General features: G+C 50.6%; 46 protein-coding genes and 1 pseudogene (1 of these 47 running past the window's edge). 22 read left to right on the top strand and 25 right to left on the bottom strand.

All coding sequences use genetic code 11. From position 1 onward, the window contains the following. Positions 1-816: 816 nt before the first annotated feature. The 4 genes from H6G21_RS21755 to H6G21_RS21770 form a co-directional block, all read right to left on the bottom strand. Positions 817-3,312 (bottom strand): glycogen/starch/alpha-glucan phosphorylase, encoded by a 2,496-nt coding sequence (locus H6G21_RS21755; RefSeq protein WP_190576001.1) that lies wholly within the window; start codon positions 3,310-3,312, stop codon positions 817-819. 342 nt (positions 3,313-3,654) lie between these two features. Continuing rightward, positions 3,655-4,860: a methyltransferase domain-containing protein gene (locus H6G21_RS21760; protein ID WP_199307374.1), complete on the bottom strand. Its 1,206-nt coding sequence runs from the start codon at positions 4,858-4,860 to the stop codon at positions 3,655-3,657. Positions 4,861-4,933: 73 nt separating this feature from the next. Continuing rightward, on the bottom strand, positions 4,934-5,986 hold the full coding sequence (arsS, locus tag H6G21_RS21765; RefSeq protein ID WP_190575909.1) for an arsenosugar biosynthesis radical SAM (seleno)protein ArsS: 1,053 nt from the start codon (positions 5,984-5,986) through the stop codon (positions 4,934-4,936). 96 nt (positions 5,987-6,082) lie between these two features. Then, positions 6,083-6,415 carry an arsenosugar biosynthesis-associated peroxidase-like protein gene (locus H6G21_RS21770; RefSeq protein WP_190575911.1) on the bottom strand — a complete coding sequence of 111 codons (333 nt, stop codon included), beginning with the start codon at positions 6,413-6,415 and terminating at the stop codon, positions 6,083-6,085. Positions 6,416-7,149: 734 nt separating this feature from the next. Between H6G21_RS21770 and H6G21_RS21775 the strand changes: the two genes are divergently transcribed. The 7 genes from H6G21_RS21775 to H6G21_RS21805 all read left to right on the top strand — a co-directional run bounded on the left by H6G21_RS21775 (position 7,150) and on the right by H6G21_RS21805 (position 16,135). Next, entirely contained in the window at positions 7,150-8,064 is a 915-nt protein-coding gene (locus H6G21_RS21775; RefSeq protein WP_190575913.1) for a DUF4347 domain-containing protein, read from the top strand. A 74-nt stretch (positions 8,065-8,138) separates the two neighbouring features. Next, positions 8,139-8,957, top strand: coding sequence for a DUF1350 family protein (locus H6G21_RS21780; RefSeq protein ID WP_190575915.1), 819 nt, complete (start codon positions 8,139-8,141; stop codon positions 8,955-8,957). A 145-nt stretch (positions 8,958-9,102) separates the two neighbouring features. Continuing rightward, positions 9,103-9,453 (top strand): resolvase, encoded by a 351-nt coding sequence (locus H6G21_RS21785; RefSeq protein ID WP_190576005.1) that lies wholly within the window; start codon positions 9,103-9,105, stop codon positions 9,451-9,453. Between the two features lie 740 nt (positions 9,454-10,193). After that, complete coding sequence (locus H6G21_RS21790) at positions 10,194-10,847, top strand: DUF3318 domain-containing protein (protein ID WP_190575917.1); 654 nt, start codon at positions 10,194-10,196, stop codon at positions 10,845-10,847. Positions 10,848-11,248: 401 nt separating this feature from the next. Then, entirely contained in the window at positions 11,249-12,397 is a 1,149-nt protein-coding gene (gene gshA, locus H6G21_RS21795) for a glutamate--cysteine ligase (protein ID WP_190575919.1), read from the top strand. A gap of 254 nt (positions 12,398-12,651) precedes the next feature. After that, on the top strand, positions 12,652-13,116 hold the full coding sequence (gene trmL, locus H6G21_RS21800) for a tRNA (uridine(34)/cytosine(34)/5-carboxymethylaminomethyluridine(34)-2'-O)-methyltransferase TrmL (RefSeq protein WP_190575921.1): 465 nt from the start codon (positions 12,652-12,654) through the stop codon (positions 13,114-13,116). A gap of 1,009 nt (positions 13,117-14,125) precedes the next feature. Continuing rightward, positions 14,126-16,135: a peptidoglycan DD-metalloendopeptidase family protein gene (locus H6G21_RS21805; RefSeq protein ID WP_190575923.1), complete on the top strand. Its 2,010-nt coding sequence runs from the start codon at positions 14,126-14,128 to the stop codon at positions 16,133-16,135. A gap of 463 nt (positions 16,136-16,598) precedes the next feature. Here H6G21_RS21805 and H6G21_RS21810 read toward each other — a convergent pair whose 3' ends face one another. The 5 genes from H6G21_RS21810 to H6G21_RS25840 all read right to left on the bottom strand — a co-directional run bounded on the left by H6G21_RS21810 (position 16,599) and on the right by H6G21_RS25840 (position 24,468). Further along, positions 16,599-17,801: a phosphoglycerate kinase gene (locus tag H6G21_RS21810; RefSeq protein ID WP_190575925.1), complete on the bottom strand. Its 1,203-nt coding sequence runs from the start codon at positions 17,799-17,801 to the stop codon at positions 16,599-16,601. Between the two features lie 331 nt (positions 17,802-18,132). Beyond that, positions 18,133-20,769, bottom strand: coding sequence for an alanine--tRNA ligase (gene alaS / locus H6G21_RS21815; protein ID WP_190575927.1), 2,637 nt, complete (start codon positions 20,767-20,769; stop codon positions 18,133-18,135). A 302-nt stretch (positions 20,770-21,071) separates the two neighbouring features. Beyond that, entirely contained in the window at positions 21,072-22,628 is a 1,557-nt protein-coding gene (kaiC, locus tag H6G21_RS21820) for a circadian clock protein KaiC (protein ID WP_190575929.1), read from the bottom strand. A 115-nt stretch (positions 22,629-22,743) separates the two neighbouring features. Beyond that, positions 22,744-23,088: a circadian clock protein KaiB gene (gene kaiB / locus H6G21_RS21825; RefSeq protein WP_190575931.1), complete on the bottom strand. Its 345-nt coding sequence runs from the start codon at positions 23,086-23,088 to the stop codon at positions 22,744-22,746. Between the two features lie 447 nt (positions 23,089-23,535). After that, complete coding sequence (locus H6G21_RS25840) at positions 23,536-24,468, bottom strand: circadian clock protein KaiA (RefSeq protein ID WP_347278055.1); 933 nt, start codon at positions 24,466-24,468, stop codon at positions 23,536-23,538. Positions 24,469-25,153: 685 nt separating this feature from the next. On the opposite strand from H6G21_RS25840, the gene H6G21_RS21835 reads away from it, so the two are divergent. After that, positions 25,154-28,075: an ATP-binding protein gene (locus H6G21_RS21835; RefSeq protein ID WP_190575933.1), complete on the top strand. Its 2,922-nt coding sequence runs from the start codon at positions 25,154-25,156 to the stop codon at positions 28,073-28,075. A gap of 98 nt (positions 28,076-28,173) precedes the next feature. Here H6G21_RS21835 and H6G21_RS21840 read toward each other — a convergent pair whose 3' ends face one another. After that, positions 28,174-29,355, bottom strand: a complete 1,182-nt coding sequence (locus tag H6G21_RS21840; protein ID WP_199307376.1) for a hypothetical protein — start codon at positions 29,353-29,355, stop codon at positions 28,174-28,176. Between the two features lie 331 nt (positions 29,356-29,686). Between H6G21_RS21840 and H6G21_RS21845 the strand changes: the two genes are divergently transcribed. Next, positions 29,687-30,196: a LuxR C-terminal-related transcriptional regulator gene (locus H6G21_RS21845; protein WP_190575935.1), complete on the top strand. Its 510-nt coding sequence runs from the start codon at positions 29,687-29,689 to the stop codon at positions 30,194-30,196. Positions 30,197-30,462: 266 nt separating this feature from the next. Here H6G21_RS21845 and ftsH3 read toward each other — a convergent pair whose 3' ends face one another. The 3 genes from ftsH3 to H6G21_RS21860 form a co-directional block, all read right to left on the bottom strand. Then, the gene (gene ftsH3, locus H6G21_RS21850; RefSeq protein WP_347278056.1) at positions 30,463-32,304 is read right to left on the bottom strand and encodes an ATP-dependent zinc metalloprotease FtsH3; all 1,842 of its coding nucleotides are present in this window, start codon (positions 32,302-32,304) and stop codon (positions 30,463-30,465) included. Positions 32,305-32,544: 240 nt separating this feature from the next. Further along, complete coding sequence (locus H6G21_RS21855) at positions 32,545-32,754, bottom strand: hypothetical protein (protein ID WP_190575937.1); 210 nt, start codon at positions 32,752-32,754, stop codon at positions 32,545-32,547. A 3-nt stretch (positions 32,755-32,757) separates the two neighbouring features. After that, a complete protein-coding gene (locus tag H6G21_RS21860) occupies positions 32,758-33,579 on the bottom strand; it encodes an aminotransferase class IV (protein WP_190575939.1) in 822 nt (273 codons plus the stop codon). 78 nt (positions 33,580-33,657) lie between these two features. Between H6G21_RS21860 and H6G21_RS21865 the strand changes: the two genes are divergently transcribed. From H6G21_RS21865 to menH, 3 genes are all read left to right on the top strand, one after another. Next, positions 33,658-34,689 (top strand): tetratricopeptide repeat protein, encoded by a 1,032-nt coding sequence (locus H6G21_RS21865; RefSeq protein WP_190575941.1) that lies wholly within the window; start codon positions 33,658-33,660, stop codon positions 34,687-34,689. Between the two features lie 133 nt (positions 34,690-34,822). Beyond that, positions 34,823-35,560 (top strand): class I SAM-dependent methyltransferase, encoded by a 738-nt coding sequence (locus H6G21_RS21870; RefSeq protein ID WP_190575943.1) that lies wholly within the window; start codon positions 34,823-34,825, stop codon positions 35,558-35,560. A gap of 27 nt (positions 35,561-35,587) precedes the next feature. After that, entirely contained in the window at positions 35,588-36,385 is a 798-nt protein-coding gene (menH, locus tag H6G21_RS21875; RefSeq protein WP_190575946.1) for a 2-succinyl-6-hydroxy-2,4-cyclohexadiene-1-carboxylate synthase, read from the top strand. On the opposite strand, the gene H6G21_RS21880 is transcribed toward menH, so the two are convergent. Beyond that, the gene (locus H6G21_RS21880) at positions 36,368-36,814 is read right to left on the bottom strand and encodes an NUDIX hydrolase (protein ID WP_190575948.1); all 447 of its coding nucleotides are present in this window, start codon (positions 36,812-36,814) and stop codon (positions 36,368-36,370) included. The genes menH and H6G21_RS21880 overlap by 18 nt on opposite strands. A gap of 126 nt (positions 36,815-36,940) precedes the next feature. Continuing rightward, complete coding sequence (locus H6G21_RS21885; protein ID WP_190575951.1) at positions 36,941-37,300, bottom strand: hypothetical protein; 360 nt, start codon at positions 37,298-37,300, stop codon at positions 36,941-36,943. A 196-nt stretch (positions 37,301-37,496) separates the two neighbouring features. On the opposite strand from H6G21_RS21885, the gene folD reads away from it, so the two are divergent. The 3 genes from folD to H6G21_RS21900 all read left to right on the top strand — a co-directional run bounded on the left by folD (position 37,497) and on the right by H6G21_RS21900 (position 39,949). Then, on the top strand, positions 37,497-38,372 hold the full coding sequence (gene folD / locus H6G21_RS21890) for a bifunctional methylenetetrahydrofolate dehydrogenase/methenyltetrahydrofolate cyclohydrolase FolD (RefSeq protein ID WP_190575953.1): 876 nt from the start codon (positions 37,497-37,499) through the stop codon (positions 38,370-38,372). Between the two features lie 57 nt (positions 38,373-38,429). Next, a complete protein-coding gene (gene crtE / locus H6G21_RS21895; RefSeq protein WP_190575955.1) occupies positions 38,430-39,332 on the top strand; it encodes a geranylgeranyl diphosphate synthase CrtE in 903 nt (300 codons plus the stop codon). Positions 39,333-39,451: 119 nt separating this feature from the next. Further along, the gene (locus tag H6G21_RS21900) at positions 39,452-39,949 is read left to right on the top strand and encodes a divergent PAP2 family protein (RefSeq protein ID WP_190575957.1); all 498 of its coding nucleotides are present in this window, start codon (positions 39,452-39,454) and stop codon (positions 39,947-39,949) included. A 154-nt stretch (positions 39,950-40,103) separates the two neighbouring features. Here H6G21_RS21900 and H6G21_RS21905 read toward each other — a convergent pair whose 3' ends face one another. The 3 genes from H6G21_RS21905 to H6G21_RS21915 all read right to left on the bottom strand — a co-directional run bounded on the left by H6G21_RS21905 (position 40,104) and on the right by H6G21_RS21915 (position 42,059). Then, positions 40,104-40,856: a hypothetical protein gene (locus H6G21_RS21905; RefSeq protein ID WP_190575959.1), complete on the bottom strand. Its 753-nt coding sequence runs from the start codon at positions 40,854-40,856 to the stop codon at positions 40,104-40,106. A gap of 151 nt (positions 40,857-41,007) precedes the next feature. Continuing rightward, the gene (locus H6G21_RS21910) at positions 41,008-41,331 is read right to left on the bottom strand and encodes an MgPME-cyclase complex family protein (protein WP_190575966.1); all 324 of its coding nucleotides are present in this window, start codon (positions 41,329-41,331) and stop codon (positions 41,008-41,010) included. A 5-nt stretch (positions 41,332-41,336) separates the two neighbouring features. Continuing rightward, positions 41,337-42,059, bottom strand: a complete 723-nt coding sequence (locus tag H6G21_RS21915; RefSeq protein ID WP_190575968.1) for a pyridoxine 5'-phosphate synthase — start codon at positions 42,057-42,059, stop codon at positions 41,337-41,339. A gap of 405 nt (positions 42,060-42,464) precedes the next feature. Between H6G21_RS21915 and H6G21_RS21920 the strand changes: the two genes are divergently transcribed. Beyond that, positions 42,465-42,965, top strand: a complete 501-nt coding sequence (locus tag H6G21_RS21920; RefSeq protein ID WP_190576021.1) for a peroxiredoxin — start codon at positions 42,465-42,467, stop codon at positions 42,963-42,965. 214 nt (positions 42,966-43,179) lie between these two features. Here H6G21_RS21920 and H6G21_RS21925 read toward each other — a convergent pair whose 3' ends face one another. Beyond that, positions 43,180-44,115 (bottom strand): prephenate/arogenate dehydrogenase, encoded by a 936-nt coding sequence (locus tag H6G21_RS21925; protein ID WP_190575970.1) that lies wholly within the window; start codon positions 44,113-44,115, stop codon positions 43,180-43,182. Between the two features lie 190 nt (positions 44,116-44,305). On the opposite strand from H6G21_RS21925, the gene H6G21_RS21930 reads away from it, so the two are divergent. Continuing rightward, complete coding sequence (locus H6G21_RS21930; protein WP_190575973.1) at positions 44,306-45,871, top strand: pentapeptide repeat-containing protein; 1,566 nt, start codon at positions 44,306-44,308, stop codon at positions 45,869-45,871. A 149-nt stretch (positions 45,872-46,020) separates the two neighbouring features. Here the strand turns inward: H6G21_RS21930 and H6G21_RS21935 are convergent, their stop codons facing one another. After that, entirely contained in the window at positions 46,021-46,527 is a 507-nt protein-coding gene (locus H6G21_RS21935) for a hypothetical protein (RefSeq protein WP_190575975.1), read from the bottom strand. A 363-nt stretch (positions 46,528-46,890) separates the two neighbouring features. Between H6G21_RS21935 and H6G21_RS21940 the strand changes: the two genes are divergently transcribed. Continuing rightward, positions 46,891-48,198 (top strand): cytosine deaminase, encoded by a 1,308-nt coding sequence (locus tag H6G21_RS21940; RefSeq protein WP_190575977.1) that lies wholly within the window; start codon positions 46,891-46,893, stop codon positions 48,196-48,198. Between the two features lie 201 nt (positions 48,199-48,399). On the opposite strand, the gene H6G21_RS21945 is transcribed toward H6G21_RS21940, so the two are convergent. Both H6G21_RS21945 and H6G21_RS21950 read right to left on the bottom strand, forming a co-directional pair. Continuing rightward, positions 48,400-48,672: a hypothetical protein gene (locus H6G21_RS21945; protein WP_190575980.1), complete on the bottom strand. Its 273-nt coding sequence runs from the start codon at positions 48,670-48,672 to the stop codon at positions 48,400-48,402. A gap of 355 nt (positions 48,673-49,027) precedes the next feature. Then, a complete protein-coding gene (locus H6G21_RS21950; protein WP_190575982.1) occupies positions 49,028-49,207 on the bottom strand; it encodes a hypothetical protein in 180 nt (59 codons plus the stop codon). Between the two features lie 448 nt (positions 49,208-49,655). On the opposite strand from H6G21_RS21950, the gene H6G21_RS21955 reads away from it, so the two are divergent. Continuing rightward, positions 49,656-49,976, top strand: a complete 321-nt coding sequence (locus H6G21_RS21955) for a DUF6335 family protein (protein WP_190575984.1) — start codon at positions 49,656-49,658, stop codon at positions 49,974-49,976. Positions 49,977-49,995: 19 nt separating this feature from the next. On the opposite strand, the gene H6G21_RS21960 is transcribed toward H6G21_RS21955, so the two are convergent. Beyond that, a complete protein-coding gene (locus H6G21_RS21960; protein WP_190575986.1) occupies positions 49,996-51,102 on the bottom strand; it encodes a TRAP transporter substrate-binding protein in 1,107 nt (368 codons plus the stop codon). Positions 51,103-51,296: 194 nt separating this feature from the next. Between H6G21_RS21960 and H6G21_RS21965 the strand changes: the two genes are divergently transcribed. Both H6G21_RS21965 and H6G21_RS21970 read left to right on the top strand, forming a co-directional pair. Continuing rightward, a complete protein-coding gene (locus tag H6G21_RS21965) occupies positions 51,297-52,769 on the top strand; it encodes a TldD/PmbA family protein (RefSeq protein WP_190575988.1) in 1,473 nt (490 codons plus the stop codon). Positions 52,770-52,959: 190 nt separating this feature from the next. Beyond that, positions 52,960-54,300 carry a TldD/PmbA family protein gene (locus tag H6G21_RS21970; protein ID WP_190575990.1) on the top strand — a complete coding sequence of 447 codons (1,341 nt, stop codon included), beginning with the start codon at positions 52,960-52,962 and terminating at the stop codon, positions 54,298-54,300. A 119-nt stretch (positions 54,301-54,419) separates the two neighbouring features. Here the strand turns inward: H6G21_RS21970 and H6G21_RS21975 are convergent, their stop codons facing one another. Next, complete coding sequence (locus H6G21_RS21975) at positions 54,420-55,340, bottom strand: NF038130 family PEP-CTERM protein (RefSeq protein WP_190575992.1); 921 nt, start codon at positions 55,338-55,340, stop codon at positions 54,420-54,422. 342 nt (positions 55,341-55,682) lie between these two features. Here H6G21_RS21975 and H6G21_RS25845 point away from each other — a divergent pair. Continuing rightward, a pseudogene (locus H6G21_RS25845) lies at positions 55,683-55,784 on the top strand (IS1 family transposase); the annotation flags it as partial. A 224-nt stretch (positions 55,785-56,008) separates the two neighbouring features. Here H6G21_RS25845 and H6G21_RS21980 read toward each other — a convergent pair. Further along, positions 56,009-57,671 carry the 3' portion of an ABC transporter ATP-binding protein gene (locus tag H6G21_RS21980; RefSeq protein WP_190575995.1) on the bottom strand. 176 nt of this gene lie beyond the right edge of the window, so only the last 1,663 of its 1,839 coding nucleotides appear in the window; its start codon lies off the right edge, out of view; it ends in the stop codon at positions 56,009-56,011.

Consider the following 57,671-nt stretch of genomic DNA (forward strand, 5'->3'; position numbering starts at 1 on the left):
CGTCCAATTCGATTGCTTCGATAACTCTGCGTCGAAAATCTTCACTGTAGGGGCGGGCCATGGTCAGCAGGGGGAATTACTCACTTCCCTTCTAGTCTACGTCCTAAGGTCGCTGGCTTTAGCTATACATCGGTTTCTATGGTGTGGGCCGTTCGCCTAACTGGAGAAGAACTGGGCAAAAAACACAAATTTTCGCCAAAAAGTGCACTTTATTGAAAATAAAATCCCTTTTGATGGAGATAATCCATGGGTGTAAAAGCCCCCTAAACTGTTGTGCTATCGAACGATCGTTGTAATTTAGATCATCCGTATCTCACCCCTACCGAGTAGTTAACTAGTGGAGCCAAGAAAATAAATTGTGGAAAATCGGTTGCTATGGTTTACCCAATCCTGTGGAAAACTGGGGTAAAGCTGTGGAAAACTAGGATTAAACTAGGGCGGTGGCAATTGATTCGTGGCAATTGATTCGTGGAAATTGATTCGTGGAAATTGATTCGTGGAAATTGATTCGTGGAAATGATTGAGTGGCAATGATTAGTAGCGGTTAGGCGACGCGATCGCCCGACTGAAAGCACCCTGATCGTCTCGATCGATTGCACGATCGAATCTTTGCACTGATCGATTTCAAAAGGCTGGACGATGCAGCAAATTAAAAGCGTTGAAGCAACTTAGCATAGCCGATTGCTCCAACGCATCTTCTTCTCCATAGACCTCACCCAGGAGTGGGTCTATCGTAGGATGTCTATCGTGAGATAGCTTGGTCTGAGTCGTTTCAACTAGATCCCATCAACTAAACCCATCAACCAGACCCATCAGCTAGTTATGCAATGCCAGGGGAACTGCCACTGGGTTGACTCGCCAGATTTCTTGGCAATACTCCCAGATCGATCGATCGCTGGAGAACTTACCCATCCGCGCCGTATTCAAAATTGACATACGAGTCCAATGATCTGTATCCCGATAGGCTTGGCTGACTTGGTCTTGACAGTCAATGTAGGCTTGGTAATCGGCCAACAACAGGTAGGGATCGGCATAGAGCAAATTATCGACCAGGGGTTTAAAGAGTTGTGTATCGCCGTGGGAGAAAAAGCCAGAGGCAATGCGATCGATCGCGAGTTTCAACTCTGAGTTGCTTTCGTAGTAGGCTCGGGGCTGGTATCCAGCGGCCTGGGTCGCGGCCACTTCCTCCGCTGTGAGGCCAAACAGGAAGAAATTCTCTGCGCCCACTTCATCGCGGATTTCAATATTAGCTCCATCCAAGGTGCCGATCGTCAGCGCGCCGTTCATGGCAAATTTCATATTGCCCGTGCCAGAGGCTTCTTTCCCGGCGGTGGAAATTTGTTCCGAAAGATCGGCGGCGGGATAAACCCGTTGAGCAAATTTCACGCTGTAGTCTTTCAAGAACACAACCTTGAGGCGATCGTGGATGTCAGGATCGCGATTCACCACTTCTCCCACGGCATTGATTAACTTAATCATCAACTTCGCCATGAAATAGCCCGGTGCTGCCTTGCCCCCAAAAAGGAAGGTTCTCGGCACAATGTCTAGATCGGGATTAGCCTTCAGGCGGTTGTACAGCGTGATGATGTGTAGCACATTTAAGTGTTGCCGTTTGTATTCATGAATCCGTTTTGCTTGGATGTCAAAAATGGAATCGACATTGACTGAAATGCCCTGTTGTTTTTGGATATAGTCGGCCAGATCTTGTTTGATGGCTCGCTTGATCTGCCGCCATTCATGGCGGAATTCAGCAATATCCTCATAGGCTTCTAGCTGATTGAGTTTGCTTAAGTCCTTAATCCAGCCGTCACCAATCTCGCGGGTGATCAAGTCCGCCAATCGGGGATTACTCAACACCAAAAACCGACGGGGGGTAATGCCATTGGTTTTGTTGCTGAATTTTTCGGGATACATTTGGGCGAAATCCCGCAGTACATCCTGTTGCAACAACTCGGTGTGTAATTCTGCTACACCATTGATGGCATAGCTCCCCACCGATGCCAAATTCGCCATCCTGACATAGCGCGGCCCCGATTCGTCAATCAAGGACATCCGCTGAATACAGGCTTCATCATCAATAAATTTGAGCCGTACATCATCCAGGAAATGTTGATTAATTTCGTAAATGATTTCTAAATGGCGCGGTAACAGTCGCTCAAATAGATCAATCTCCCATTTTTCTAGGGCTTCGGGCAGTAGGGTGTGGTTGGTGTAGGCGAAAGTTTGGCGCGTAATGTTCCAGGCGGCATCCCAGGCAAAGTCGTGCTCATCAACCAACAGGCGCATCAATTCTGCAACGGCGATCGCGGGATGGGTGTCGTTCAATTGCAGGGTGAATTTTTCGTGCAGGGTGTCGATCGGTTCGCCCCGCAGTTGGCAGTGGGTACGAATGATGTCTTGCAGAGAACAGGCCACAAAGAAGTACTGTTGCTCTAGGCGCAGTTGCTTACCCTGCTCAAAGGCATCATTGGGGTAGAGGACTTTGGTTAGGTTTTCCGAGGAAACCTTGTCGCCCACCGCCCCGTAGTAGTTTCCGGAGTTAAAGGCGTTGAAATCGAAGGAATCCATGGCCTCCGCTGTCCAGAGCCGTAGGGTGTTGGCGGTGTGGGTGCGGTAGCCCAGAATGGGGGTGTCGTAGGGGACGCCTTTGATGACCCGATCGGGCACCCAGCGAACTCGATAGCGTCCGGTGTGATCGGGATAGCCTTCCGTGTGACCGCCGAGTTTGACTTGGACAGCGAGTTCAGGATGGGCGATTTCCCAAGGATTGCCGAGGTGGAGCCATTTGTCTGTGAGTTCCACTTGCCAGCCATCTTTGATGTCCTGCTCAAAAATGCCGAATTCGTAGCGAATGCCATAGCCGATCGCGGGAATTTCCAACGTGGCTAGGGAGTCGAGATAACAAGCCGCTAATCGCCCCAAGCCACCGTTACCTAAGCCCGGTTCTTCCTCTTGATCCAGCATGTCTTCAAACCGGATCCCGAGGGCTTCGACGGCCTGCTTCATTTCGTCGTACATCCCTAGGTTGATCAGGTTATTGCCCAGATGCGGCCCTAGGAGAAATTCCGCCGAGAGGTAGCCAACTTGGCGCGGTGCGTTGCTGTAATAGGTATCTACCGTACAGAGCCAGTGCTGCACTAGGCGATCGCGCACTGTGTAGGCCACCGCCATGTAGTAATCATTCAGGGTCGCAATACGGGGAAATTTGCCTTGGCTGTAGGAGAGGTGATCGAGGATGGCTCGTTTGAGGGTTTCAACACTTCGCCCAGTACGATCGTCTTCAATCAAAATCGGGCATTCTTGGGATTCCATCATGGGCAGTCTACGGGGTAATCGGTCACTAGCAAATTGGTCTAGGGAGGTGAGCCTATCGATCGAGATAGTTTCTACTAATTAGAATGCCCAAAATCTCGATCGAGATGGGCAATCAACAGAATCCACCGAAAAATCGGGATCGCCTTGTATACCCTAGGTTTTCAAGGAAATAGACCCATGACTGTTGCGAAAACTTTAGATTGTTTTAACAAATTCTCTAGAATTGGCAACAGCATCACATTCCGGTTGTTTTAACTGCAACCTTGCGACCACTTAATTACAACTGCTCCGGATTGCAATTGGCTAGAACAACCAACTTGTTTTAAGAACTAGATGGATTTAGCAACAATTACCCGGTTCACAACAGTCTCCTGCACTGGGAAGGGTCGCGCGGTAATCGACTCCCTTCGTCTCGCGGGGATGGCGTAGGCTATCACGGCTGCAATTAAAGACAGGCGCGGAGTCTCGGGGCACTTCTGTCTGGGGCAAAACGGGGATGAAATCGTGGGCATAGGGGCCGTTGGGATCGGTATAGAGTTGAAAGGTTTTTTCACAAACCGCCATCCGCTCTCCCCGCAACAAGGTGTGGCCATCATCATCCTGTACCGCTTTCCAGGGGCCTTTGTAAATCACGGCTTGATTGCGATCGAGGCAAGGGCCTTCTTTGCCTTTGTAGGCTTGGACAGTGAGCGATCGAAATTCAATGCCATCGATGACCTGCCAGGGCTGTTCCTGCCGTGCCAAAATTTCCACGCCGTAGAATCCCGCTGCTTCAAACCGTTGCAAAAATTCCGATTCTAAAAACGCACCCGCAATACAGCCACTCCACAGGTCTGGATCATTGAGAATTACGTCCGTGGGTGGTTCATCACAGACAATATCAGAAATTACGGCTCGACCACCGCGTTTGAGAATACGATAAATTTCCTGGAACAATTGATTTTTATCCTGGGGCTTAACCAGATTGAGAACGCAGTTGGAAACAACAACGTCAACGCTACTAGTTGCAATTAATGGCGCTTCCCGCCGGAGTCGATCGCCCTCTGTCTCCAGGGCGGCCAAATCTGCGATCGACTGGACCGGATGCTGATTCAGCCAAGCTTGGAGCTGATCTAAATTCAGCGCCAGATCTTGAATTTTACCTTTGACAAAGTTCACATTGTGATAACCCAGCTGATCGCCGATCGTTGCTTGATATTTGCGGGCAAGGGCCAACATTTCGTCGTTCATATCCACGCCAATGACGCGACCCTCGGCCCCCACTTTCTGCGCCATGATGTAGCAGTTTTTGCCCGCCCCCGATCCCAAATCGACCACCACTTCTCCTGCTTGAACATAGCGGGTTGGGTCGCCGCAGCCGTAGTCTTTGGTAATAATTTCCTCCGGCAGGATTTTCAGATAGCGTCCATCATAGCCATCCGTGGGGCAACAGAGGGCTGCTTGGGGGGCTTGGGCTCCGGCGCTGTAGCGATCGCGCACGGCCTGCTCAATGTCGTAATGGATTGCAGTCTCGGTCGTGATCGCCATTGGATTAGAAGATGTCATGGTGAAATGAGGAGTGAATTGGGTAATCAGTGAGTAGGCACAAAAAACAACATTCAAGTAGCATTATCGCAAATCAATCTACGATCGCGCCGCCACAGGAACTTCCTGCCCCAGCCGTACAACCAAAGCAATGGCGTCCAGTCATAATCTGTCGCTGTGCCAAGGTCTGTAAATCAAAATCACGAATATGTAATTTTGGAGCCACCTTAAGCTCCAGCATTTGATTGAAATCGCAATCGTAAAGATAGCCATCCCAGGATACTGAAAGGGTATTGCGGCACATCAGTCCAGCAATCGTGGCAGGATTAAAGGAATTAACCAGTAACTCTTGGTATGTTTGTAAATTTCCTGATGCTTCCAACCATTCTAAGTAGCGAGAAATGGGCATGTTGTTGAGGGTGATGAGCCGATCGAAGGTAACGCCCTGGTGTTTCAGCAATCCTGCCTTCCATTCCTGCTCTAGTCGCCCTTGACCACTGGCTAAAAAAGCGCCCACGGGATTACTGACTAACGTCAATTGTCGCTGGGGATCGCCCTGGCCATAGCCAACTTGATTTAAGCGTCGTAGGGCTTCGATCGACTTTTCAAAGGTGCCATCGCCCCGTTGGACATCGGTATTGCGCTGACGGTAATGGGGTAGAGAGCAGACAATTTCCACCCCGCGATCGGCAAACCATTGGGGGAGATCGGTTTTTCCTGGCAACAGGAGGACGGTCAAATTACAGCGATCGATCACCTTTTTCCCGCGTTGAATACATTCATCCACCAACGCGCGAAAATGGGGATTCAGTTCCGGTGCGCCCCCTGTGATATCTACGGTGTGGGCCTGGGTGTGATCCAACGCTGCTAGGCATAGGTCGATCGTCTCACGGGACATCACCTCCTGGGTGCGATCGGGGCCTGCATCCACATGGCAATGTTTACAAGTCATATTGCACAACTTGCCGAGATTGATCTGAAAGATGTCCAATTCCGCAGGCTGCAACACGGGCCAACCATGACGGTTTAATGTCGCCTCAAAATCGCCAGCTTCAGGCAGATGGGCAAGGTTAACCTCCGCTAACACCGATCGCTGATACAGGGCTGAGGCCAAAGGATCCGCCCGTCTTGCTAAAGAAGTCGTCATGTCAAATTAATCCAACACAAATTATCAATCGAAAGCGCAGTCAGCACGGCGGCCACCCTCCCACCCTTCCCACCGCTCCAACGCCTGCTACTCCTGCTACATCGATAGCTGGTTTGACCGATCGAGCATCTGGAGTCCATGAATTAACGAAGCGCCCCCCCGAATTGCGGTTGCCACATGGATCGCCTCCGTCATCTGTTCAATATCTGACCCCTGTTGTAGGGAATCCTGGGTGTAGGCATCAATACAATAGGGGCACTGAACGGCATGGGCCACCGCCAGCGCAATCAGCGCCTTTTCGCGTTTGGATAATGCGCCCTCCGCAAAGACAGCGCCGTAATAGGCAAAAAACTTTTCAGCCAGTTCTGAGTTGCCTTCCCCAATTTTGCTGAAATTAGGTAAATGCTCTGGGTTGTAGTAGTGATCCATGGTAGGCCGATCGCTCTCCGAAGGTGCAATCAATTCAGTTGTTATACGTGAATATACGTCTTCAATTCTGGATCGGATGATCTAAAAGTGCCTGCTCTGCTCAAATTTCTTCCGGTTTTATCCGGTCGATCGGGGTAACACCAGTATTTCTAAGTACTAGTTACGAGGTTTACTAAGGCGTGATAGGAGAACTCAATTAAGGGCTTTTGCGTAGGAGTAATTAATTAAGTTATCGTAGAAATACGTAATAGGTTGTGTGCGCCCCTCCAAGCTGGATCAGGTCAGTGCTTGACAAAGTCGGTGGTTGACAAAGTCGGTGGTTGATAAAGTCAGTGCTTGACAAAGTCAGTGCTTGACAAAGTCAGTTCCCAAAAGGTTGTGGGGTCACTAAGGGCCTTTTGTCGTTATTCTCCTCAGGTCAGGGTGCTTTCTACTCGCGTTGTTTACTACTTACATTGTTTTCTACTGGCACTGTCTAGGTTTCAAAGGTTACACAGCCAAGAAAGTATCTAATTTTATAAAGTCATTCAGGTGGTCGGTTCTTATCTCTCTCAGTCGCCCAGCCCACGGTTTGTCCGGTTGCGCGATCGTTTCAACCTAGGCTCAGCCGAATCTATTTAGGTGCAATCCCAATCTAGGCGCAAAGTTTTGTTGGCTTTCCTGTTCCTATCTACGAAGACTTGCGGATTATGCTGGTTTCTGAACAATCGTTATCTCACTCAGCTGTAAAGACTGTGCTGCCGGATCCAGGACTCCTGCCGGGGCCACTTTCCCCAGTGCCGGTGCCCAATCCCGGTTTACCCAATGTGATTGCTTCGCGCCAAGAAGTCGCCTTCATTGATGGCCAAATCCAGGAGTATCAGAAGCTTTTGCCGGGAATTCGCCGAGGGGTGGAGGTCGTTATTCTAGATCCCCAAACCAATGGCCTGAACCAAATTACGGAAGTTCTGGCCCAAAAAACGGAATTATCTGCTATCCACATCATTAGCTATGGCGATACTGGCAAGCTTTATTTAGGGAATAGTCAACTCTCTGTAGGCAACCTCGCCAAAAATGCAAATACCCTGGCAGCCTGGCAGCAATCCCTATTACCGGGAGCCGACGTGCTGTTGTATGGCTCTAATATCGCTGCGGGAGATGTCGGTAATCAGTTTATTCAGGATCTCAGCAAACAATTAGGGGCAGATATTGCGGCTTCCGATGACGTAACGGGTAAAGCCTCTCTCCAGGGAGATTGGAGATTAGAGGTGCAGACGGCTCCCTTGGCCACTAGTCTGGCGGTGCGCAATTCCGTCCTCCAAGCCTATGACTATACGTTGAGCGCCCCGCCTGCCATGCAAGCCTGGAAAGACTGGGAACCCACTCCACCGATCGCCCCGCCACCCTCCCTATCAGAACCTTTAGATCCTTCCGCCGCACTGCCGGAGCTCGTTGCTGCGCCCCCCGCCTTGGAGGCTCCATCTCCGTTGCCTAATTCCCCCGCCAATCCCTCGACAGATCCGCCTAACCTATCCAGTAACCTACCTGATCCCGTCTTGGCTCTCCCCAGTCCACCGCCCCAAGTAACCATCACGCAGGAGCCGATTCCGGAAGTTCCTACCGGAGAATTACTACAAGTTCCTGGCGGAGATCTACTAACCACGGTGTAATCAGATAGCGGCACAATAGAAAGCGGCACAATAGAAACACAATAAAAAACAGTCTGCCGTCGCTAGGAAGGTTCATGGTCTGGCAAGAAATTGCAGGAAATTGGGTGTTGTTGCCGCCGCGCCCGATCGCGATCGTTCATTTTTTGGGGGGAGCCTTTGTCGCTACTGCCCCCCAGTTAACCTATCGTCGTCTTTTAGAATGTTTGGCGCGATCGGGCTATGGGATTGTGGCGACCCCATTTATTAACACGTTTGATCACATTGGCATTGCTGAAAATGTCCTGTGGAGTTTCGATCGGGCCTTGCACCAATTGCAAAAAACTGGACAAGTGTCGGATCAACTGCCGATCTATGGTTTAGGGCATAGCATGGGCTGCAAGTTACACCTCCTCATTGGCAGTGTGTTTGAAGTGCAGCGATCGGGCAATCTGTTGATGGCCTTTAACAACTTTGCAGCCCGGGATTCGATTCCTTTGATGGATCAGTTCTCCCAAGTCGTGCAACAGTTTGCCCCCCCCTTGGCCCCGGCCACGATGGTTGACTTTACGCCCTCTCCGGACGCAACCAATCAACTCATTGCTCAGCAATACGCCGTTCCTCGGAATTTATTGATCAAGTTCAGTAACGACACCCTCGATCAAACGCGATCGCTGGCCAATATCTTGCAAACCCGGTTCCCCGATCAACTCACCCTCTGTAAATTGAAAGGGAATCATCTAACCCCAGTTGCACAGGATTTACAGTGGGAAACGGGCACCGTCTTTACCCCATTGGACGCGATCGGGCAGTGGGTGCGTCAGGAGGTCTTTCGAGAATTGCAACAATTAGAGCAGGCTCTCATAGACTGGCTGGAATTGGCCCTAGCCCTAGAAGGTAATTCGCCTCTGCGTTAATCTGCGTCAATACGAGTCATGGCAAGAATTCAGGTGCATTGTGCGATCGGCTAGGACGAACTGTCTTACAATGCAAAGGTGAGTCTTGTCATGAGAATTGATGCCGTTTGAGTCTATGTCGTCAGAGTTTTCTGCCCCCTTACCCATGCCTCCATCGCCCGTTCCCCAGGCTGAGCTGATGGATATCGATGCTGTCCAGCAAGCCCTTGGACGATCGCGTGCCTCCGTTTATCGCTATACCAATACGGATCCTGCCTTACTCAATCCCCCCTATGACGCCAAGCGACTGAATCCAGAACTGCGCTCCCACGCCAGCGAACCTTTGTTATTCCACCCGAATGAAGTGGCTCGCTTTGCCAAGGATATTCTTCGGGTCAAACAGGTGACGATCGAGGTGCAAAATCGGCCTCCCGACGCAACCCAGGAGCTCTTGCAAGCGATTTTGGCTGAATTGCAAGCGATCCACCATTGTTTAAAGCAATCAAGTTTAAAGTAGTCAAGCTTAAAGTAGTCAAGCTTAAAGTAGTCAAGCTTAAAGTAGTCAAGCTTAAAGTAGTCAAGCTTAAAGTAGTCAAGCTCCAAACAAAAGAAGGGATGTTGTGCGGTTGCAATCCTTAAGGCAGAGGCCAGAAGGCAGAATTGTCCTGCAAAAGTGCGGAATCCATAACATCGAATATCGTACTTATGCGATACCAAATTTTAGGTAGACCTCGTTAGAATGCTTTATGAAGCCTCGCAACTCCATCGTATGTTCATCATGTTTTGGTCATGAAATGGGTTGCAGAGGGATTTGCCATTTCTGGAAAATTTCTTGGCTTCGTTGAGTTGGGATAGACCCTAAAATATGCAAGCAAGCAGTCAGTCAAATTATTCTTCTGAGCCTCCACGACGTCCACTGGTTAATCTTTGTGGAGGCGCGATCGCCCTCCTGACGCTCGTTTCACCCCTATTAATCATTGCCGATAGCTCCTCTGTTCCGCCTAGAACTCCAGTCTCCGATCGGATCCCGTCCCACTCACCCACCAACCCCTTGATGACCCAGCAACGATAGGGAGCTTAAGCGCCTGTCATTCCAGCACTAGTTGCAGTTCAAGATTGCCCCAACAGCGGACAGTGAGCTAAAAAAGATGGTGAGAATTCACGCCCCTAGAGGGTCGGTATCCCTAACCATTCACCACTGTCCACCACACGCTATTATGGGAAAAAGTCTTGTAACGTCTTCCTGGAGTGGGTTCTATGACATCCTATGCTGCCTCGACTGCCCGAGCTGAGATGAGTGAACTCCGGCGTTTGAAGACCTTGCTGCCGCCGGAACTCCAAAGTTGGGTCACGATCGAGGTGGCAACGGCAGTCAATCCTCCCCTCATTACGTCTGAAGAAATCGGACGGGACGAAATTGAAATTCAGATCGATATGCCCAAGTGGGATCAGCTGGCGATCGATCAACGGAATTTACTGTTCTGGCATGAAGTCGGTCGGGTGCAAGCAGACACCGTACCCCGTGACGGCTGGGAAATGGCAGCCCTGGCGATCGGCCTAGGGGGTGCAGTCGGTGAACTGTGGGTTCAAGATGGTCTCCTGCTGCTGTTGGCGATGGGGCTGTCTGGGTTTGCTGGTTGGCGGCTCTACAACAAAAACAACGGTGAAAAGGTGTTGAAAGAAGCGATCGAGGCTGATGAGCGGGCGATTGCCCTAGCAACTCGGTTTGGCTATACCCTGCCCAATGCCTACAAAAGTCTAGGGAGTGCGCTCAAAACCTTGATTGAACAGACTCCTAAGAAAAAACTTCGCCAGCGCTATGAAGGTCGCTTAGCGGCTTTGAAAAAGAGTGCGGCTAAAGCCAAAGAAAGAATGCAACAACGGAGTCCTGCTGCCGAATTTGATTATTAATCTGGGGACTTTACCTTGGCAATTTAGTGAATAAATCATGAACTGCCGAGTTGGATTTTGGATCCCAGGCAGTACTGTTTCAGAATGGAATGGTAGCTATTTCAAGATTGAAAGGCTATCTCAATTAGGACTGAGTCAGAAACTGCTCTCAGTCCTCTATTTTTGTTTGGGAATTGATGAAAGGTGATTCATTGGTTAGAGATTCCCACCATTCTGTGACATTTCTATGATTGTGTGAGATTCCTATTATTCTGTGACATTTGTTCTGTGACATTTGTCCTGTAAGAGTCCCATGGTTCTGTGACATTCCCGTGATTTTCTTGTGTCTGCCCCGCGATCGCGATGCGCCAAGGGATGCGCCAAGGTTAAATCCAGGGATTGCAAATTAGGAGAAATCGGTCATGTTGTCGAAAGGATTTGAAATTGAAGTCTATACAGGCCGTCCCAATGGGGAAGTGGTCGGGTTATCCGATAAAATCGTTGCCGATTTGGATGGTTTTGTGCGAGAGCCCGATAACCGCAACGTAGAGTACACGACTGCTCCTAGTTATCGGTATGAGCGATCGCTATGTGATTTGCTGCAACCCCGATCTCGTCTAAGGCAATATCTCACTACCCTGGGAGACTACACGCTGATTCCTGGGAGCACCTTAGCCCTGGGAGGCACGGAGGCATTTCATCGATCGGATCCTAATAACCCCTACCACACCTATATTGAGCAGACCTACGGAACCAAGGTGGTGACTGCAAGTGTCCACATTAATATTGGGATTGAAGATCCAGAAATGTTGATGCGGGCCTGTCGGTTGGTTCGCCTAGAAGCGCCGCTATATCTTGCTTTGAGTGCTGCATCCCCCTTCCTCAATGGGGAAGTGACAGGATTTCACTCAAGCCGCTGGGCAGTCTTTCCAAAAACGCCGACTCAGGTCCCCCTGTTTGAAAGCCATGGCCACTTTATTCAATGGACTGAAGAGCAACTGCGTCTTGGCACCATGCAGAATGTCCGCCATCTCTGGTCATCGGTAAGGCCCAATGGCGATCGCCGTCCCTACAATTTGAATCGCTTAGAACTGCGAATTTGTGATCTCGTCAGCGATCCGATCGCCCTATTAGCCATCACGGCCCTCCTAGAAGCGCGCTTACTACAGTTGATGCATCATCCGGATTTAGATCCATTGCTGGCTAGTGATCTTCCCCTCGCTACGCGCGCTACAGAGTTAGTTGAAATGGCAGATGCCAACGAACAAGCGGCGGCTCAAGCCAGTTTGGACGCTCCACTACACCATTGGCAAGACGGTCGATCGATCCTGGCGAAGGACTGGATTGTGCAACTCTATGATGAAGTCTGGGATACCGCAAAACATCATGGTTTTAGCTGTTTTCTGCTGCCCCTGAAACGAATTTTGCGCCAGGGCAACGAAGCCCAACAATGGCTCCGAGAGAAAGATCAGGGGAGGGACACTGCACAAATCGTGCAGAAAGCAATTCTGTCGATGCAAGCGCGCGAACTCGAACTGCAAAGCGAAATTTGCCAACCCTGTGTTGCATAGTCTCTAGATTGATCGAAGAAAAAAGATTGTGCTGAACAATTTGCCCTAAACTCAACACGGATTAGCAAACGTAAAATCCTGCATGTTCAGAGAGTGGTTCAATTTCGATGGTGCTAAATGGCACTTATTGATTAATATATCTAATCATTGCCTCGCAGTTGACCACTCATTAATAAAATCTATTGTTCTTGCCCACAAATCAGCGGTTGTTGACTGTGGTTAGTTGGTCTGTTTGATTTACCCTAGAACTTTCTATGCCTCGGATTGTCCTTGTTCATCCAGAAATTCCACCGAATACTGGCAATATTGCTCGAACTTGTGCTGCTACTAAGACGGAGCTTCATCTAGTGGGGCCGCTTGGCTTTGAGCTGAGCGATCGCTACCTCAAACGGGCTGGATTGGATTATTGGCCCTATGTCAACCTCCAGTATCACGACTCCCTGGCTGACTTTCAGACCTACCAGCAGAAATTAGGCGGTCGTCTTTTAGCCTTTAGTACCCACGGAACAGTCAACTATGCGGACTACTGCTATCAGCCGGAAGATTGGTTGATGTTTGGTTGCGAAACCCAGGGATTGCCCAAGGAAGCCTTGGAACCCTGTGATGATATCCTGCGAATTCCCATGGCGGAACCCCAAGTGCGGAGCCTCAATCTATCGGTCAGTGTCGCGATCGGCTTGTTTGAAGCACGGCGTCAGTTGGGGCAACTAGTTGGTTAAGCCACCGTCGGTGAGGCCAATCTCAATTAGGTCAATCTCAATCCTTGGGCCAACCTCAATTCTTGAGACAACCTCAATGTTGGTGTACAGATTGCCCCAACGAGCCTCCCTTGGGTTGAGAACCTTGCCTAACATTTCCCCAAAAATTAATGCTAATTGGTTAACAAATCATGATGCATAAGTCAGGGCTGTCCCACAGATAGGAAAGTCTAATCAGTGAGTTCTTTTTCAGGCATTTCAGAGTGCCAGGATGGGCTTCCACCAAGGGATATCAGTTATTTTGGATGACCCGGACATGATTAGAAATTTGGTGACGACTCAGCCTCTGACTGTCAAACTGTTTGATTAAAAAAAACAATAGTAACTTCAGCGATCTCACTTAGTGATTTAGAAGCGAATTGTATCCAGTCTAGAAACTGAGGAAACTCTTCTTGTACGGTGTGAGGCTAAGTTCCGAAAAGCTGATGAATACTATCTTGCTGGTTTATCTCCTTGGCTGAGGTAATCACTGATTTATTCACAGCAAAAAGAAACTCTGTATACAGGCAAACAAAAGCTGTGTCGATCGAGTGGGCAGAAGTGTAATGGCCGCTACTCCTCGATTTCTGCACAGTCTCTCTGGAAACTGGGTGCAGAACTTTCTCGGGACTTTAACTACAGGACGCCACGGTTTACGCTGTGTGCTCTGTTACTGCAGTAATCTGTCGTGTAGATTACACACTTAAGTAACTTTACTTTTAGGTAAAGATTTCGAGCTGTAAGTTTCATCCTTGGTTGACACCACCTAAGAAAGTTTGCTATTTAATCTGGGCAAGTTCACATTGCATCATGTTGAGTAATCTCAAATTTGTCTAAGTAGACAAGAGTGGTGTAATCTGTCTTGGATGTTCTGTTCGCCTAGACTAAGAGGCTAGATGACAAATTCTTCATCTGGTCAGTGATGAGTCAAGGGCAGCAAGCTGAAATGGCTCGAGGACAGTTAAACGCTGGACATTGAGGAGGTCGTTTTTTGAAACGTACAATTCCACAGAAGGTCAGGTCTGTTCCTGCCTGTGCCGATGATGGTTCCGCTGCCATAGTGGAGCAAGTGAAGGACTCGAATCAGGAAGGGAATCGTCTTACCTACGGTTCCGTTGCGATGTTGGGGGTTGCGTTATCAGTGGGGACTTGTGGCCTACTGGTACCCCAGAAAGCTCACGCAGCAACCAGTCAAGACCCTGGTAAATCTGAGCCTGTCTCAACTGAGCCATCTGCTCAAACTGCGCCTGATCTCTCTCTGACTGCTGCTTTGCCAAAGTCAGCAGATATCACCAAAGTCACTCATACTGTGCAAGAGGGGCAAACCCTTTGGAAGATTGCTGCTCAGTATGGTGTGGATGTTAAAGCATTGGCCTCAGCCAATGGCCTAAGACCCTCATCTACGCTGTATGTTGGTCAAGTCTTGGAGGTGCCTGAGGTGACTCAGGCGGTTACGAAGACCCAAGAAGTATCCTCGCAGTCAGCAGATGTTGTTCTCCCGAATGTTGAAGAAACAGCTTCTAACAGGTTACTAGTGGCATCTGCCGCCACCGGTGCTGATGATGCTTCCCTGATGGCTGATAGTCCGGTGAAGCTCAAGCAAAGTGAAGCATTCTCAAAGCTTCAGCAGAAGCGGGATCGTCTTAAGTCAAGTTTGGCGGAGTTGAAGTCTGAGGAGTCTCTGAAAACGCTAGCTTCTAGTCGCTTGTCAGACCAGCAATCAGTGGTAGTGCCTTCAGAGCAGAACTTTACTAACTATCAAGTAAATTCTGGGGAGACCCTTTCGACGATCGCGAAAACCCACGGGGTTTCCTCTCGGGAACTGGCTGCCCTGAATAATTTGGATAATCCAGATTTGCTCAAAGCCAACCAAGTCATTCGCATTCCTCAGGCAGCTACTGGGGAGCGGTTGGCGAATCTGTCAGAGGTGAAGAGCCTGCCAGAGGTCAAAGGTCTGTCGGCCAACCAGTCAGTCGCTTCTACAAAATCAGTGGATTCTGTAAAAGTGGCTTCGAGCCAGATCCCCACGGTTAAGGCTGAAACATCAACGGCTGCCGTCCCGAAGGTTGTTTCTTCTGAGGCGATCGCGCTATCGACTCCTAACCTGAACACGTTACCGAATGCAAAGGTTCTTCAACCGCCCACGGTTGATTCCTTGGTGACCCCGGAGAAGCCCAAAGGTCGCTATGTGGAAAACCTAGTGGCTGAGGTTGCTAAACTGCGTCAGAAGTATCAGCAAGCCTCTACCTCTACCGTTACGGCACGCTCAGTGCAGTACAAGGAGCCTCAGCGTGCGTCTGCGCCCGTACCAACCTCCTTGGCACTCAATGCGCCTAAGCCAATGGCGGTGAATCCTGAGTTCAAGCCAGGCACCCGCTTAGATAGCCTTCTGTCCGAAGTGCGTTCCCTGGGTCAGCAACGGGTTCAGCAGATGCAGAAGGTGCAAACCCTGCCTGTGGCTGAACGGCCGAAACGTCAGGTGGTTGCTCGCGCTTCTGTGGGTTCTGAGTCCTATGCCCCTGTTGTGCAAGCTTCGGTGCGCAGAATGGTGTCTCCTGACCTACCCCCGATCGGGACTCCTGACAACTACTTGCCCGGTAAAGGCAGTGGTAAGATGACGGGCTACATCTGGCCTGCTAAGGGAGTCTTTACCTCTGGCTATGGCTGGAGATGGGGACGGATGCACAGAGGCATTGACGTCGCGGCTCCTGTGGGTACGCCAGTGGTTGCTTCTGCAAATGGGGTTGTTTCCTTCTCAGGGTGGAATGACGGAGGCTATGGCTATTTGGTGGAAGTCACTCACCCCGATGGCAGCATGACCCGCTATGCCCACAACAATCGGAATTTAGTCCGAGTTGGCCAACAGGTTGCACAGGGTCAACAAATTGCTGAGATGGGTAGCACTGGGTTTAGTACTGGGCCACACACCCACTTTGAAATTCACCTTCCCAATGGGGGCACGGTAAATCCGATCGCCTACATTGGTAATGCTTCTAGCTAGTTTTTATCCCTACTAGCGATGAGCTAGCTAACGAACTAGCTACAGTCTGATTAATTTTCAAAGTACAACTCAAAAAGTACAACTCAAGAGGGGAGCCTGATTAGGTTCCCCTCTTTTCCGCTTAGGTTCATTCGCTGAGGGGTAGGGAAGAGCATTCTGGGCCTAGGTGGCCTGTAACAGGTACAGACTGGAACCATCGCAAGACTGGAACTATCGCAATGTGAGGCTTGAACGTAAATTTTCCATGACTGGAGCCCACAGTCAGAAGATTCCGCAATCAGAAGATTCTGTAACCCCATCAGTAGAGAAATGTGTATTGCCCCTGATCTCCAAGCCTCTTCCTAATTGTTTCCATAAAAATTATTCCTGCAAAAAAAGACATGGCTTACACCATGTCCGCAGGAACAAAAAATTAGTTAGGGGCGCTTGAACCCCTAGCAATTAAGTTTGCAATCTCTAGCAATTAAGCTTCATCGAGAGCTGCAATACCAGGAAGCACCTTGCCTTCCAACAGTTCTAGGCTGGCACCACCACCCGTTGAGATGTGGCTCATTTGGCTAGCAACCCCCACTTTTTCTACGGCTGCCACAGAGTCACCACCGCCGATGATGGTGGTGCAACCTTGGGGCGTTAATCCTGCTAGGGTGTTGGCGATCGCTTCAGTTCCCTTAGCGAACTTGTCAATTTCAAACACACCCATGGGGCCATTCCAGATGACGCTCTTACAGTCAGCCAGAGCGGCTTGGAAGGTTGCTACGGAGTCGGGGCCGATGTCCAGACCCATCCAGCCATCGGGAATTGCTTCAGCAGCCACGGTTTGAGTATTCGCTTCAGCAGAGAATTTATCAGCTACTACAACGTCGGTCGGTAACAGCAACTCAACGCCTTTTTCTCTGGCTTTAATTTCCAAGGACTTCGCGAGTTCTATCTTGTCATCTTCTACCAACGAGCTACCGACGGACAGACCGCGGGCTTTGTAGAAGGTGAAGACCATGCCACCGCCGATGAACAGCTTGTCTACTTTTTCCAGCAGGGTTTCGATCACACCGATTTTGCTGGAGACTTTGGATCCGCCAACGATCGCCGCCAGAGGCTGTTGGGGATTTTCGATCGCTTCTTGCAGGAATTGCAGTTCTTTTTCTACCAGCAGACCAGCAACGGAGGGGCTGAGGTACTTGGTCACGCCCTCAGTGGATGCGTGGGCGCGGTGAGCGGTTCCGAAGGCATCGTTGACGTAGAGGTCAGCAACGGAAGCCAGTTTCTTAGCGAACTCGGGATCGTTCTTTTCTTCTTCGGGGTAGAACCGAACGTTTTCCAGCAACAACACGTCGCCATCGTTCAGGGCACCCACTTTTGCAGCCACATCATCGCCGATGCAATCATCGGTTTTGACGACGGACTTGCCGAGGAGTTCGGACAACCGTTGTGCAACGGGATCTAAACGCAGTTTGTCATCCACGCCCTTGGGACGACCGAAGTGGCTAGCCAGGATTACCTTCGCGCCCTTGGAAGTGAGGTTTTGAATGGTGGGCAGAGCAGCCCGGATCCGAGTATCGTCGGTAATATTGCGATTCTCATCTACAGGCACGTTAAAGTCTACACGGACAAATACGCGCTTGCCTTGTAAATCAGCGGCAGTCAAGTTTTCGATCGTCTTCTTAGGCACGGATCGACTCTCCCTCGATAGATTATTTGGATAAGTTTTTGTACCTAGTCCATATAGTCGCATTAATTCGTTACATACGATCCCCTATTTTTTAAGAATTTGCAGACGAAAAAATGTTCATACACAAATTCCCTCCCAGGTCGCGTAGGACTGCGATCTCAGCGTTGAAATTGCGCAATCTAAACGGAAGCAACCTGGAGAGAACCTTGATTGAATGGACTCGATCCGCAGCAAAACAGACCCCATAGCAGGCAAAACAGACCCCATAGTAGATCGGTGCGCTAGTAGATCGGTGCGCTGCTGTGATCGAGTAGCTTAAGGGAATCAGGGCCTAGCTAAGTCCTACCGTGAGTTGTTGTTTCGCCTCCTCCAGCGCCGCCTGGAGTTTGCTCGCATCTCGCCCTCCCGCCTGGGCAAAATTGGGACGACCACCGCCACCACCGCCACAGATTTTGGCGATCGCGCCCACAACTTTCCCCGCTTGCAGTCCTTTGTCGACAACACCCTTGGCAAAGGTGGCAACAAAATTAACCTTCCCTTCTTCAGGACTGGATCCGAGAACGACAGCACCCTCGCCTAGCTTTTGTAACAGGGTTTCCGCTGCGCTCTTGAGCGAGTCGGCATCGGCTCCTGGTAATTCTGCCACGAGCACCTTGAAGGATCCGATCGCCTCTGCTTCTGCTAGCAGTTGATCGGATTTGGCCACGGCTAACTGAGCCTTGGTTGCGGCCAATTGTTTTTGGGTGTCCTTCAGTTCCGTTTGTAGGCTGGTGATGCGATCGCTGATTTCCTCCGGTTTGACCTTAAAGCGATCGCTGAGATCCTTCACCACCGCTTCCCGAACGTTGAGGTAATCCAACACCGCTGGCCCTGCCACTGCTTCAATCCGACGGATCCCCGCAGCGACCCCCGTTTCCGAAATAATTTTGAACACGCCAATTTCCGCCGTGTTGTTCACGTGGGTACCGCCGCACAGTTCCATGGAGACGCCAGGAAAATCGATGACCCGCACCACATCGGCATATTTTTCGCCGAACATAGCAGTAGCCCCCTTAGCCTTAGCCTCGGTAAGGGACATTTCTGCAATTACGGATCCGTGGGCTTCGGCAATCCAGAGATTGACCTGTTCCTCTACTTGTTGCACCTGCTCTGGGGTAAGGGCTTTGGCATAGTTGAAGTCGAACCGCAGCCGATCGAAGGAGACTAAGGATCCGGCTTGACCGATATTTTCATCCACCAATTTTTTCAGGGCGGACTGCAAGAGGTGCGTGGCGGAGTGGTTGGCTTGGGCGCGGCGACGGCAGGCCAGATCAATCTGCGCAGTGACCGTGGATCCGGTTTGAAGGCTGCCCCGTTCCACCTTGCCATAGTGGACAAAGAACCCGGATTCCTTCTGCACATCTTCGATCCGTACCAGGGTGTCTCCGGTAGAGAAGTAGCCCCGATCGCCGATTTGTCCCCCAGATTCTGCATAAAAGGGTGTTTTATCCACGATCACTTGGACTGCTGTTCCCGCGATCGCTGTCTCTACCGGTTCACCGTTAACTAGCAACAATTCGACCTTGGCGGCATGACTGGTTTGTTGATGGCCCAGAAAATCCGTGGGATGAATTTGCTCTGCCAACGTGTCTAGGGAGCCTTGGACGGTGAGGTCGATCGACTTATGGGCAGCCTTAGCTCGTTCCCGCTGTTTTTCCATTTCAGCATTGAAGCCCGCCATATCCACGGTCAAGCCCTTTTCTTCAGCGATCTCTTGGGTCAATTCCACCGGGAAGCCGTAGGTGTCATAGAGAACGAAGGCATCTGTGCCAGGAATGGTGTCCTTGACCCGATCGAGGATTTCCTCTAGTAACTTCTCACCGCGATCGAGGGTTTCCCGGAAGCGTTGTTCTTCCAGTTGCAAATTAGATTGAATAAATTCTTCCCGTTCCCGTACGTTAGGATATTGGACTTCCGATAGCTGAATGGCTGTTTCAGCGACCTTAATTGTGAAATTTTCCTGAATCCCCAGCAATCGTCCGTGGCGTACCACCCGACGGATCAACCGTCGCAAAATATAGCCTCGACCTTCGTTGGAGGCAGTGATTCCATCAGCAATCATGTGTACCACTGCACGGACATGATCTCCAATGACCTTAAGGGAAACTTTAGTTTCTTCCGTTGCAGTGTGATAATCAATGCCAGCCAGGGCAGCGGCGGTTTCGATGATCGGGAAAATTAGGTCGGTTTCGTAGTTGTTGGGCTTTTTCTGGAGAATTTGAGCCATCCGCTCCAAGCCCATGCCGGTGTCAATATTCTGGTTTTGTAGGGGCGTTAGGGTACCTTCGGCATCCCGGTTGTACTGCATGAAGACCAGGTTGTAGAACTCGATAAACCGCGAGTCATCTTCCAGGTCAATGGCATCGTCGCCTAACTCCGGCTTGAAGTCGTAGTACAGTTCTGAACAGGGACCGCAGGGGCCAGTGGGGCCGGATACCCAAAAGTTGTCATCTGCGCCCATACGCTGAATCCGGTGGGCGGGAATGCCAATGTCATCGCGCCAGAGGGCAAAGGCTTCGTCATCCTCTTCAAAGACGCTGACCACGACCCGATCGGGCGGAATTTGAAAGACTTGGGTGGTCAGTTCCCAAGCGTAGGCGATCGCTTGTTTTTTGAAGTAATCGCCAAAGCTGAAGTTGCCCAACATTTCAAAGAATGTATGGTGGCGAGCCGTGCGACCCACATTCTCAATATCATTGGTGCGAATACATTTCTGGGAGGTGGTTGCCCGAGGAAACTCTGGCTGGCGCTGGCCTAGAAAAATGGGCTTAAACGGTAACATCCCCGCGATCGTCAGCAGTACGGTGGGATCTTCGGGTACGAGGGAGGCACTCGCCATGGGCTTATGTCCCTTGCTTTCAAAGAAGGCCAGAAACTGTTGACGAATTTGTGCGCCGCTCAAAGGAGTCGGGGTTTGCGGGGTTGCCATGGCAGGTTTATCGAGTTTGTCAAAATTCCACAGAATACTATCTTAATTCTGCCGTGGAATTCTCACAAAGACAGGATTCTACATGGGGAAATCCGGCATGGTTGTCGATCGTACCTATCCCCTTGGGCTGAAGTTAATTAACTGGGGCTTAACTGGAGCCTGACTGGAGCCTGACTAGGGCAGGTCGATCGGGCTAGCGCTGGATCGTCAACCCTGCCTCCTCGCAAATCCCAGGGACAAACGAGGTTGACAAAATGGGCATGACAAAATGGGCATGACAAAACGAGGGAGACAGAACAGGGTTACAAGCTGTCATCCAACTTTAAGCCCTTGGCAATTCGTCCCAGTTCTGCCTTTTCGTCGATCGCAATGCGGCTGGGGGAACCGCTGATAATACGCTCGAAATTGCGGAAGGAATCCTTGATTTCTGGCCCTTGGGCACTGATGGTGTACTCCCGGATGCCCTTGTCGTGCCAGGAGCCCCGCATCTTGAAGACGTTGAGCGCTCGCGACATCTCACCCCGAATTTCCACATACTGCAACATGATGATCGTGTCGGTGATGGTGGAAATGTGGGAATCCGTAATCGAGTGGGAACCCATGAACTGGTCGGTGGTGTTGGTGAAGAAGCCGGTAATTTCTTCCTGCTTGGCAAAGCCTGTCACCCCAATCACAAACTGCCGGAAGGCATTATTGCTCACGCCCCGCGCCAAGGCGGAGAGGGAATCGATCGCAATGCGAGTGGGCTTGAATTCCGCAATTTCCGACTTAATGATTTGCAGGTGGTCTTCTAAGCCTGCCGATTCTGGGTAGGCACAGATAATTTTGAGCAGCCCCTGTTGTTCCAGGTCTTCAAAGTCAATGCCCCAGGAATAGGCATTGCGGGACAGTTGGGCGCGGGATTCTTCGTAGGCAAATAAAATAGCCCGTTCCCCTTGCATACAGCCTTCCTGGAGGAACTTGCTGACCAAGAGGGTTTTTCCGGTACCTGTGGCCCCCGTTGCCAGGATGATCGAGTCCTTGAAAAAGCCCCCGCCGCACATTTCGTCCAAGGTTTTGACCCCGGAGGAGACGCGGGCATTGGACGATCGCTGGGTAAGCCGCATTGCGCCCAAGGGAAAGATGTTGATGCCCTGGTCGGTAATGGTGAAGGGGTACTCGCCCTTCATATGGGTGGTGCCGCGCAATTTGAGGATTTCCATGGTGCGCCGTCGGCGCTCACCCTCTAGGACGTTGCGCACAATTACAACGTTGTCGGACACAAATTCCTCAACGCCAAACCGGGCCACGGGGCCGTACTCTTCGGTACGCTCGGTGGTAATCACGGTGGTTACCCCAATCTGCTTCAGCCGAGAGACAAGGCGCAGAATTTCGCGGCGTACCACGGAGGCGGAGTCGTACTGCTGGAACAGTGCCGTCACGGAATCGATCGACACCCGTTTGGCTTTGTACTTGCGAATGGCGTACTGAATTCGTTCAATCAAGGCGGAAAAATCGAAATTTCCCACCACTTCCTGCCCTTCAGGGTCGGGCGAGGCATCCAGAATGAACAATTTACCTTCATCAATCAGTCTTTGGAGATCCCATCCAAAGCTCACCGCGTTTTTGATGATGTCCGCTGTTGATTCTTCAAAGGTGACAAAAATGCCTGCTTCGTCGAATTGGGTGATGCCATTGTAAAGAAATTGAACGGCAAAAAGGGTTTTTCCGGTTCCTGACGTGCCGCTTACCAAGCTGGTGCGACCGACTGGAAACCCGCCATGACTAATATCATCGAAGCCCTCAATCATGGTGCGAATTTTTTGCACCCCGACTAGTTCCGAGCGACTCCGTAGTTCAGATTGCTTGTTGGCATCCATAGAAATTTATCAAACGCCGGAGTAAACTCCCGCAAAGTCTTGATCAAAGGTTTGTAACACTTCTCATGTTTTTATCACAAAAAATGCAAACTCATGGACGATTCCCCGGTTTTCCCTAAGGTTCTGGGGTGGGAGGCTGATCCTGCCATGCGTCATTTTTTTCATCCTGGAGCTCACTGTACAGCAGGTCAAGGCCAATCAGAACGCGTTCCCGATCGGACAGGTCACCAATGATTTTTCGCACCGGAGGCGGCAATAATTTAGCCAGGGTGGGGGTGGCTAGAATTTTATCTTCTTCGGCCAATTGGGGGTTCTTGAGAACATCAATGACCTTAAGGGCGTAGACACCTTGAAATTCTTCTTCCAGGATGTTATTGAGCGTTTTGAGCGCCCGAATGGAGTTCGGTGTATTCCCAGCTACATAAAGCTTGAGAACGTAGGTTTTTCGAGTTGCTTGCATAGGACTTACCACTAGGACATACCACAATGGAGCACAGCATGGAGCACAGCGCAGACGTCGGTTGGAATGACTAGAAAAACGCTGCGGAGACTGTCAGTAACCGAGTTGATTACCAAGGAGCTATCCCTTGCACGGTAGATCACTCGGGGGGATCACGGATAACAGCCGGTGCATGAAATAGAATGAGTGGTGGGTGACTGACTCCAAACAAATGACTCAGAACAACCGTTATGCTATCGGCTGATTTACCAGATCGCGCTGATTCACAGATAATTTACAGAATCGATCGTAACGAATGAGGCCCTTGGGTGCAAAGGAATGGTTGCAAACCATCGTCTGACGGCAATCTCTGCACTGCAATAGGCACGAAAAATATGCACAGAGTTGCAACAAGAGCTTCCCCAGCCTCAGGTGCCAGATTCACAGGTGCCATTCTCAGACAAAATCCTAGGAATCCGCTGATTCTCGCGGGATAGAACGACGGTACATTTCGCAGAGATGGGCCAGGGTATCAATCAGCGTTAAGCGGTAGTCTAAAACGACGTCCTCATTTCTCCCTTCTAATTTTAACTGCTTCGCAAATTCGTCCATAATCTCCATATGGATTTCTACCACCTTTGAGACTGGGATATCTGCGAGGAAGGCGATATCCACATAGGCATCAATCTTTTGATTGAGGGTTGCGCCATCTGCAAAGTAGCCCACGATGATCTCTCGATAACTTTTCTTCAACTCTTGTAAGAAGTCATGTTGTTCATTGGCGGGGAGATTGCGTAAGAAGTTGCGAGGACTCCGCTTGTAGTACACCCCCAAGTAGCCCAACCGTTCCTTGAGCTTGTCAGTCAGTCGCCGCTGTTGCAGCATTAAAAAGTTTTGAGTGGTGAGATCTGTGGTGAGGTCGAGATCGGCAGTGGGCGTTGTCGGCAAACGGCAGGAAGGAGAGAGGGTCAGGAATTCCGCGATCGCACGATTAATTTCATCGCTCAGATAGTCCAAATGGGTTTCCGAGAGACGAATCTCAGCGGTGTGATAGAGAAACGTCAGATTTGCATCACTGGGATCGAGGGATTGTGCCTCTGGAATTGACTCGTCCGTATCACTGTGGGGTTCCAGGATCACAGTCGGTAGCAGCGTGCCATGGTCATGGAGCCAACTGATGAGATTGGCCAAGGAAGGGCCCGTGTGCAGCACTAAACAATCAATTTGTTGCCGATCTGCTTCAATGGCATAGAAGAACTCGGACTGGGATTTGGGCGTTATTAAGATATATCGATCTGGATCCAGCAGTTTTTTAGCGGTAGCCAAAATCGCTGGAGATGCGCCAAAAATACAAATGAGTAAGGTTGGCGAACTGGAAGATGTAGAAGAAAAGGAAATCACAGTGGGAATTAAAAAAGATATTTAAATTGGCGGAGTCAGTATTGGCGGAGTCAGCGCGGCGGAATTCCCTGGAATCCCCACAGAACTTCACAACCTCTCTGATGGGGGCGGAGTTCTGGCCGCTGGGGGCAAGATCGAGGGAGAACGAAAAACTTGTAGGAATGAATGAAACTTTAATTGACTTAAGCTTTTCTTAAGATTGAAAGCGTGAATTCATTATAACGGGACAACCCTTTTCGTTGAATCCAGAGTCATAATTGGGGCATGGCCTTGAATTGTATCGCAGGGCCGCAACGGTCGTGGGTCTCCTGGGATTCATTGCTTTCTAGCATAAATAGAGTCAGTCGAGAGTGTCCTGGAATTCACCGTGTCTTCGATCGAGTTGAATTAAGTGAAATAAATAGTGATTTCTGAGATCGGTTGACTTATCTGAGTCTCTTTGACGAAGGGACTTCGCTTGTAGGCTAATGTTGCATTTTGCACCCTTTGCATTTTGCACCCTTTGTATTCTGAACCTTTTGCATTCTGTACCCTTTGCATTCTGTACCCTTTGTATTCTGTACCCTTTGCATTCTGTACCCTTTGCATTCTGTACCCTTTGCATTTTGCCCCTCGGATCATCCTTAAATCTTCAATTGCTTGAACTTGCTCGAACTTGCCCGAATGACACCTGTGCTAGAGTTATATGCTCAACGAAGCGCCGCCGCCACAATTTGGGAGATCCCCTGCAACGGGGATTTCCTGTTCCGCAACGCTATCCCTGAGGTCGGCGCTCCTGCAATGTCACCAACGGCGCAGCGATCAAATTGTAATTGTCGATGCCCAGTCTCAAGTGATTGGGACGCTGTTTCTCCATCAGTTATTGCCAAAGTTACTCGATCGTAGCCTTGAACTAGAGCAATCCTTGGAGGATGTGAAGTCCTTGTGGAGCCTAGCTGAAGCCCCGGTCACTCAACCCTTGGCGCTAGATCAGATGCCATTTCTCCTTGAGTTGCTGAATTACTTGCCCTTGCCAGTTCTTCTGTGTAGTCAACATTCGAGCCAATGGCATTCTAATTTTCAATGGCGAAAATTAGTTGAAGATCTTGAAGAACCTATGGCGTTACTGCAGTGGGTAAGTCGTTTCTTGCAGGGGGAGAAGATGGTCTCCAGCCCGCCCCTCTTGGACGATCCCACCCTGGGAGGAGACACTTGGGATCACCGGGGATCAGTGCCGCCGGTTCCGCCGGGCGCGCAGACGGGGATGAGAGCCATACCGAGCGCACTCTACCGTTGTAGCTGCAAGACGGGGCAGGAGGTTGTCTTGCAATTTACCCCGGTTCCCTTGAGTACAGCCCTGCTAGCGGTTACAGCCAATCCACGAGGAGCCACAGGTGTGTGGCGCGCCGATCGCCCCCCAGCAGAGGGAGATCGGCCCGTAGCGCCTGAAATATTGCTGGATCCCACCTTGATGGCTTCCCAAATTGCGACCCTGGAACGCCAAACTGAAGGGCGGGGGACGGGATTGAGCGAAAGTTGGGACTTGATTTGGGTGCAAGATGTCACAGAACAACACCAACTGGCGCGGGAATTAGCAGCAAAAAATGCTGATTTAATCCAATTGAATCGACTGAAGGATGACTTTTTGGCCTGCATGAGCCATGAGTTACGCACACCCCTTACGGCGGTTTTAGGCCTATCCAGCCTGATGAAAGAGGAGTCAATCGGTGCGCTGAACGATCGGCAACGCCGTTACATTCAACTGATTCATCGCAGTGGTAAACACTTGATGCATCTGGTCAATGACATTCTCGATCTGACGCGCATGGAAGCGGGACAGGTGGAATTAACTTGTCAAACGATTCGGATCGCTGAGATTTGTCAAATTGCTTTTGACCAAGCACAACAGATGCGCTGGCCTCCAGTGGACGAATCGCCACCCCAGGGGAGTCAGGCCACTCCCATTCTCCTCGATCCTTCACAGGTTTCGGAACTCGCCCTGGAAGTGGAACCGGGTCTGGAAACGGTGGTCGCCGATCCCAATCGGCTGAAACAGATGTTGGTGCACCTATTGTCCAATGCCCTCAAGTTCACAGAACCGGAGGGCAAGGTGGGGATTAAGGTGGCCAACTGGGAAGGCTGGATTGCCTTTACCGTCTGGGATACCGGCATTGGGATTCCTGCCGACAAACAGCATTTGATCTTTCAGAAATTTCAACAGTTAGAAAGCCCCTTGACGCGGCAGTTTGAAGGAACGGGGTTGGGGCTGGTTCTGACCCAACGGCTCGCTCGGCTCCATGGGGGGGATGTCACGTTTATCTCTCGGGAAAATAAGGGCAGTCAGTTTACCCTGCTACTGCCACCCACTCCACCGGTATTTACGTCTGTGGTGGCGATCGACGATCCCCCCGATCGGGGCGTGCGTGCAAGCAATCGGCTCGTTCTGGTGGTGGAAGTCAGTTTGCGAAACCTGGAGGATGTCAGTGACCAATTGATGGCATTGGACTATCGCGTCATTGTGGCACGATCGGGCACCGAAGCCCTAGAAAAAGCGCGCCAGCTCCAACCCTACGCGATTTTGCTCAATCCTTTTTTGCCGATGCTATCGGGATGGGATGTGTTGACCCTGCTCAAATCCGATCCCAAAACCTGTCAAATCCCGGTGGTGGTTATGGCAACCCAAGCAGCACAGCACCAAGCTTACTGCAACCAAGCGGATGGTTTTTTAGGGATTCCCATTCGCCATCGCTTACTGGCCCATACGTTAGAACAGTTAACGCAAACTCCCGTAGAGTTATCCACCCCAACCTCAAACGCATCTCCCTCAATCCTTTGCCTATCCCCGGAGGCCGATGGGGCTGGGATCGAATGGAGTCATCTGCTTCACAGCCATAACTATCGGGTGATTGAAGCAACGGATTTAGAACAGGCAGAATTGCTGGCGCGGGTCTGGCAACCGAAGGGGGTGTTACTCAGTGGTGAGGTTTCGGATCCGCTTACCTATCTCAATCAACTGCGCTTGCAAACCTGCTTAGCTTCATTACCGATCGTGGTTTTGGATATGGCTGTTGCTCAGGCAGCCATTCAACTCAAAGAGCTGACCATCTTTCCTTGTTTAATGAACCAAACGCGGTTGCCCCTAACTCCTGAAGTGGCCCGATCTCTGTTACAAGTGATTGAAGTTGCGGTCAACTCTGGCACCAGACAACCCTTTTTATTGGCTGTAGATGGCGCGATTTTTAGCCATCGGGTGGGCCACGAGACCAAGTTACTGGCCCAGGGCTTGGATTGGCTGAATGCCTTAATGCAGTACATTCATACCGCAGGGCTGAGGGGGGCGATCGTCCCGGAGAGTTCAGTCTTGTTGCGCAAGCTGCAAACCCAAACCGTGAATCAGTTGCTGGTGTATTGGCACGAAGGCATTTCAGCGGAAACCATTAAGCTAGGCCTGCAACAGGTCAATCAGATCAACCCCCATTTGCCCATTTTGCTGGTTGATTACCACACGAAATCTGGACGGCGACGGGGATCCTTTTCAGCAATGCCTAATGTACAAGTAACCTCACCCAATTTACCGATGGAAAGCTTACTAGATCAGGTGCGGCAGCAATTGGGGTTGCCATCCTGACGGATGAGAGTTGAGGGATTGCGGCTAGACAAGACAAGGTTCGACAACCTGACCGAATTCGACAACCTGACCTAAGAGGATTTCTGAACGAAGATGGCTTAATTGGGCAATGCGCTTAGAGCCGTAACGGACTCAATCCAGTTGGCAACTAATAAGCGCGATCGCTGCCCCTGGGGATCAATCCTATAAATGGCGCTCCCGTTAGTAAATACGATCGTGCCATCCGGGGCTAGGTCAAAGGCCAAAACCCCTTCTGCAATGACTTCCGGATTGCCGACACCTTGCTGGGGTTGCCTTACCAGTTGCCAGGTTCGCGGCACCAACGAAGGGGCATCCGCATCCCCAAAGTTTTTATCCTTCAACTGTTCGGGCGTAATCCATTCCCCCCAAGCTTTGAGCATTTTGGGTTCCACTTTTTGATGGGTGCCCGCTCGCATCAGAGGCTTGCCCGTGTACATTTGCGTAAAAAAGTTCAGCCACTGAAAAATTGCGTACAGCAAGCGCACGGGGATCAAGAGAATTTCTTTGAGCACTTTGAGGGGATTGAAGCCACTATGGCGAGCTTTGTAGGGCCGACGGATGTAGTAGAGCAGGCCATCGACTCCGATCTGTGGGGACAGTAAATCCGCCTTAGGATCCGCTGCTAGGGTCGTAATATCCCCTTGCTTAAAATCGAGCTTTTCGATCGTAAACGGGGCTCGATCGCCCACATAGCCATCTGCCGTTCGCCCTAAACCTGCGGACTGATAGACCAATGCTTTGCCTGCGCCCGGAATCCACCGAGGAGCCAAATCGAGGGAGTCGCCTTCAGTAATGTCGCGGGGGCGGTTGCCATCAATGGCCATGGTGGCGATGTTGGAAATGCCCGTTGCATAGGTCGTTGTGCAAGCAATCAGACCCAACTCCGGCTGATAATCCAAATGCCCCACCCGAAAATCTGCATTGTGAAACAGGCGCAATTCTCGATCGCAACTGGGATCGAAGCGGAAAATTCCCCCCACATCTCCCGCTTCCAGGGCATAGAGCAAGGTTTGATCCTGTCCCTGGCACAGACTGGTAATCGCGATCGGGATCGTGGCCTCCGGTTGATTTTTCATCTGAGTCACCGCCGCTGGAGGCATCATCATTTCCATAATGCCGCGATTTTTCCAGGCTTTTTGGCGCTGTATTTGTAGGCTTCTGACCTGAACGGTTTGGCCAAATTCGCTTTCTATTTCCTTAGGCTGGGCATTGTGCGTGGTTAGAAAGAGTTTGCCTTGTGTCAGATAAGCAATCTGCATAAATATTAACCAGCGATAAATTGATCCGTAATAACCACTACAAGCGCGATCGCAGTTTCTTCAGGATTATGCCCACAAATTGAGAATTTGACAGCAGAAGGATGCAATCTCGTAATTCTACGGAATCGAAGAAGGTGCCTAGGTAGCAACAACCATGGGGTTCATCATCCCCCGATTGTCGGTGCACAACCCAGTAGATTCAAAACCGTGAGTGCATAAAATCAGTTCCGTGGATCTACTGATCAATGAATGAATAACTTGTCTGTTGATGATTTAAGCCCCCATCAAAACTATGAAATCAGGTGTATTACAAACATCAAGTCTTTTTCTGATGTCCGTCCTGGAAGGGTTGGTGGATGGAATTTTGATTGTGCAACCCCAAGGAGACTTAGTCTATGCGAATCTCCCAGCCCAGCGAATTTGCCAAGCCCTGACTAACCAAGTCGGTGCAATCCCCAAAGAAGTTCGATCGCTCTGTGATTCGTTGCAAGAAAGTCGTGACTGGTTTGGCAATCAACCGCTTGTACTGGAGTCCGAAATCATGATTGCCAATCACGATCGCTATCGCCTGCGGGTGCAGTGGTTGCAATTGGATACGATCGCCGATCCCTGCTTCTTAGTCCGGTTAGAGGATCAGCAACAATCCTGGCAAAGCCTCGCATTCTCCGAGGCCCAACGCTATGGATTAACCCCTCGGGAAGCGGAAGTTTGGCAGCTCCGGCGGGCAAATCTTTCCCGCAAGGAAATTGCTGAACGGCTGCACATCACGATCGACACCGTGAAAAAGCATCTCTGTAATATTCAGATGAAACGCCAAATGGAAGAGTTAGAAGCCTGCTAAATTCAAATCTTTGGGCAGGCCCACCCATCTACAGTCTGCCACCTCAGTAGACCGCGCAATAAAAAAGCCCTACTCACCCCAATCCAGCGGGGTTTGAGTAGAGCTTACTTCCAGTTAACGGTTTACGACTGGCTAACCTATGGGTGTCCAACTAACGGATGGGTGTCTACCGGGTGTTCCCATGTCAGCCTCGGTCAGCTAACTAGGCTAACCAATCAACTAGGCTAACCAATCAACTAGGTCAACTAACCAACTAGGTCAACTAACTAGGCAAAAGTTGCCATTTTCACGTCATTGGTTGCCAACAGTTCTTGCAGTTCCTCCGCATCTACCGTTTCTTTCTCAATCAGCATTGCTGCCAACTTATCCAGAATGTGTCGGTTTTCCGTCAGAACTTGCTTACAGCGACGGTAGGCTTGATCAACCAAGTTCCGCACTTCGTCATCCACCGTTGCAGCGGTTTCTTCCGAAAAGTCCCGCTCAGACATGATGTCGCGACCGAGGAACATGCTGCCGGAGGAACGACCCAAGGCAACCGGCCCCAGCCGATCGCTCATCCCAAACCGCATCACCATCTGACGAGCGACCCGTGCCACCTGTTGCAGGTCATTGGATGCACCGGTGGTGACTTCTTCGTCTCCGAAGATAATTTCTTCAGCCACTCGGCCCCCTAGGGCAACGGCCATCTGGTTTTGCAGGTAGGAACGGGAGTACAGACCCGAATCCATGCGCTCTTCGCTGGGGGTGAACCAGGTTAAGCCACCGGCCCGACCACGAGGAATGATGCTGATTTTTTGCACGGGATCATAGTCCGGCATCAAAGCACCAACGATCGCGTGACCGGCTTCGTGGTAGGCCACCAATTCCTTGCGCTTCTCGCTCATGACCCGATCTTTCTTCTCGGGGCCAGCCAGGACGCGATCGATCGCATCGTTGACTTCATCCATGGAGATTTCCGTCAAGTTACGGCGAGCGGCCAAGATAGCTGCTTCGTTGAGCAGGTTAGACAGATCCGCACCTGTGAAACCCGGCGTCCGACGGGCAATTTTCTCCAGATCCACATCCTTACCGAGGGTTTTGCCACGGGCATGGACTTTTAGGACTTCAAAGCGACCGGCATAGTCGGGCCGATCGACAACCACTTGGCGATCAAAACGACCGGGGCGCAGCAGAGCCGCATCCAAGACATCAGGACGGTTGGTGGCCGCGATGATGATGATGCCCGTATTGCCTTCAAAGCCGTCCATTTCGGTCAGCAATTGGTTCAGGGTTTGTTCCCGCTCGTCGTTACCACCGCCGAGACCTGCACCCCGCTGACGACCCACCGCATCAATTTCATCGATAAAGACGATGCAAGGCGCGTTGGTTTTCGCCTGTTCGAACAAGTCGCGAACGCGGGATGCACCTACCCCAACGAACATTTCCACAAATTCCGAACCGGAGATCGAGAAGAAGGGCACACCTGCTTCCCCGGCAACGGCTTTGGCCAGGAGGGTTTTCCCGGTTCCAGGGGGGCCTACCAGCAACACACCCTTAGGAATCTTTGCGCCCACTGCGGTAAAGCGATCGGCATTTTTCAAGAAATCCACCACTTCCGCCAGTTCCAGCTTGGCCTGGTCAATCCCAGCCACATCACCAAAGGTGACTTGGGTTTGGGGTTCCATTTGCACCCGAGCCTTGGACTTGCCAAAGTTCATGGCTTGGCTACCGGGGCCATTCTGGGCACGGCGCAACAGGAAAAATAGACCGACCAACAGCAGAATGGGGAAGAACAGGCTACTCAATGCCCGCAGCCAGAAGCCTTCATCCTGTTGAGGCAGGACAGAGATATCCACATCATTCTTGGTGAGGGTATCGATCAGCTTCGTGTCGCCTGGGAGGAGGTTAACGATGAATTTCTCCCCATCTTTGCGTGTCACCACTGCACGGGTGCGATCGCCACTCAGGCTGGCTTTTTCAACCTGTTTCGCTTCAACTTGCTGAATAAACTCACTATATTTCCAGTTTTCCTTTGCAGGCGGCTGGCGATCAATAAACGCCGTCGCCAGTGCGATGACGACGATCGCCAAGAGCGCATAGAGTCCTGCATTTCTCCACCGTTTATTCACCGGGGTTATCCCTCCTAAAGGATGTGATGGGTCGATCCCTAGTTTGCTTCTTATTGTTAATTAATCTTAACGTATCCTCAGAAACTTGGGATCCCCTCTCAGAATGCGATCGGGTGTGGAATGCCGCACTGGAGATTCTTGCCCTAGCCTTTTATGCTTGACGAAGATTTCTCCAATGCCACTATTCCCTTAGTCCATCATCTCCTTAAATAATCGGGATAGAGATTAAATTTCCAGAGACTAAATTTCCTGGGTTGGGGCTGCTGTATTGGCAGTGGGTTGTAGGTGCTCAGTTTGTAAGCGTGGGGTCCCCTCGATCGGCGACATCCCCAGCATCCAAGCCCGGAGGAGTAGAAACGCAGCCATCAAACCAAACAATGCAATGACAAATTCTCCCTGCGACCGCCGTTGAAGGCGTTGCTGACGCAAGCTTCTGCGGATTGACTTCATAGGTTATGGATTTGGGTAGATAAAATATCGGTGAAGTGCCTGTAATGGTGAGCGATCTGGGGCAAAAGACAACCACCGTTCTCCCAGTAACACTCGGTTAATTGGCACAATTTCTACTACACAGTTGGAATAGGCCATTACGTGAAACCGCTGAATCAAGTCAGTAGTCCACGGCACTTGAGCAGTGGGTAAGCCTTGGGACTGGCAAAATTGCAGGATAGCCCGTCGCTGGATACCCGCTAAGAGACCGTTGTCGAGGGGTGGGGTGTACCAAGTCCCATCTGTGTAACCCCAGAGATTTCCTGTACTGGTTTCTAGCCAATGGCCTTGGGAGTTCGTCAAAATGGCTTCCTGGGCTTGGTGGGTCTGGGCGGTTTGTAGCGCAAGCCAGGGGGCGAGGTAATTTCCCGTTTTCTGTGCCGGGAGCGATCGCGCCCAATCCGGGTCGGCTACCCAGGCGGTAATTCCCTGTTGCTGTCGTTGGGTGAGGTCGGCAGGTAAGGGGCGTCCGGTAATCCACTCGCGGCCATCAGGAAACAGAGTAATGCGCAGAATCGGATAATGCTGGCTCATCTGAACAGCTCCCTGGTGCACCCGCTGCCAATCCGGTGTCCGCCAACGGAAGGTTTGAAGATTGGCGCGCAGCCGATCGCAGTGGTCAGGCCAGTGGGTTAAGGGATGATCGAGGGATTGGTGATATACCCGCAGCGTGGTGAATACGGTGGCTCCGTAAAGCAATCCTGGATCCGTAATTGGGAGCTCGATCGTAGCGCCCAATTGCATCGTGCCGTTGAACCAAAACCCTAAATTTTGTGGGGTAGTCATAGGAATCGGGAGGGAGACTGGATAGACTAGAAAATCGCAAGATAAGACGTTGTCCAGAAACTTCATTCATTAAGCGCCATGGCAAGCAAAGACCAGCATTTAGGGTGGCTGAAAAAAGGGGATACTGCGCTGGAGTGGAAGCAGTATAAACAAGCGATCGCAGCCTACGAAAAAGCGACCAAAGCTAAGTCTAACTGTGTCGAGGCTTGGACTAAGTTGGGGCGTGCTTGCATGGATATAGAAGAGTTCGATCGGGCGATCGCGGCCTTTGACAAAGTCATTAAGCTTGAACCAGATAATTTTGACGGGTATTTCTATAAAGCGGCGGTGCAGGAAGAAGCTGGGCAAATCGATGCAGCCGAAGCCACCCATCGTCAAGTAGTCGAGATTTTGGATGATCATCCCGGCTGTTATTTTAGTTTGGGAACATTTCTGAATCGCCAAAAGCGCTATGAAGAAGCATTGGAATTTCTGACCCAGGCGGTGGAGATGGCTCCCAATCCCATGAATCTGACCGCCCGCAGTTTTTCCCTAGAGAGCCTAGAACGATACGAAGAGGCACTCTCAGATCTGAATCGGGTGGACAGCTATGGTGCGTTTTACATGGTTTACCACAGCCGAGGTCAGCTCTTAGAAAAACTAAAACGCTACGATGAAGCGCTAGAAGTCTACAAGGAAGGGATGGAGCAAGATCCAATCCCTCTCTTGTTGCTGGATCAGACCTATCTGTTAGAAACGCTGGGGCGCACGGAAGAGGCAGAGGCGATCTACGCTGACGAGATGGAAAATTCGAAGGAGGGTGAATTCCCGGAGCTGGGGTATAACATCAGAGCTCAAACTAAACAACGGCTAGAGCTCTATGATGAGGCGATCGCGATCTATGAAGAGGGTTTACAGGAATACCCTGACAATCCCGGCTTTCTCTATGACATAGCAATCTGTTACAGCCAAAAAGGAGATGCGGATCAAGCGCTGCAAACCCTGAAAAAAGCGATCGCGGGGAACGAAGACATGCGTGAGTGGGCCAAGGAGGAGCCACTGCTGTTAAAAGGATTAAAAGATAATGATGTCTTTGAACAGTTAGTTGGTTTAGATCGTGAGTCGGTTTAGATCGTGAGTTTAGTTTCAGCAATAGATGAGTTGAAACAATCAGCGCAACTGCTAGCTAGGCGCAACTGCTGGCTAGTTTGTAGCTGGCTGGGGCAAAGCAGTTTGTTGGCAGGTTGCAAAGAGGCTGATTCAGATGCCAAAACAGGGTGAAATTGATTATCTCAAAAACATTGGTGAAGCAGGAATTTACCATGCTTTGCATAAACCCTTTACCGATGGAGCCTGTGGGCAATATTTAATGGAAATTGGGGCGGTAATGAATCTGCTGCCCGCGCCCCCGGCTCGGTTGCTCGATCTCGGCTGTGGGACGGGTTGGACAAGTTGCTTCTTTGCGAAACGGGGCTACACTGTCGTCGGCCAAGATATTGCACCCGATATGATTCAATACGCAGACATGAATCGCCAAAATATCGGTTTAGATAACATTGCTTTTGTCACCTGTGACTATGAGTCGATGGCCTTTCGAGATGAATTTGATTGCGCAGTCTTTTTCGATGCTTTACACCATGCGATCGATGAAGTAGAAGCCCTACGCAGCGTGTACCGGGCTCTCAAACCGGGGGGAATTTGTATTACGTCCGAACCAGGGGCAGGTCATTCCAAAAGTCCAGAATCTATCCAAGCCATGGCGCAATTTGGCGTGACTGAGCGCGACATGCCTCCTGGCACGATTATTCGGGCGGCCAAACAGGTGGGGTTTCGGGCCAGTCGAGTGTATCCCCATGCCAGCGACTTTGGACGGCTTTATGCACCCCCGAAACATGCTAGGTTACGTAAGCTGTGGCGTTGGCCGATCGTCGGGGGATTCGTCGCCTGGTATATCGCTGCAATTCGGAAGCGATCGACAGGAATTGTTGTTTTGATTAAGTAAGCTGATCCAGTGAGTTAATCCAGTAACATGCTGCATTATCAAACCGATGGATCTCCAGAGTTTCCAGCATTGTGTTTTCTCCATGGCTTTCTAGGTCGAGGAGATGATTTTTCTGAACTTGTTAACTATCTTTCGCAGCAATTCTACTGTATTTGTATTGACTTACCGGGACATGGCTATAGCCTTGATTTGCCTAGTGATACTTACGCGATGGCGTATGCTGCTTTTCAAGTAGTTGCCGTTTTGAATGATTTAGCAATTTCCCAAGCGAGTCTCTATGGATATTCTATGGGTGGACGTTTGGCATTGTATTTAGCGCTGTATTATCCCGATCGATTCCCCCAAGTCTTTCTCGAATCGGCCTCTCCAGGACTGGCAAGCGAAGCAGAACGGAATGAACGATACGTTCGGGATATGGCTTTAGCGGCAGAATTGCAGCAAGATTTTCCTCGATTCCTCGATTGCTGGTATCAACAACCCTTATTCCAATCCCTCCGGCAGCATCCCAAATTTCCAGCGATTTACCAAAAACGCCAGCAGAATCATCCCCAGGACTTGACCCAATCTTTACGTGCCATGGGACTAGGTGTCCAACCTAATCTTTGGCCCCATTTGCCACACCTCACCCAGCCGATTCAGTTAATTGCCGGGGAATGGGATCGTAAATTTGTTGCCATTCAGCAAACTATGGCCCAGTCGTTGCCCAATGCAAAATGCACGATCGTGCCCCAGGCTGGTCACAATGTCCACCTTGAACAACCCGCCGCAATTCAGGCAATCATTCACGCGGCCCTCGATCGGTCATCATCAATTTCCCAGGGCTGAAGTCTGCTGGGCGATGAAGTCGAGTAGCGCTTTTTGGTGGGTTGGCCCGATCGGTCGGATTTGCTTCGCGATCGGCGAAAACTTTTCTCCTGATTGAATTTCCGTAACGGTGGCTAGCCCCATGTCCCAACCTTCATTGAGTTGCAACTGATCCAGCCCTACCGTGAGCGAGGCTTGGTAGACATGACGAATCACCTTGTCATCGGCGTAGCAACCAAATTTTTGCAGGTCGATCGCGCGGTAGCCAATTTCCTCCAGCAATTCCCGACCCACGGCATCATCGGGATGTTCCCCCGGTTCCACATGGCCTCCAAATAAGCCCCAATAGGCTGGATAGACAATTTCCGGCTTGTTATCGCGCAGTTGCAGTAAGTAACGATCGTCTTGGTGCAGAATCGCGATCGCAACTTGAATCCTGGAATCTTGCATCTTGGTTGACCTAGTACCGTAGAGGATTGTAGACAGGGTGAGTAAGATCCTGGGAGAGTGCTTGTGGGCTGCCTAGTGCTTGTGGGCTGCCTAGTGCTTGTGGGCTGCCTAGTGCTTGTGGGCTGCCTATTGTTGACCGACAGCTTCTAGATAAACTTCTCCGAGATCCTCCCCATTAATCACGATCGAAGTCGCTTGAACGGTCCCCGTTACCGTCACCATTGAATTGGGTTGCGGCGGCGGGAGTTGCCGACTCAAGACCCAAATGCGACCGGTGGCATCCTGCACTTCATAGGCCACCTGCCCCACCATAGGAGCGATCGAAATGACCTGCCCAGAAATCTTAACGGCACCCGAAGCAGGGGATTGGGACGTGCTACGGGCATGGGAGATTTGGTTGATCGGCGTTGTGGGCAAGGACTGACAGCCCATCAGAATCATAGGTAGACTCCCCACCAGCCCCCAATGGAACGATCGCAGCACCATAGAAATCACACAATATAAAGACCACAAGAATAGAGATCACAGGATATATAGAAAAGGTTGGCAAGAACCCTTTGCAACAAAAGACTAAATTTTCATGCAGATGCAGCAAATCTAGGAGACTGAATCTGAGAAACTAGGAAAAGTCTATCTCATCCTTTCGTGGCTCTTGGCAGCCAGCACTACTTCATACATCTTCATGACAACTGGTCAACTACTCGATGGAAAAGCCCTCTCAGCCAAAATGTATGCTGAGATGACCGCCCAGGTTCAGGATTTGCAAGCCCAGTACGGACGCCCCCCCGGATTAGCCGTTCTGATGGTGGGAGACAATCCTGCCAGTGCCGCCTATGTCGGTAACAAAGAGAGAGCTTGTGCCCGAGTGGGAATTACTTCCTTTGGTCGCCATTTCCCCGCCGATACGACCCAAGCGGAACTGGAACAGGCCATCCGGGAGCTGAACCAAGACGATCGAGTCGATGGGATTTTGGTGCAGTTGCCTTTGCCGGGAGATCATTTAGATGATGTGCAGCTTCTGCTGACGATCGACCCCGATAAAGACGCCGATGGACTCCACCCCGATAACCTGGGGCGCTTGGTGCGGGGAGAGCCCGGATTGCGCAGTTGTACCCCGGCGGGTGTGATGGAGTTGCTGAAGGAATATAATATTCCTCTTAAAGGCAAAAAAGCGGTAGTCATTGGCCGCAGTATTCTAGTGGGGAAACCCCTAGCACTCATGCTGTTGGAAGCCGATGCAACCGTCACGATCGCCCATTCGCGCACCGATGACTTGGCGGCGGTGGCACGATCGGCGGATATTCTGGTGGCAGCGGTGGGGCGGCCCAATCTGGTGACCGCCGATATGGTGAAGCCAGGAGCAGTGGTAGTTGACGTGGGGATCAATCGCATTGCGACCCCCGATGGCAAAGGTCGGTTGGTGGGCGATGTGGACTTTGAGTCCGTCAAAGAGGTGTCGAGCTACATTACCCCGGTTCCGGGGGGTGTGGGACAAATGACCGTGGCGATGCTGTTACACAATACAATTTTGAGTTACCGCAAAAAGTTTGAGGCCTGAGGCCGCTAGACCTCGGTTCTCATCTTGCGTTTAGGAATGTTTCATGGAGGCTGTTCGATGGTTGTTGCTGGTGAAAAGTCAAGTTTTAATCTCAAGACCTATCTCGCTGAGAAACAAGCGCTGGTAGAAGCTGCTCTCGACCAATCGATCGCCCTCGCCTACCCTGAAACGATCTATGAATCCATGCGCTACTCCCTGATGGCGGGGGGCAAGCGCCTGCGACCCATTCTCTGCCTTGCAACCTGTGAATTAATGGGCGGCAATACCGAAATGGCGATGGCCACGGCCTGTGCGTTGGAAATGGTGCATACCATGTCCCTGATCCATGATGATTTGCCCTCCATGGATAACGATGACTTCCGCCGGGGCAAACCAACCAATCATAAGGTTTACGGTGAGGCGATCGCGATTTTGGCGGGGGATGCGCTGCTGTCCTATGCCTTTGAGTACGTGGCGAAGGAAACCCAAGGCGTCCCTGCCGATCGGATTTTGGATGTGGTGATGCTCCTGGGACGGGCCTTTGCCCGCTTAGTCGATGGCCAAGTGGTCGATCTGCAATCGGAGGGTAATGCAGCGATCGGTCTGGAAACTCTGACGTTTATCCACAACAACAAAACATCAGCGCTCTTGGAAGCCTCCGTCCTGAGTGGGGCCATCCTGGCGGGAGCCTCCGACGCGGATCAGGAAAAACTGTTGCGCTACGCTAAAAACATCGGTTTAGCCTTCCAAATTGTGGATGACATTCTCGACATTACTGCCACCACCGAAGAACTGGGTAAATCCGCCGGGAAAGATCTACAAGCGGACAAGACCACCTATCCCAAGCTGTGGGGTATCGAAGAATCGCGCCGCCAAGCGGAAGACCTCGTAGCGAAGGCCAAGGCAGAACTGAGCGGTTTTGGGTCAGCAGCAGACCCGCTGATTGCGATCGCGGACTATATTACTGCGCGCAAAAATTAAAATGACTGTCCCGAGAATTCAGGTGGATCTGATTTTCAGGGTGATAAAAATTGAGACTCTGCCGTAATTGCGGTAAGGTGTTCTCAATTCTGTGATCCCGATTTCCCAACCCGATTTTTATGCAGTCCCTGAGTGCTATCTTTGACAACCACGTTTTAGTTATTGCGATCGCGTCTTGCTTGCTTGCTCAAGCAACCAAGTTGATCATCGAGTTTGCGATGCATGGCAAGTTGAATGTGCGTGTCTTGGTGGAAACGGGTGGTATGCCCAGTTCCCACTCTGCCCTAGTTACCTCCCTAGCAACGGGAATTGGTTTAACCCAGGGCTGGGACAGTGCAGAATTTGCGATCGCGACGGTATTTGCCTTTATCGTCATGTACGATGCAGCAGGTGTCCGTCAAGCAGCAGGCAAGCAAGCGAAAATCCTCAACCAACTGATTGATGAGCTCTTTCAAGGTGACCACCAGTTAACCGAAACTCGCCTGAAAGAACTGTTAGGTCATACCCCGGTTCAGGTCATTGTTGGCTCGATCATGGGCATTGCCATTTCCTTCCTCTCGGAAATGGGCAGCACGGGGCAGTTGGCTTGGGTGCGTCAGATGTGGGTAGGGGGCTAAGGATGTAGGTAGATAGCTAAGACGGAACGGATGTCAGCAGTGAATGCTAACGGTTTCACTAGTCAGTCTTCTTAATGATCAGTTTAATGATCAGCCTTCTCCCCTGTGAGCCTACTCAAGCGCACTTCTCCCAGGGGTGTTCCCCAGGATGGCGCTAGAGTTGAACGGCAGACTTCAATAAAACCACTCGGCGGGCATCCACCACCATGGTTAAATAGCCCCGATCGCTGAGTAATTGCATGACTGAGTTTGCAGCTACAGCATCCGTCGTGTGGAGCGCGAGCAAATAAGGCTTTTGCCCATAGGCCACCAGACCAATATTTTTATTTAAGCCCTGGGAAAGCTGACTGGCCACCTCGGGCTGATTTTGATAGTTCACCAACACTGCATAACCACTCTCTAAAACCTGAGGATTATAGGCGATCGGGGTTTGCGGGTTAGGTGTCTGTGGGTTGGGGATTTGTGGGTTAGATATCGGTGGGCTAAGCGTCTGTGGGCTAGCCGGGGTCGCTTGTGGGACGGTTGGATTGGCTGCTGGAGCCGTCGTCGCGGGCGGAATGGTATTGGGCGGGGGCACGCGACTGGGTTTCACCACAACCGTCTGTAACCCGGTGCTTTGCCCTAGGTACTGAGCCCAGGCGTTGGCGGCGGTTTCGGTTTGGTACCCTCCCAAACGAGTCACTGGGGCCCCTTGGTAATTGCACAGGCTCACGGGAACATCCGTAGGTAATTTGCTGCGGACGGTGGCTTGACTGTCTGGGGTTTGACTGAGCACAAACAGCAGATATTCCCCAGCATTGGGCGGGGCGCAGACAGGGATTTGGGTCTTGCCTGGGGGAACGATCGCTAAGGGCGCGATCGCGGTCACTATCGTCCAAAATCCGGTTTGCCAGCGCCACGCATTCATGCTGTTTTCATCCAATGTTGCATTCAGAGCTTAGTTGCATTCAGATCTGACGGCATCCAACGCTTCCCTTAGCCCTAGGCTAGCCACTCTAGGCCAGTCGCTCGGGGCCAATCGCTGGTTTGAACCAGTACCCGTCTCAACCGATGCCAATCTAGACCGATGCCAGGGAAGCGAGCGGATTGGGAATCGTCTCAGACTGCTGAAACTCGCCTGTGATGACATATTCTAAACGCAGCTTCAACCAAATGATGAACTGCTTGTTGGTAGACACGATCGCGGCGGCGGGCTTGGGCACCTGGGCATTAATGTCTGCAAATTCCGGCGCTTCTAAAAAAGCAGGCTGCTCAATCACCCAAAAGTCAATTTCCTTCTCGTTCTCTTGATAGTTGCGATGCCGCTCCCGAATGATTTCGTGGGTGGGCTCTTCTTCAAGCATGAATTTTTTGCTTGCTAAAACGTAGTAGTAGGTCGTCATTGGTTTTATAGGTCTCCTTGAATCGCAAGTTTCATTTCTTTCACAGCCCGTTCCATCCCAACTAATGATGCACGGCTAATGATGGTATGCCCAATGTTTAATTCTTCCATGCCTGGGAGACAAGCGACGGGATAAACATTCCAATAGGTCAGTCCGTGCCCTGCATTGACCCGGAGTCCAGCGGCGATCGCCCACTCACACCCTTGAGAAAGCATTTGCAATTCCTGGTTGCGCTCTACTTCGGTTTTGGCTTCGGCATAGCGTCCGGTGTGAAGTTCGATAAACTTTGAGCCACTGGCGGCTGAGGCCGTGATTTGCTCATCATCAGCGTCAATAAACAGGCTGACTGGAATCCCGGCACCTTGAAGGGCTTGTACCACTTCTTTCATGCGAGGCAGCTGACCTGCCACATCGAGGCCCCCTTCCGTGGTGACTTCTTCGCGGCGTTCCGGCACCAAGGTGACGTAGTCCGGTTTGATGTCGAGGGCGATCGCCACCATTTCATCGGTTGCGGCCATTTCTAGATTCAAATGGGTCCGCACGGTTTGGCGCAGCAAGCGTACATCGCGATCTTGGATATGCCGTCGATCTTCCCGCAAATGAACTGTAATCCCATCGGCCCCTGCTAATTCTGCGAGAACGGCAGCGGCTACAGGATCCGGCTCAACGGTACGGCGAGCTTGGCGCAAGGTGGCAATGTGATCAATGTTGACTCCAAGGGTAGGCAAGGCTAGGACTCTCCTGCAAATTAACAGGATCCAATTTTACCGGATGAATTGGTCGATCGGGTATAAAGCTAAATAATCATAAAACAATCCAGAGATGAAATAATCCTACTGACGATGAAGGCGCTGTAATGCCCTGTCATGCCCTGCCCTCAACGCTATGGCGTCTTTAAGCGTCTTTGAAGAAATAGCATGAGCAATGAGTTGTAGGGTATTCCACCGAATGCTGGAACCTGAAATCTGGGAAGAGTGGAAAACGCTGCTTTGTAAAGATAAGTATTTTTTGTAAAGTTAAGTAAACAATCTGATTTAGCAATTGAATGCATTGGGGGAACGAAAATGCTGCATCGATCGCGCTGGCGCGGGTGTTGGACGGTGATTGTGACGATCATACTGACGATCGGAGCCATGGGTTTATTGCCTCCAATGGCCCAAGCCATGGGTGGAAAGTTACCGCCCCTGGAGCAAGCGGCTCCAAATTTCACGTTGCCTGCAACGACGGGAGAAGGCGAAGTCAGCCTAGCGGATTATCGTGGGCAATGGGTCGTGGCCTATTTTTATCCCCAGGATTTCACGTCTGGTTGCACGATCGAAGCCCGCAAGTTCCAACAGGATCTCCCGGCCTACCGTCAGCGGCAGACACAAATTCTCGGCATCAGTGCGGACTCTGTTAACTCCCATGCCGAGTTCTGTGACTCCGAAGGACTCAAATTTCCCCTGTTGGCCGATGAAGGAGGTGCAGTTAGTAAAGCTTATGGATCCTGGCTGGGGATTCGGTCAGCCCGTCATACGTTCATCGTGGATCCGGAAGGAATTCTGCGATCGATCTTTCTAGGGGTCAACCCGATCGTCCACAGTCGTGAAGTCCTCGCCAAGCTGGATGAGTTACAAGCGACCAGCCCGCGTTAACTGGTGGCAGCATTGTCTTAAAAAATAAAGTCGGTGACTTTAGCCCGTGTCTTCATAGAATTGCCTGGGATAACTGGGATGCTATTCCAGAACTCTATCTCTCCGTATACCCTCCGTATATCCAACGGGTTGCTACGGCAATTTCTGCCCTAACTTCCTAGGGATTTCACCAAACCTTCTCAGTAAAATTGTGGAAAACGCGGGCTATTGCCAATTAAGTGGCTTTACGTAGAAATTTTGGCCTTTCTTCTTGGGTTTTCTGCAAGATTTCTCCTAGCGTTTCCCAATTTTCCTGTTGAATGTGCTGAATGACCTGATCTAACTGTTGACGATAGGCGTCTAGCGATCGCAAAACTTCCGATCGATTCAGTTGCGCCATCAGTAATCCCAATTCTGGGTTGCCCCCGCCGACTCGGCTAGTATCCCGAAACCCTGAACTGGCTAAGTTTTGCGCTAGTTGCAGCACCTCAGCATCAGCTTCCTTCAGACAAGCAGCAATGAGGCTGGCACTGATCATCACTGGACTATGGGAAATCCATGCAACGGCACGATCGTGGGCTTCCGGCGTGGCGCTGTACAGAATAGCGCCCAGATCTTGCGCAATGGTACTGACCACAGCGATCGCACGATTCGGTGTTTTGACGGTCGGTGTCACTACGTAGGGATTACCCACAAATAAGTTGGGGATTGCAGCGTTAATTCCACTTTCCGCTGTACCCGCCATGGGGTGCCCACCGACAAAGTTATTCCACAAACCTTGGATTGCCTCTACAATCGGAGTCTTAACGGACCCGACATCCGTCAAAATAGTTTCTGGATCGAGATACGGAATGAGGCGTTGTGCCATTGATTCTAGGTGAGAGAGTGGGGTGCATAGAAAGACAACTTCAGTGTCTGCAAGGATGGATAAATCAGGACTTGCGCGATCGACAACGCCTCGCAATTCTGCTGTTTCGCAGGTGCTAGCCCGTTGACTGACGCCAATGACCCGATAGCCCCGCGATCGTAAATCTAATCCTAACGATCCCCCGATAAGCCCCAAACCAACAATGCCAACCGTGCGAACCCTGTTCGCCTTGTCCACTGTGGTGATTAAATCCGTGCGATTGAAGTTGCGAATCGAATCCGTGCTCTTAGATAGTTCAGTCATAGCCCGTTGTTTGGGTGTTCAAAAGGGAACTGCTGGTGTTGTCCGTCCTTTCCTAGTGTCCCATGGGGGTAGGACTCCGTTCTAGGGTTTTCTTTGACTGCTCTTTATTTAGCGAGTTCAGTAATGGACTGGGGAACGCTAGCACTAATTAAGTCACACATAATGCGCCGTCTGGGTCAGGGTATCGCTGATGAGTCCTGAGGAATTGTTAGAGCAGTACGCGATCGGAAAACGAGATTTTGGTTCCATCCGTCTCAATGAAGCTAATCTAAGCAGTGCCAATTTAAGTGGGGCTGATCTCAGCGCTGCCAATTTGACGGTGGTGAACCTGACGAATGCGAACCTGAGTCAGACTAACCTGAGTGGAGCCAAGCTCAATGTCACCAAGCTCAATGGCGCAAATTTGCAACGAGCGAATCTGCAACAGGCTTGCTTGAACGTTGCGAATTTGTCCTTGGCGGATTTGAGCGAGACCAATTTAATCCAAGCCCACCTGATCAAAGCAGAATTGGAGCGGGCGGATCTGAGTCGGGCTCAGTTGCAACGGGCGAATCTGTCGGCGGCAGATTTGCGGGATGCCAAACTGCGCTGTACTAACCTCAGTCGAGCCAATCTGAGTCGGGCGGATGTGCGCCGTGCGGTATTGACGGCAGCCAATCTTGAACAGGCGATTTTGCATAGTTGTGACCTGAGTGGTGCAAATCTCAGTGGTGCAAATTTACGCCAAACAGAACTGCGGCAGGCCAATTTGAGTCGAGCCATTTTGCAAGGGGTGAACCTCAGTGGGGCGAATCTGCGCTGGGCCGATTTGAGTGGCGCGGATTTGCGCTGGGCTGATCTGAGTGGGGCAATTCTCAGTGGGGCCAACTTAACGGGGGCGGATTTAAGCCATGCCACGCTGTTGAATACGACGCTGGTGCATGTGGATTTGACCCGTGCCAACCTGTCGGGAGTGGATTGGGCGGGAGCGGATCTAACCGGAGCCCAGCTAACGGGGGCGAAGCTCTACAATACCTTTCCCTTTGGGCCTAAGGTTGACGATATTAATTGTCGTTGGGTTGATTTAAGTCAGAATGGCGATCGCAGTAAAACCTATCAGTTCAGCAGCAATGATGCCTATGAATTTTTCTATCGGGTGCCGCCGACGGTAGAGGTGACGATCGACGATCGGCTTGATCCGGAGTCCTACAGTGCGTTAATTGTGACGTACCAGCAATTGACCCGACAAACAAAATTAACCATGCAACCGCCCAACATTACGATCCATCGAGGTCGCACAATTTTGCGGTTTGAACTCATCCAGGATACGCAACTGTTTCTGATTGCCTATGCTGCCATCTTGCCCTTTGGGGATGCCCGATCGACGCACCAGAACTTGACGGCATTGCTGAAGATGATTCCTAGTCGAGTCTTTCACCAAAGTAATGAGCAGTTGCAGCAGTACCACATGATGGTGAAATTACTCAGCCATAATACCCAGCAAGTTAACCGCGATCGCCTGCTACAAGCGATTCCTCTGGCAGCCCAGAAATTACCTTTTTTCCAAGCCCCAACGCAAACCACTCTGGTAAATGCCGATGGTCAACGTTTGACGATCTACAGCAATCCTATGTTTGGGAAGCGATCGGTTCCCTTTTTCCGAGAAATGGATGAATTCCAAGCTAATGTACTGCCAGAATTTCAATTAGCTGGGTTAGAGCAAGTGATTGAATTTATCAATGGATTTCGGGACTTACAGCGAGTGGCAATTGGGTGAAATCCCTCTGAAATCCCTCAAGATGGCCTGAATAACTTGGCTACCATGAATCAAGAATTTGGCAGCAATGTTTGCTGCAATGCTTGGCTGTAGTACTGGATCGTAGTCCTGAGCCGTAATTCTGGTGGGTAATCCTGGACTGCAATACTTTAGTACAGATAAATAGCGCCGGTTTTGTCTAGGTTTAGGGTGCGATTGCCTTGGCCGATCGTGGGTTTAATGTCCACGGTTGCGGTGTTGGTCTTTTTGTCCACCGTGACGCTGTATTCAACATTGCCGCTGTCCCGGAGAGAATTAATGTTGATAAATACGGGAGGCTGAAAATCGCTGAGGGTAACGGTTTGGCCAGGGGCTAAACGTCGGAAATTGGTGTGGGTGGTGATGAGATATTCCAAGGTTTCCGGGGTTTTGTTGACCAGCTGAATTTTGGCAGGCTTCTGGATATCAACTCGGGCAGCAGGAACCCAAAATTCATCACTCTCTTTCTCAGATTCCTTGAGTTTTGTTATAGAGGTATCCTCGATCGGCTGAGAATTGGCCATGACCGGGGAGGACACCGCTGGTTGGAGCGTCATGGCTTCTAGGATCACGATCGTCAGCGTGGCGATCGTGAAAATTCCCCAGGAGGACAACTTCTCTAAGGCTTTCTGACGCATCACAGAGTTCCTTTGAAAATTACAATAGTTTAGAGGATGTCTAAATTATGGCATGACGAATTTAGGCTTGGAGGTTAACAATTAAATCTCGTCTGACAAAAAAGAATCATTTGATATTGGATCATTAGGCTGACGACACTGCCATTTTGAATGATGGATCAGAATTAAGTCCCATCTATGATGGTTATTTAGGAGAGGACTTTTTGAATGGGATTTCAATCATCAATATTCATGGGATCATCGATGATGATGAGCTTTGATAGGGATCGGTTATCCGCCTGACAAGCCCTTTGCCTGACAAGCCCTGCCTGACAAGCCCTGCCTGATTAGCCCGCCTGATTAGCCCTTTGATAGATTTGATCCATGTTGTTCGACTCTAACCATTACTGGCTTCGGAATGCCCGTGTGCCTGCGTCATTACTCCTAGGGGGATCCAAGTGGACACCCCGCAAACCGCCGATCGATCATTTGCTGACGGTGGATATTGAAATTCAAGAGGGTGTCATTGGGACGATTACGGCGGCGGGTACGTTTAGCAGCTTTAGTGCACCATCGATCGACCTCCAAAATGGCATGGTGTGGCCTTGTTTTGTGGATATGCACACCCATTTGGATAAGGGGCATATTTGGAATCGAGCACCCAATCCTAATGGCACCTTTGAAGGAGCCTTAACAACAGTTCAAAAGGACTCTAAACAACGCTGGAATGAACAAGATGTTTATCGGCGTATGGAATTTGGACTGAAATGTAGCTATGCCCACGGAACCCAAGCTATTCGTACCCATCTTGATTCAGCAGATAAACAGGGGAAAATTAGTTTTGAAGTGTTTCGGCAATTGCAAGCAGAATGGCACGATCGCCTAATCCTACAAGCAGTTTCCCTGGTTTCATTGGATTATTACCTAACACCTAAGGGGGAAAAGCTGGCGGATTTAGTGGCAGAGATGGGTGGAATTTTAGGCGGTGTTGCTTATACCAATCCCGATCTGGAACAGCAAATCGATCGCACCTTTCAACTGGCAAAACATCGGAAGCTTCTACTGGATTTTCATGTGGATGAAAATGGTGATCCGGAGTCTCGGTGTTTACATCTGATTGCAGAGGCGACCATTAAACACAAATACAAAGGGAAAGTGGTTTGTGGCCATTGCTGTAGCCTTGCAGTACAGCCGCCAGAACAGGCAGCAGCAACGATCGCCTTGGTGAAAAAAGCAGGCATTGGCATTGTCAGCTTGCCCATGTGTAACCTCTATTTGCAGGATCGGCAGGCGGCGCGAACGCCCTATTGGCGGGGGGTGACGCGCATTCATGAATTGAAAAAAGCCGGGGTTCCAGTGGCGATCGCGAGTGATAATTGCCGTGATCCGTTCTATGGGTTTGGTGATCACGATGGACTGGAGGTGTTTAATCAAGCGGTGCGGATTGCCCATCTCGATCGGCCCTATGGCGACTGGCCCAATGTCGTGACGATGACCCCGGCGGAGTTGATGGGGTTATCCCAGGTAGGCCGAATTGGGGGAGGCTTGTCGGCGGATTTAGTTCTTTTTAAAGCTCGTAGTTTTAGCGAATTGCTATCGCGCAGCCAGCACGATCGGATAGTTCTACGCAATGGCAAACAAATTGAAACGACCCTCCCCGATTATGCAGAATTAGATGATTTATTGTATTAACCAGAACAGCAATATCAATACAACAATATCAATACAACATATCAATCCAGCAATATCAGTATTGATTCATTGATGCGACAGATTCGACCTCCTATCGCTCCTTTAACAAGATGGAAATTCAGCCAAATTCTTTTCAAATCACTCTTATTAAGGGGAATTCAAGGAGGTCGTTATGGGTCTCAATTATCAATTGACTTGGGATTAATCCCAAATTCGCTCACCGTTTTCGTCTACCCGAGCTTGTCGGATGATATCTGAGATGGCTTCAGCATCCTTAATATGATGTAGAGCTTTGGGCTCTTCGCCTTCTCTTTGAACGACAAAATAGGTGGGGACTTGCAAATGCTCTCCTGTAATATCAGCCGTGTCAACCGCTAATTGCTTTTTCTTTTCCTCTAAAGATTTAGAAGGATCAATTCGATCGCCTTCGTTAAGGGTCCGACGGTAGTTGGGTTCTTGGGATGGGTTCTGCATCGCTTTTTCCTCAAGTTAATGATCTAACTCTAAGTTCAGGCAAAGCTTCTTGAAACCGTCGATTTGAATACTTAACCTAGTGAGTCTTTATCGATTTAGGTGGATGTTTACATTGAAGTACGGGAAAACTTTAGATCTACCCGGTTAATGATTATGTAATTAAAGTTGAGATTGGCTATCTGGGGCGATCGAAAGTCCAGGGGGCATTTCTAGGCTACGAGGGCTGTCGAGTAGATCACTCAAATCACTAAAGGTAATGCGGTAGTCCTATTTCTTAAAGGATGAAGAATAATCAGACTTCGCCGAAAGCCTTGTAGAAAAGACCTTTCAGCTTAAGGTTATTTTTCTCTATCCTTTACGTCAGGGCACTACCGGTAATGCCTGCTGTATCACAGGCTTGCTGCAAAGCAGTTTGAAAGGCTTCGATGTTATCTCCATAGCCACATCGCAATGCAGCCACTTCAAGCCCAAATACTGCGTTGCTTCTAGCACAGTCAATGAGAGTAATCCCTGTTAGTGGTTGTGGTGTCATCATAGAATTTACCTACTGATTAAGTATGGGAATGAACCAGTCAATTCAAAAAACCTGGTTATATAGATGAACTGATTATGTGAAGATTCATGTAAAACAACAAGCTATACAAATAAAAATACCCTCAATACAAGAAAACAAAAGTTCCGCAAGACTATATAGTCAAAAGAGACTAACAGTCAAGAGATAACAACAGTCAAGCAAGACTAACGACTAAATCCAGCTTGAGCAAGTTCAATTCGAATGAGTATAAAGATTAGATAGTAGCCCTAAATTTATTCCTACTTTACTGTGGATTAACCGGCATAGGGGCATTGGTCTGTTGTTTCATACTTTGGAGAGACTGGACGAGATTGCTATCTATTTCAGATCTCAGTCATTTTGGATATTCAAGGTTAGCTTGACCACGGCTAGCCTAGAAGTGACTCTAAAGCAGTAGGAGAAATTGGCTATGGCTTATGAATCCATGCCCCATAAATTGAGTACAGTGACTGGAGGCGACTTAGATGCCGATGCCGATCGAGCAGAGGTAAGCGGCGAAGAAGCAGTTGGAGGCAGTGCCGCTGTTCCCGGTCAAAACGACACAGAACCACTTGCAGAAGCCGTCGGCATTCAGCTTGCGGATCAAGCCCCACTACATCTAAAAGCCATAATGGAACAACGCGATCGTGATCGTTGGGAACTACAACCAGATTCTGCTGTGGCAGAGCAAGATGATGACTTCGAAAATGCAGGTGATACTCTGAAGGTAATTGACTTAGAATCTATTTAGCCAGAATTCATTTAGCCAGCTAGTTATTGCCTGCCGCAAAATTAGCGTAACTCAATTCATTAATCGCATTCCATTTTGCAATCTGTTCACGGAATTGTTTCCACTGAGTATAAATGCTTTTGAAGGTGGCATCTTTACCAGCATTTTCCTCGTACAGATTAAACGATGCGGCCTGTGCCGCTTTCATAATTTCTGCACTGTAGGGCACAAACTTAGTCCCATGGGCAATGAGCCGCGCCATAGCCTCCCGGTTGAGGGCGTCATACTGGGTCAGCATGTTTAAATTAGCCTCTTGGGTGGCCGTTTGAAATACTGCTTGGTATTCCTTGGACAGCTTGTTCCAGGCATTGCGATTCACCTGCACTTCCAAGGTTGGCCCCGGTTCCCACCAACCGGGATAGTAGTAAAACTGTGCGGCCTTGTGGAGTCCCAATTTTTCATCATCGTAGGGGCCGACCCACTCTGCGGCATCGATCGCCCCCCGATCGAGGGCTAGGTAAATCTCTCCACCGGGCAACACCTGCACATTGACACCCAATTGAGCCATGACCTTGCCGCCGAGGCCGGGAATCCGCATCTTAAGCCCATTCAGGTCACGGACGGTTTTCACTTCCTTCTTGAACCAACCGCCCATTTGCACGCCCGTATTGCCCGCCGGGAAGTTAATGATGTTGAAATCAGCGTAGACCTTGCGTAGCGCCTCCAAGCCCCCTCCGTGGTAGAGCCATGCATTTTGCTGCTGGGCATTTAACCCAAAGGGCACGGCGGTGCCAAAGGCGAGGACGGGATTTTTTCCCGTGTAATAGTAGCTAGCGGTATGGCCACATTCCACGGTTCCGGACTGCACAGCATCCATCACCTGTAAAGCGGGCACAATCTCCCCAGCGGCAAAGGGGGTAATGGTAAAGCGGCCATCGGTCATTTCCGCCACCCGCTGGCAAACAGTACTGGCTCCCCCAAAAATGGTTTCCAAGGATTTGGGCCAACTGGTCGCCATGCGCCACTTCACCGTCGGAAGGCTGCTGTTGCTGCTAGAAGAGGCTTTACGAACGCGAATGCAGCCGGAGAGACTGGTTGCCGTGGCAGTGGCGATCGCCGCTGTGGTGATTAAATTCCGACGCTTCATGGGCTGGGGCCATCCTAACCGTGAGTAAGGCGATTGTATCAAAAGGCGTGTACGGGAATCGCGATCGGCGTCAGGTCTATGGGGGCGATCCCCCTTGGAGTTCCCTTTGCTAGACTGAAGCAAGTATCGCGGCTATCCCACACCCCGATCGGCTTGCGGTTAGAACGCGCGTCCTAGAAACTTTGAGGCTGTCCATGCTAGCAACACCGTTACTGCTGACCAAAGAACTTCCGAATCTGAAGTATGCCAGTACGTCCCACCGCTTTGACGAAACCTGGGCAGCGCCCCTCTCGACCTTGTTGGGCTTGGGGCGAGCCGCTGGGGCCGATTTCATTGAGTTTTTTTTAGAGCGGGTGAATTACATTGGCTGTATGGCGGAAGAAGATGCCATCACCAGCATTTCGCCTCGCCTGTCCACGGGGGCAGGGGTACGGGTCTTCCGGGGCAAGGCGGACTGCTATGTCTCCACTAATGATTTGACCTTTAATGGCCTGAAGACAGCGTTAGAAAAGGCACTGGGCATTATGGGGCTGACGCTGCCGGGGCCTAACGCCTTTATCCCAGAAATTAACCTGGAGTTACTGCGGGATTACGCCACGAAGCGCAATAAGGAGCAATGGCTGGGCGAAACCAGTTCCATGCGGGAAATGGGCGATGTGTTGCTGGCGGCGAATGGTAAGTTGGCGCAGAAGGCTAGCCATGTCCAGTCGCGGCGGGCGGTGTATTTCCGGGATTGGCAGGAAGTGATGGTGGCAGCCAGTGATGGCACCTTTGCACGGGATATTCGCCTGACCCAATCCGTTGGTTACAGCCTACTCTGTGCCGATGGAGCCAACCGATCGAGCATTAACAAGCGGGTGGGCAATACCAGCGATCCGGGCTTTCTGCGCAACTGGAACTATGAAGATAGCGCGGAAGAAGTGGCAGAGTCCGCAGGCAAAATGCTCTATGCCGATTACGTGGAGTCGGGCAGCTATCCGATCGTCATGGCCAATGAGTTTGGTGGAGTCATTTTCCACGAAGCCTGCGGTCACCTGTTGGAAACAACGCAGATCGAGCGGAAAACCACACCGTTTATCGAGAAGAAGGGTGAAAAAATTGCCCACGAAAATCTCACGGCCTGGGATGAAGGGCTGACCCAGGATGCCTTTGGGACGATCGACATGGATGATGAGGGGATGCCAGCCCAACGGACGCTGTTGATTGAAAATGGCGTGTTGAAAAACTTCATTTCCGATCGGGCCGGATCCCTGCGGACGGGTCATCCTCGCACGGGAAGCGGTCGTCGCCAAAACTTCACCTATGCAGCAGCGAGTCGGATGCGTAATACCTACATCGCGCCGGGGAATTATTCCATGGACGATCTGTTTAGCTCGATCGACAAGGGCATCTACTGCAAAAAGATGGGTGGTGGCAGCGTCGGTGCTACGGGTGAATTCAACTTTGCCGTGGATGAAGCGTACTTAATCGAAAATGGGCAACTCACCAAACCGCTGAAGGGTGCAACCTTGATCGGGGAAGCGGTGGATATCATGCAAAAGATTTCTATGTGCTCCCAGGATTTAGGCTTGGCCGCAGGGTTCTGTGGTTCCGTGAGTGGGAGTGTTTACTGCACCGTGGGTCAACCCCATCTCAAAGTCGATTCTATTACCGTTGGTGGACGCTAACCGTAATGTTCGATCGAATGTTTGTACTCTCCTCGATTGGATGAATTAATTACATTCGATCGCAGCGTCTAATTGAGTACAGCTAATCAACTACAACACCTAGGGTTTAGTGCCTCTGCTCCTATTTCAGAGGCGTTAGCTGCTGGTGAAAAATTTCTCCCCATCTGTGAAGTAATCTAAGGGTCTAGGTATGGCAAAGATTGAAGCGATCGCATCCGCAGCCAAGGACGTAGCTGCAAAGTTAGGAATTCAAAAGTTTGATATTTACGGTTCCGCCGTCGAGGAAACCAGCGTACAGGTGGACAGTGGCGAACCCCAAGCGATGAAAGCCTCCCAACGATCGGGGGTGACGGTGCGGGTCTGGAGTGAGAAAGGTACCGTGGGCGTCACTTCCACCACCGATGTGGATGCGGCAGGGCTGGAAATTGCCTTGAAAACAGCGTCGGAAGCCAGCGAGTTTGGCGCGACGGAAAATGTACCCGACTTCAGCCCAGAGGCCACGGCTAGCATTGCGGCCCACGAATCTCCCCGCTGCACTCCGGCGGCGGTGGATACTCTGCTCAAAACGTTAGTCACGGCTGAAAAGGAATTGCTGGAAGCCCATCCGGCGATCGCAGGGGTACCCTACAACGGTTTGGCGCAACGGGACATCGAACGGTTTTACATCAACAGTGCGGGAGCGGTGCGTCATGAAGCCGCCTCGATCGCATCCCTCTACCTCTACACTAAAACGGAAGCAGAGGGCAAAAAGCCGCGCAGTGCCGGTGCTTTCCGGATTGCCCATGGGTTGGATAAGTTGGATGTGAATGGCTGCGTTAAGGAAGCGGCGGACAAGACAATCAGTCATTTGAACTACGAGAAGGTGAAAACGGGGAAATACCGCGTGGTGTTTTCGCCGGAAGCCTTTCTCAGCCTATTCGGTGCGTTTTCCAATCTGTTTAATGCCCAAAGCATTTTGGATAAACAAAGTTTGTCTACGCCCGATTCCTTAAATCAAGCGATCGCGTCACCGTTGCTGTCAGTGTGTGATGATGCATTGCACCCTGAAAATGTGGGAGCGGATACCTTTGATGGGGAAGGCACACCCACCCGCCGTGTCCCGTTGATTACCAATGGGGTGCTTACCAGTTTTCTGCATAGTGCGGGGACAGCCAAACGCATGGGTACCGAGCCGACGGGCAATGCCGATATGGGGGCCAAGGTGACGGTGAGCGCGAACTTTTTCCATGTCTTTGCGGGGGAACCGGCCCAGGAAACCTACCGTTTGGAGACGGCAGATAATGTGATTTTGATCGACGATTTGCAGGCGCTCCATGCAGGGGTACAAGCGTTGCAAGGGTCATTTTCGTTGCCGTTTGATGGTTGGTTGATCAAGGATGGCCAACGCATCAGCGTGGATTCAGCAACGGTGGCGGGGGATATCCGCGAGGTACTGAACTCAATTATCTATGTCGAACCGGAAGGCCACTTTACGGGTGGTGGCGTCTGTCCTTACATCTGGGTCGATAGCCTGTCGGTGACGGGTGAGTAACGCAGCGTGCAAATCACTGCAAATAATAAAGAAGCCTAACGGTCTGGGGCTGGGAGGTAATGTCCTCAGACCCAAGAGCCGTCAGGCTTCCTGCTAGATTGATCAGACCGAATCTGGTGCTACACAACTTTACGACGACGCTGGAGCACAGCCCAACCACTCAATCCAGCTAAGCTCAAAGCAAGGCCAGGTTCGGGAACTTTGACGGGAGGAGGGCCATCGATCGAAATTTCGTAGTTACCGCTGTGGGAAATGCCATCACTTTTTTCCACTAGACCGGACTGGGTTGCGGTGAAGCTAAAACCGTAGTTGGTAACTCCGTTGTAGGTGTACTTAACGATTTCGCTAGCTTGAATAGGTTTGCTGCTATTGCTGAGTTGTGTTTTCAGATTCAACAATGCAAGTCTTTGGCTATTAGGGAGAGCTGGGGTTTTGGCCAGGTATTGATCGATCGATTGGGTAAACAAGGAACTTGCGTTGTAGTGACCTGCTAAACCAACACTAATCGTACCCGCTGCGTTTTGATTAACGTAGGAAATGTTGGGGTCGCTAAAGCGTTGGAAACCACCGTTGCCAGCGAAAATGTTGAAGAAATTATTCCCCATTTGGGTGTTAACTAAGCTGCCGAACCCGTTGCTGGTTAGGGCTTGGTTAAACCAGTAACGGCCAAAGGTGGTGCCTTGGTAAGCGGCTGTCCAGTCGCTCTGCGTGAGACTACTGATGGAGATGCTGCGGCCCCCGATCGTGCCGTTGAGGGTCGTAGATTTACTGAAATCAAATCCGGCTTTTTCGCTGCTGGCGGCCAGTTCGATATTGCCCGTGGGACTATTTTTGTTGCCACTGAGAATGCTGCTCAGGCTGGCATTGGGGTTGACGAACGTGTTGGTGCCGTTGGCGTCATAGAGCAGATAATCAGTGGGGGCAGTGCCACCGATCGAGGTGTTTTGGATGCTGTTGGCGTGGGCTGGTGCAAGGCCGATCGTGCTACAGCCGATCGCCAGAACGCTAGTCAATGTGATTGTACGAAGGCGATTGTTCATCTGGAAGGGGATCCCATGCATTGGATCGGGTAGGTGTGATTTCTGGGGTTGGGTTGGCCTGAATTGAACCAGTTCCAACTATTTCCATGGTTCCTAATTTCTGTGGAAATGTCCCTGTGAAATCTACGGCAATGCTGATGAAGAATTGGTTAGGGGGTGGGTAGGTTTGTGAAGTTTTCTCAGGTGGTTGTCCTAGAGACTGGGTTGGTTGAGTGGAGCGATCGTTGCTGGAATCTCAATAATGGTTAATTTGTTCTAGCATACGAAGGGAGTGCAACATTAGTTTTGATACAGGATGTTGGGATTGAACTGTTCATCAATGCTCAAACGCGAGAGATTATAGGTGTCCGGGTGGATGACCGGAGTGCAGTCTTGGCTCCAGCGTTGTGGAACTCGATGCCCTCTGTGTATCAGCAATGTGCTGTGATTGACACAGATAATTGGAGTACTTAATTTAGCGTTGTTCCGGGCTGCATTACAGTATAGTACGACGATCATCAATTCGATTTCCTATCGCACAAAATTGCAATACTCGTAGTATGCTGTTCGAAACAATCGAGACAGAACGCGCCAGAATTTTCTATGACAGCCAGTGTCACTTAGAAAATCCTGGCGCAATTGATTTAGGAGCTAGTCCTATCAGCGTTGCCTAAACAATCAAGGAATGATTAAGGAATTAATTCTCCAGTTTCTTGTAAGGCGTTTAATCTAGCGTAGATACCACCGTGATCGATGAGATCTTCGTGGCTACCGACTTCAACGATTTCTCCTTGGTTTAACACCACGATTTTGTCGGCTTCGCGCACGGTGCTGAGACGGTGGGCGATGATGATCAGCGTACAGGTACCAAACAGCGATCGCATCGCGAGTTGGATGGCCCGTTCGGACTCGTAATCCAGGCTGGACGTGGCTTCGTCAAAGACCAGTACGTCCGGCTTCATCACCAAGGCGCGGGCAATCCCGAGACGTTGCCGTTGGCCTCCGGACAGGCGCACCCCACGCTCACCCACTACCGTGGCAAAGCCCTGGGGCAGGTTGCGAATGAAGTCTTCGGCTTGGGCGATGCGGCAGGCTTGATAGACTTCATCGGCGGTGGCGTTGGGATTGCCGTACATCAGGTTGTCCCAAATGGTGCCGTTGAAGACATCCACTTCTTGGTGGACGATCGCTAACCGTTTCCGGTAGCCGGTGACATCCAAACGGCGAATGTCCTGACCGTCGATGCGAATACAGCCTTGGCTCGGTTCAAAATAGCGGAAGAGTAACTTGACTAAGGTGGATTTACCCGATCCCGATCGACCCACGAGGGCGACGGTTTGGTAGGGTTCAATCAACAAGTTGATGTTTTGCAAGACCGGACGATCGGCGTCGTAGCCAAAGTTGACGTGATCGAGTTCCACTTTGCCTGTGAATTGGTAGGCGGGAACGGCTTCGGGGTGTTGCAGGGTGGCGGCGTCGGTGCCAGTCGGCAGGCGCATAAATTCGTGGAAGCGAATCATGGAGGCATAGCGACGGGCAAAGACTTCTGCGAGGTTGCAGATCGGTTCAATTTCGGCGTAGGCCATGCTGGAGACGGTGAGGACGGTGATGAAGTGACCGAGGGAAATACGGCCTTCGATCGTAGCCCACAGCGTTAATGCCAACACCAAGAAGGTACAGGTTTGCACGATCGTGCGTTCGTACATGCCTAGGGTGACGTAGCCTTTGTGAATCCGATAGTCCAAGACAGTAAACTCTCGATCCATCCGAGTCAGTTGCCGTTTGAGTTCCGAAGCTTCCGTGGCGAAGGCTTTTACAGTCTTGATATTGGTAATGATTTCTGAGGTGCGGCTATCGGTATCTTCAACGTATTTATCTAATTTGGCCTCACGGGTGGCTAATGCCTGAAGACCACTTAGACTATAGGCTAGGATACCGAAGAAAGATACGAGGAGCAATATTGCAACTCGCCAATCGATTAACCAAATGACAATAAAAATACCAATGACTCGAAAGACTTTGGGAATAAAGCTGCCTGTGATTTCGGGATAGCTCCAGGTATGGTTGGAGAGTCCTTTGGCGACACGGGCGGCAATACGACCGGGATTGTTTTCGTCGTAGTATTCCAACGGAAGGGTGAGAATTTTTTCCAAGGCTTTTTGGGCATGGTCACGTCGGGCTCGAAAGGCGGTATCCCACTGGAACCAAGGGCCAATCCAGGGTTGGATAGGGGCGCGTCCGATCGACACGAGGGCGACGAGTCCGGCAATGATGCCCAGCGAGACGGTGGGAGTGACGGTAATGCCTGACAGGTTTGCGACGGCACTGATCAATTGTTGTAAGGGAACATCG

The sequence above is a fragment of the Alkalinema sp. FACHB-956 genome (assembly GCF_014697025.1).
GTDB lineage: Bacteria > Cyanobacteriota > Cyanobacteriia > Leptolyngbyales > Leptolyngbyaceae > Alkalinema.

Bases quoted from the DNA above. Each gene is read 5' to 3' on its own strand.
- H6G21_RS21755 (WP_190576001.1), bottom strand. From the start codon at position 3,312: ATGGAATCCCAAGAATGCCCGATTTTGATTGAAGACGATCGTACTGGG.
- H6G21_RS21760 (WP_199307374.1), bottom strand. From the start codon at position 4,860: ATGACATCTTCTAATCCAATGGCGATCACGACCGAGACTGCAATCCAT.
- arsS (WP_190575909.1), bottom strand. From the start codon at position 5,986: ATGACGACTTCTTTAGCAAGACGGGCGGATCCTTTGGCCTCAGCCCTG.
- H6G21_RS21770 (WP_190575911.1), bottom strand. From the start codon at position 6,415: ATGGATCACTACTACAACCCAGAGCATTTACCTAATTTCAGCAAAATT.
- H6G21_RS21780 (WP_190575915.1), top strand. From the start codon at position 8,139: ATGGTCTGGCAAGAAATTGCAGGAAATTGGGTGTTGTTGCCGCCGCGC.
- H6G21_RS21785 (WP_190576005.1), top strand. From the start codon at position 9,103: ATGCCTCCATCGCCCGTTCCCCAGGCTGAGCTGATGGATATCGATGCT.
- H6G21_RS21790 (WP_190575917.1), top strand. From the start codon at position 10,194: ATGACATCCTATGCTGCCTCGACTGCCCGAGCTGAGATGAGTGAACTC.
- gshA (WP_190575919.1), top strand. From the start codon at position 11,249: ATGTTGTCGAAAGGATTTGAAATTGAAGTCTATACAGGCCGTCCCAAT.
- trmL (WP_190575921.1), top strand. From the start codon at position 12,652: ATGCCTCGGATTGTCCTTGTTCATCCAGAAATTCCACCGAATACTGGC.
- alaS (WP_190575927.1), bottom strand. From the start codon at position 20,769: ATGGCAACCCCGCAAACCCCGACTCCTTTGAGCGGCGCACAAATTCGT.
- kaiC (WP_190575929.1), bottom strand. From the start codon at position 22,628: ATGGATGCCAACAAGCAATCTGAACTACGGAGTCGCTCGGAACTAGTC.
- kaiB (WP_190575931.1), bottom strand. From the start codon at position 23,088: ATGCAAGCAACTCGAAAAACCTACGTTCTCAAGCTTTATGTAGCTGGG.
- H6G21_RS21835 (WP_190575933.1), top strand. From the start codon at position 25,154: ATGCTCAACGAAGCGCCGCCGCCACAATTTGGGAGATCCCCTGCAACG.
- H6G21_RS21840 (WP_199307376.1), bottom strand. From the start codon at position 29,355: ATGCAGATTGCTTATCTGACACAAGGCAAACTCTTTCTAACCACGCAC.
- H6G21_RS21845 (WP_190575935.1), top strand. From the start codon at position 29,687: ATGTCCGTCCTGGAAGGGTTGGTGGATGGAATTTTGATTGTGCAACCC.
- H6G21_RS21855 (WP_190575937.1), bottom strand. From the start codon at position 32,754: ATGAAGTCAATCCGCAGAAGCTTGCGTCAGCAACGCCTTCAACGGCGG.
- H6G21_RS21860 (WP_190575939.1), bottom strand. From the start codon at position 33,579: ATGACTACCCCACAAAATTTAGGGTTTTGGTTCAACGGCACGATGCAA.
- H6G21_RS21865 (WP_190575941.1), top strand. From the start codon at position 33,658: ATGGCAAGCAAAGACCAGCATTTAGGGTGGCTGAAAAAAGGGGATACT.
- H6G21_RS21870 (WP_190575943.1), top strand. From the start codon at position 34,823: ATGCCAAAACAGGGTGAAATTGATTATCTCAAAAACATTGGTGAAGCA.
- menH (WP_190575946.1), top strand. From the start codon at position 35,588: ATGCTGCATTATCAAACCGATGGATCTCCAGAGTTTCCAGCATTGTGT.
- H6G21_RS21880 (WP_190575948.1), bottom strand. From the start codon at position 36,814: ATGCAAGATTCCAGGATTCAAGTTGCGATCGCGATTCTGCACCAAGAC.
- H6G21_RS21885 (WP_190575951.1), bottom strand. From the start codon at position 37,300: ATGGTGCTGCGATCGTTCCATTGGGGGCTGGTGGGGAGTCTACCTATG.
- folD (WP_190575953.1), top strand. From the start codon at position 37,497: ATGACAACTGGTCAACTACTCGATGGAAAAGCCCTCTCAGCCAAAATG.
- crtE (WP_190575955.1), top strand. From the start codon at position 38,430: ATGGTTGTTGCTGGTGAAAAGTCAAGTTTTAATCTCAAGACCTATCTC.
- H6G21_RS21900 (WP_190575957.1), top strand. From the start codon at position 39,452: ATGCAGTCCCTGAGTGCTATCTTTGACAACCACGTTTTAGTTATTGCG.
- H6G21_RS21905 (WP_190575959.1), bottom strand. From the start codon at position 40,856: ATGAATGCGTGGCGCTGGCAAACCGGATTTTGGACGATAGTGACCGCG.
- H6G21_RS21910 (WP_190575966.1), bottom strand. From the start codon at position 41,331: ATGACGACCTACTACTACGTTTTAGCAAGCAAAAAATTCATGCTTGAA.
- H6G21_RS21920 (WP_190576021.1), top strand. From the start codon at position 42,465: ATGGGTTTATTGCCTCCAATGGCCCAAGCCATGGGTGGAAAGTTACCG.
- H6G21_RS21925 (WP_190575970.1), bottom strand. From the start codon at position 44,115: ATGACTGAACTATCTAAGAGCACGGATTCGATTCGCAACTTCAATCGC.
- H6G21_RS21930 (WP_190575973.1), top strand. From the start codon at position 44,306: ATGAGTCCTGAGGAATTGTTAGAGCAGTACGCGATCGGAAAACGAGAT.
- H6G21_RS21935 (WP_190575975.1), bottom strand. From the start codon at position 46,527: ATGCGTCAGAAAGCCTTAGAGAAGTTGTCCTCCTGGGGAATTTTCACG.
- H6G21_RS21940 (WP_190575977.1), top strand. From the start codon at position 46,891: ATGTTGTTCGACTCTAACCATTACTGGCTTCGGAATGCCCGTGTGCCT.
- H6G21_RS21945 (WP_190575980.1), bottom strand. From the start codon at position 48,672: ATGCAGAACCCATCCCAAGAACCCAACTACCGTCGGACCCTTAACGAA.
- H6G21_RS21950 (WP_190575982.1), bottom strand. From the start codon at position 49,207: ATGATGACACCACAACCACTAACAGGGATTACTCTCATTGACTGTGCT.
- H6G21_RS21955 (WP_190575984.1), top strand. From the start codon at position 49,656: ATGGCTTATGAATCCATGCCCCATAAATTGAGTACAGTGACTGGAGGC.
- H6G21_RS21960 (WP_190575986.1), bottom strand. From the start codon at position 51,102: ATGAAGCGTCGGAATTTAATCACCACAGCGGCGATCGCCACTGCCACG.
- H6G21_RS21965 (WP_190575988.1), top strand. From the start codon at position 51,297: ATGCTAGCAACACCGTTACTGCTGACCAAAGAACTTCCGAATCTGAAG.
- H6G21_RS21970 (WP_190575990.1), top strand. From the start codon at position 52,960: ATGGCAAAGATTGAAGCGATCGCATCCGCAGCCAAGGACGTAGCTGCA.
- H6G21_RS21975 (WP_190575992.1), bottom strand. From the start codon at position 55,340: ATGAACAATCGCCTTCGTACAATCACATTGACTAGCGTTCTGGCGATC.